52 protein-coding genes (1 of these 52 running past the window's edge) are annotated in these 57,671 nt (G+C 60.5%); 26 read left to right on the top strand and 26 right to left on the bottom strand.

The window, feature by feature from the left end; genetic code table 11:
• The 8 genes in view from MRS74_RS18985 to MRS74_RS18950 are tightly spaced (at most 46 nt apart) and all read left to right on the top strand, a layout consistent with a single transcriptional unit that may run on beyond the window.
• On the top strand, positions 1–178 hold the 3' portion of the coding sequence (locus tag MRS74_RS18985) for a fatty acyl-AMP ligase (protein ID WP_254581851.1). Its footprint begins 1,538 nt before the window's first position; 178 of the gene's 1,716 nt are visible here — the last part of the coding sequence; its start codon lies off the left edge, out of view; its stop codon occupies positions 176–178.
• Positions 179–188: 10 nt separating this feature from the next.
• Entirely contained in the window at positions 189–461 is a 273-nt protein-coding gene (locus tag MRS74_RS18980; protein WP_254581850.1) for an acyl carrier protein, read from the top strand.
• Entirely contained in the window at positions 461–1,528 is a 1,068-nt protein-coding gene (locus MRS74_RS18975) for a flavin-containing monooxygenase (RefSeq protein ID WP_254581849.1), read from the top strand. Before MRS74_RS18980 ends, MRS74_RS18975 begins: the two co-directional genes overlap by 1 nt.
• Before the next feature lie 14 nt (positions 1,529–1,542).
• Complete coding sequence (locus MRS74_RS18970; protein ID WP_254581848.1) at positions 1,543–3,876, top strand: efflux RND transporter permease subunit; 2,334 nt, start codon at positions 1,543–1,545, stop codon at positions 3,874–3,876.
• Positions 3,866–4,672, top strand: coding sequence for an outer membrane lipoprotein-sorting protein (locus tag MRS74_RS18965; RefSeq protein ID WP_254581847.1), 807 nt, complete (start codon positions 3,866–3,868; stop codon positions 4,670–4,672). Before MRS74_RS18970 ends, MRS74_RS18965 begins: the two co-directional genes overlap by 11 nt.
• Before the next feature lie 5 nt (positions 4,673–4,677).
• The gene (locus MRS74_RS18960; RefSeq protein WP_254581846.1) at positions 4,678–5,868 is read left to right on the top strand and encodes a hypothetical protein; all 1,191 of its coding nucleotides are present in this window, start codon (positions 4,678–4,680) and stop codon (positions 5,866–5,868) included.
• A gap of 8 nt (positions 5,869–5,876) precedes the next feature.
• Complete coding sequence (locus MRS74_RS18955; protein WP_254581845.1) at positions 5,877–6,671, top strand: 4'-phosphopantetheinyl transferase family protein; 795 nt, start codon at positions 5,877–5,879, stop codon at positions 6,669–6,671.
• A 46-nt stretch (positions 6,672–6,717) separates the two neighbouring features.
• On the top strand, positions 6,718–7,398 hold the full coding sequence (locus MRS74_RS18950; RefSeq protein WP_254581844.1) for a MaoC family dehydratase: 681 nt from the start codon (positions 6,718–6,720) through the stop codon (positions 7,396–7,398).
• 433 nt (positions 7,399–7,831) lie between these two features.
• Here the strand turns inward: MRS74_RS18950 and etfB are convergent, their stop codons facing one another.
• The 7 genes from etfB to gbdR all read right to left on the bottom strand — a co-directional run bounded on the left by etfB (position 7,832) and on the right by gbdR (position 17,308).
• A complete protein-coding gene (etfB, locus tag MRS74_RS18945) occupies positions 7,832–8,608 on the bottom strand; it encodes an electron transfer flavoprotein subunit beta (protein ID WP_254581843.1) in 777 nt (258 codons plus the stop codon).
• Positions 8,609–8,637: 29 nt separating this feature from the next.
• Positions 8,638–9,876, bottom strand: a complete 1,239-nt coding sequence (etfA, locus tag MRS74_RS18940) for an electron transfer flavoprotein subunit alpha (RefSeq protein WP_254581842.1) — start codon at positions 9,874–9,876, stop codon at positions 8,638–8,640.
• On the bottom strand, positions 9,873–11,822 hold the full coding sequence (locus tag MRS74_RS18935) for a (Fe-S)-binding protein (protein WP_254581855.1): 1,950 nt from the start codon (positions 11,820–11,822) through the stop codon (positions 9,873–9,875). Before MRS74_RS18935 ends, etfA begins: the two co-directional genes overlap by 4 nt.
• Positions 11,823–11,923: 101 nt before the next feature.
• Positions 11,924–13,987, bottom strand: coding sequence for a dimethylglycine demethylation protein DgcA (gene dgcA / locus MRS74_RS18930; RefSeq protein WP_254581841.1), 2,064 nt, complete (start codon positions 13,985–13,987; stop codon positions 11,924–11,926).
• Between the two features lie 137 nt (positions 13,988–14,124).
• Complete coding sequence (locus tag MRS74_RS18925; RefSeq protein WP_254581840.1) at positions 14,125–14,655, bottom strand: 4-vinyl reductase; 531 nt, start codon at positions 14,653–14,655, stop codon at positions 14,125–14,127.
• Between the two features lie 205 nt (positions 14,656–14,860).
• Positions 14,861–15,838: a dipeptidase gene (locus tag MRS74_RS18920; protein WP_254581839.1), complete on the bottom strand. Its 978-nt coding sequence runs from the start codon at positions 15,836–15,838 to the stop codon at positions 14,861–14,863.
• 333 nt (positions 15,839–16,171) lie between these two features.
• Complete coding sequence (gene gbdR / locus MRS74_RS18915; RefSeq protein WP_254581838.1) at positions 16,172–17,308, bottom strand: choline metabolism transcriptional regulator GbdR; 1,137 nt, start codon at positions 17,306–17,308, stop codon at positions 16,172–16,174.
• Between the two features lie 425 nt (positions 17,309–17,733).
• Between gbdR and MRS74_RS18910 the strand changes: the two genes are divergently transcribed.
• Positions 17,734–18,654 (top strand): LysR family transcriptional regulator, encoded by a 921-nt coding sequence (locus MRS74_RS18910; protein ID WP_254581837.1) that lies wholly within the window; start codon positions 17,734–17,736, stop codon positions 18,652–18,654.
• 82 nt (positions 18,655–18,736) lie between these two features.
• Here MRS74_RS18910 and MRS74_RS18905 read toward each other — a convergent pair whose 3' ends face one another.
• The gene (locus tag MRS74_RS18905) at positions 18,737–20,113 is read right to left on the bottom strand and encodes an L-serine ammonia-lyase (protein ID WP_254581836.1); all 1,377 of its coding nucleotides are present in this window, start codon (positions 20,111–20,113) and stop codon (positions 18,737–18,739) included.
• 381 nt (positions 20,114–20,494) lie between these two features.
• On the opposite strand from MRS74_RS18905, the gene fdhA reads away from it, so the two are divergent.
• From fdhA to MRS74_RS18880, 5 genes are all read left to right on the top strand, one after another.
• On the top strand, positions 20,495–21,691 hold the full coding sequence (fdhA, locus tag MRS74_RS18900) for a formaldehyde dehydrogenase, glutathione-independent (protein ID WP_254581835.1): 1,197 nt from the start codon (positions 20,495–20,497) through the stop codon (positions 21,689–21,691).
• A 362-nt stretch (positions 21,692–22,053) separates the two neighbouring features.
• On the top strand, positions 22,054–22,332 hold the full coding sequence (locus tag MRS74_RS18895) for an ElaB/YgaM/YqjD family protein (RefSeq protein ID WP_254581834.1): 279 nt from the start codon (positions 22,054–22,056) through the stop codon (positions 22,330–22,332).
• Positions 22,333–22,335: 3 nt separating this feature from the next.
• Positions 22,336–22,761, top strand: coding sequence for a hypothetical protein (locus MRS74_RS18890; protein WP_254581833.1), 426 nt, complete (start codon positions 22,336–22,338; stop codon positions 22,759–22,761).
• The gene (locus MRS74_RS18885; protein WP_254581832.1) at positions 22,748–22,999 is read left to right on the top strand and encodes a hypothetical protein; all 252 of its coding nucleotides are present in this window, start codon (positions 22,748–22,750) and stop codon (positions 22,997–22,999) included. Before MRS74_RS18890 ends, MRS74_RS18885 begins: the two co-directional genes overlap by 14 nt.
• Positions 23,000–23,035: 36 nt before the next feature.
• Positions 23,036–24,178 (top strand): AI-2E family transporter, encoded by a 1,143-nt coding sequence (locus MRS74_RS18880; protein ID WP_254581831.1) that lies wholly within the window; start codon positions 23,036–23,038, stop codon positions 24,176–24,178.
• A 104-nt stretch (positions 24,179–24,282) separates the two neighbouring features.
• Here MRS74_RS18880 and MRS74_RS18875 read toward each other — a convergent pair whose 3' ends face one another.
• The 4 genes from MRS74_RS18875 to MRS74_RS18860 form a co-directional block, all read right to left on the bottom strand.
• Complete coding sequence (locus tag MRS74_RS18875; RefSeq protein WP_254581830.1) at positions 24,283–25,557, bottom strand: cation:proton antiporter; 1,275 nt, start codon at positions 25,555–25,557, stop codon at positions 24,283–24,285.
• A gap of 402 nt (positions 25,558–25,959) precedes the next feature.
• Complete coding sequence (locus tag MRS74_RS18870) at positions 25,960–26,679, bottom strand: YebC/PmpR family DNA-binding transcriptional regulator (RefSeq protein WP_254581829.1); 720 nt, start codon at positions 26,677–26,679, stop codon at positions 25,960–25,962.
• A gap of 181 nt (positions 26,680–26,860) precedes the next feature.
• Positions 26,861–27,283 (bottom strand): DUF1353 domain-containing protein, encoded by a 423-nt coding sequence (locus MRS74_RS18865; protein ID WP_254581828.1) that lies wholly within the window; start codon positions 27,281–27,283, stop codon positions 26,861–26,863.
• Between the two features lie 559 nt (positions 27,284–27,842).
• Complete coding sequence (locus MRS74_RS18860; RefSeq protein ID WP_254581827.1) at positions 27,843–28,367, bottom strand: hypothetical protein; 525 nt, start codon at positions 28,365–28,367, stop codon at positions 27,843–27,845.
• 579 nt (positions 28,368–28,946) lie between these two features.
• On the opposite strand from MRS74_RS18860, the gene MRS74_RS18855 reads away from it, so the two are divergent.
• The 4 genes from MRS74_RS18855 to MRS74_RS18840 all read left to right on the top strand — a co-directional run bounded on the left by MRS74_RS18855 (position 28,947) and on the right by MRS74_RS18840 (position 34,394).
• The gene (locus MRS74_RS18855; protein ID WP_254581826.1) at positions 28,947–30,809 is read left to right on the top strand and encodes a PAS domain S-box protein; all 1,863 of its coding nucleotides are present in this window, start codon (positions 28,947–28,949) and stop codon (positions 30,807–30,809) included.
• Entirely contained in the window at positions 30,790–31,263 is a 474-nt protein-coding gene (locus MRS74_RS18850; protein ID WP_254581825.1) for a response regulator, read from the top strand. Before MRS74_RS18855 ends, MRS74_RS18850 begins: the two co-directional genes overlap by 20 nt.
• 93 nt (positions 31,264–31,356) lie before the next feature.
• Positions 31,357–32,277 carry a pyridoxal-phosphate dependent enzyme gene (locus tag MRS74_RS18845; RefSeq protein ID WP_254581824.1) on the top strand — a complete coding sequence of 307 codons (921 nt, stop codon included), beginning with the start codon at positions 31,357–31,359 and terminating at the stop codon, positions 32,275–32,277.
• A 23-nt stretch (positions 32,278–32,300) separates the two neighbouring features.
• Positions 32,301–34,394, top strand: a complete 2,094-nt coding sequence (locus MRS74_RS18840; protein WP_254581823.1) for an ATP-binding protein — start codon at positions 32,301–32,303, stop codon at positions 34,392–34,394.
• 87 nt (positions 34,395–34,481) lie between these two features.
• On the opposite strand, the gene MRS74_RS18835 is transcribed toward MRS74_RS18840, so the two are convergent.
• On the bottom strand, positions 34,482–35,459 hold the full coding sequence (locus MRS74_RS18835; RefSeq protein WP_254581822.1) for a LysR family transcriptional regulator: 978 nt from the start codon (positions 35,457–35,459) through the stop codon (positions 34,482–34,484).
• A gap of 166 nt (positions 35,460–35,625) precedes the next feature.
• Between MRS74_RS18835 and MRS74_RS18830 the strand changes: the two genes are divergently transcribed.
• The 8 genes from MRS74_RS18830 to MRS74_RS18795 all read left to right on the top strand — a co-directional run bounded on the left by MRS74_RS18830 (position 35,626) and on the right by MRS74_RS18795 (position 42,403).
• Entirely contained in the window at positions 35,626–36,933 is a 1,308-nt protein-coding gene (locus MRS74_RS18830) for an NAD(P)/FAD-dependent oxidoreductase (RefSeq protein WP_254581821.1), read from the top strand.
• A gap of 117 nt (positions 36,934–37,050) precedes the next feature.
• Positions 37,051–37,401: a EutQ-related cupin domain-containing protein gene (locus MRS74_RS18825; RefSeq protein ID WP_254581820.1), complete on the top strand. Its 351-nt coding sequence runs from the start codon at positions 37,051–37,053 to the stop codon at positions 37,399–37,401.
• A 172-nt stretch (positions 37,402–37,573) separates the two neighbouring features.
• Positions 37,574–38,614, top strand: a complete 1,041-nt coding sequence (locus MRS74_RS18820) for a GlxA family transcriptional regulator (protein ID WP_254581819.1) — start codon at positions 37,574–37,576, stop codon at positions 38,612–38,614.
• Between the two features lie 321 nt (positions 38,615–38,935).
• Positions 38,936–39,172: a Trp family transcriptional regulator gene (locus MRS74_RS18815; protein WP_254581818.1), complete on the top strand. Its 237-nt coding sequence runs from the start codon at positions 38,936–38,938 to the stop codon at positions 39,170–39,172.
• A 9-nt stretch (positions 39,173–39,181) separates the two neighbouring features.
• Positions 39,182–40,573, top strand: coding sequence for an anthranilate synthase component I family protein (locus tag MRS74_RS18810; protein ID WP_254581817.1), 1,392 nt, complete (start codon positions 39,182–39,184; stop codon positions 40,571–40,573).
• Positions 40,570–41,241, top strand: coding sequence for an anthranilate synthase component II (locus MRS74_RS18805; RefSeq protein ID WP_254581816.1), 672 nt, complete (start codon positions 40,570–40,572; stop codon positions 41,239–41,241). Before MRS74_RS18810 ends, MRS74_RS18805 begins: the two co-directional genes overlap by 4 nt.
• A gap of 53 nt (positions 41,242–41,294) precedes the next feature.
• Positions 41,295–41,435, top strand: coding sequence for an AraC family transcriptional regulator (locus MRS74_RS18800; RefSeq protein WP_254581815.1), 141 nt, complete (start codon positions 41,295–41,297; stop codon positions 41,433–41,435).
• A gap of 113 nt (positions 41,436–41,548) precedes the next feature.
• On the top strand, positions 41,549–42,403 hold the full coding sequence (locus MRS74_RS18795; RefSeq protein ID WP_254581814.1) for a tetratricopeptide repeat protein: 855 nt from the start codon (positions 41,549–41,551) through the stop codon (positions 42,401–42,403).
• 80 nt (positions 42,404–42,483) lie between these two features.
• Here MRS74_RS18795 and MRS74_RS18790 read toward each other — a convergent pair whose 3' ends face one another.
• The 13 genes from MRS74_RS18790 to MRS74_RS18730 all read right to left on the bottom strand — a co-directional run bounded on the left by MRS74_RS18790 (position 42,484) and on the right by MRS74_RS18730 (position 56,704).
• A complete protein-coding gene (locus MRS74_RS18790; protein ID WP_254581813.1) occupies positions 42,484–43,314 on the bottom strand; it encodes an FTR1 family iron permease in 831 nt (276 codons plus the stop codon).
• Between the two features lie 13 nt (positions 43,315–43,327).
• Positions 43,328–43,648, bottom strand: a complete 321-nt coding sequence (locus tag MRS74_RS18785; protein WP_254581812.1) for a cupredoxin domain-containing protein — start codon at positions 43,646–43,648, stop codon at positions 43,328–43,330.
• Between the two features lie 248 nt (positions 43,649–43,896).
• Entirely contained in the window at positions 43,897–44,763 is an 867-nt protein-coding gene (gene purU / locus MRS74_RS18780; RefSeq protein WP_254581811.1) for a formyltetrahydrofolate deformylase, read from the bottom strand.
• A 258-nt stretch (positions 44,764–45,021) separates the two neighbouring features.
• Positions 45,022–45,705 (bottom strand): sarcosine oxidase subunit gamma, encoded by a 684-nt coding sequence (locus MRS74_RS18775; protein WP_254581810.1) that lies wholly within the window; start codon positions 45,703–45,705, stop codon positions 45,022–45,024.
• Complete coding sequence (locus MRS74_RS18770) at positions 45,698–48,721, bottom strand: sarcosine oxidase subunit alpha (protein WP_254581809.1); 3,024 nt, start codon at positions 48,719–48,721, stop codon at positions 45,698–45,700. The genes MRS74_RS18775 and MRS74_RS18770 overlap by 8 nt, the downstream gene beginning before the upstream one ends.
• Positions 48,722–48,733: 12 nt before the next feature.
• Positions 48,734–49,021: a sarcosine oxidase subunit delta gene (locus tag MRS74_RS18765; RefSeq protein WP_254581808.1), complete on the bottom strand. Its 288-nt coding sequence runs from the start codon at positions 49,019–49,021 to the stop codon at positions 48,734–48,736.
• A gap of 14 nt (positions 49,022–49,035) precedes the next feature.
• On the bottom strand, positions 49,036–50,289 hold the full coding sequence (locus tag MRS74_RS18760) for a sarcosine oxidase subunit beta family protein (RefSeq protein WP_254581807.1): 1,254 nt from the start codon (positions 50,287–50,289) through the stop codon (positions 49,036–49,038).
• Positions 50,290–50,386: 97 nt separating this feature from the next.
• Complete coding sequence (glyA, locus tag MRS74_RS18755; RefSeq protein WP_254581806.1) at positions 50,387–51,646, bottom strand: serine hydroxymethyltransferase; 1,260 nt, start codon at positions 51,644–51,646, stop codon at positions 50,387–50,389.
• A gap of 623 nt (positions 51,647–52,269) precedes the next feature.
• On the bottom strand, positions 52,270–52,665 hold the full coding sequence (locus MRS74_RS18750) for an MAPEG family protein (protein WP_254581805.1): 396 nt from the start codon (positions 52,663–52,665) through the stop codon (positions 52,270–52,272).
• A gap of 64 nt (positions 52,666–52,729) precedes the next feature.
• Positions 52,730–53,404 carry an HAD family hydrolase gene (locus MRS74_RS18745; RefSeq protein ID WP_254581804.1) on the bottom strand — a complete coding sequence of 225 codons (675 nt, stop codon included), beginning with the start codon at positions 53,402–53,404 and terminating at the stop codon, positions 52,730–52,732.
• Positions 53,405–53,635: 231 nt separating this feature from the next.
• Positions 53,636–54,682 carry a recombinase RecA gene (gene recA, locus MRS74_RS18740; RefSeq protein ID WP_254581803.1) on the bottom strand — a complete coding sequence of 349 codons (1,047 nt, stop codon included), beginning with the start codon at positions 54,680–54,682 and terminating at the stop codon, positions 53,636–53,638.
• A 138-nt stretch (positions 54,683–54,820) separates the two neighbouring features.
• A complete protein-coding gene (locus MRS74_RS18735) occupies positions 54,821–55,300 on the bottom strand; it encodes a CinA family protein (protein ID WP_254581802.1) in 480 nt (159 codons plus the stop codon).
• 93 nt (positions 55,301–55,393) lie between these two features.
• The gene (locus MRS74_RS18730; RefSeq protein ID WP_254581801.1) at positions 55,394–56,704 is read right to left on the bottom strand and encodes a ComEA family DNA-binding protein; all 1,311 of its coding nucleotides are present in this window, start codon (positions 56,702–56,704) and stop codon (positions 55,394–55,396) included.
• Between the last annotated feature and the right edge of the window lie 967 nt (positions 56,705–57,671).

The raw sequence follows: 57,671 nt of genomic DNA, 5'->3' as shown, positions 1-57,671 counted from the left end.
TCACGCACAGCTGCGTCTTGAGCTGCGCGAGGCCGTGATGGCGGCACACGACGTGGCCCTAGACCGGCTGCTGCTGGTCAAACCCGGCGGCATTCCGAAAACCACCAGCGGCAAGGTCAGGCGCACCGCCTGCCGGGAACTGATCACCGCCGAACAGGCGGTACCCGCCCAGACCTGAGGATACCCAGATGACAACCAAGCTTTGCACAACAACACTGGTGGAACAGATCGCCGGCTTTATCGCAGCCAAGACCCCCGAGTTCTCAATTGACGAGCACCGGGATACGTCCTTTTCAAGCCTGGGTCTGGACTCCGCCGACCATGTGCGCCTGTCGACCCTCATCGAAGATCAGCTGAGTGTCGAGGTCGATCCGACGCTGGCCTTCGACTACCCCACCATCAATGCCCTGGTCGCGCACCTGGAGCAGCGCTTCGGCACGCCAGCCGGGGACGCCCGCTGATGCAGCAGTACGATTGCATCGTCATCGGCGGCGGCCAGTTTGGTCTGCATACCGCACGCAGGCTGCAGCAGGCCGGCTTAAACTACCTGCTGCTGGAGCGGGATCGGATCGGCGACGCCTGGCGCAACCGGCTGGAGGGCATGCAGCTGTTCACCTCGCGTCAGTTCTGCGCCCTGCCAGAGCTGCCGTTTCCCGGCGACCCGGAGGGCTTTGCATCCGTGGTCGAAATGGCCGACTACCTGAGCCAGTACGCACAGCACCACAAACTGCAGATTCGGGAACAGGCCAAAGTCGTCAGCCTGGAGCGTGTCGAACCGGGGGGCTTTCTGATCAAGCTCCAGAACGGCACCGACCTGTGGGCCCGCAGTATCGTCAACGCCACCGGTGCCAACCAGCTGCCCCATGTACCGGCGATAGGCCAGCAACTCGATACCAGCGTCCGGCAACTGGATGCCGGGCTCGGGTCCACCGCCTCGATCACCGACGGCAGCACCGTCGCTGTCATTGGCGACGGCGCCAGCGGCCGGCAGATCGCCGACCAGCTGGCAAAGCGCTGTACTGTGATCCTGGCGACCGGCTCGCCGCGGGGCCTGACGCCCAACCGGATACTCAAGCGCGATATCTTCTGGTGGCTCGACAAGCTGCGGATTCTGTACGCCGACAAGAACAGCCTGGTGGCCCGGATACTGAAAAAGCGCAATCCGGTCCCCTGCGGCGACTACAGCAATCGCCACTTGCAGGCCCGCGGGGTCGAGATCGTCGGCCGGGCGCTGGAATGTGCGGGCCAGCGCCTGCGCTTCGCGTCCGGTGAATGGCGCGACGTCGACTGCGTCATCTGGGCCACCGGTTACCGCGACGACACCCAGTGGCTGAATCTGCCCCACTGCATAGGTGCCGACGGCTTCGTTGAAGACTACGGCAAGACCCCCGAGCCCGGCCTGTTCGTGGTGGGCCGCAAATGGCTCAGTTGCAGGGCCTCGGAACTGGTGATGGGCGTCGAAGCGGACGTCGACAGGATCATGGCGCCGCTGCGCAGCTTTTTATCGGACAGGGAAGACGCGCTTTGAACGCAGGAACACGGATGCACTGGCTTATGGAATCCCGCGCCAGCCGCTGGCTGCTGGCACTGGTGCTGCTGCTGACCCTGGTATCGGCCGCCGGCCTGACACGCATGGGTCTGGCCAGCGACTACCGCATTTTCTTCGATGATGACGACAGCGACCTGCTGCGCCTGGAGCAAATGCAGGATACCTACAGCACCACCGACAATGTTTTTATCATGATTGAGCCGCCGGCCGACGCAGGCGTCTACAACGCCGACACGCTCAGGCTGGTGCATGAGCTGACACAGGCACTCTGGCGCCTGCCCCACGTCTCGCGTGTTGATTCACTGACCAATTTCCCCTACAGCTCGGCCGACGGCGACGATATCCTGATCGAAGAGCTCGTCTACGAACTCGACGAGATTAACCCCCAGCGGATCGACTTCATTGCCGCGGCCGCAGGCCTGGAGCGGGACCTGGTGGGCAACCTGGTGACGGCGGATGGTCGCTACACGGCCATCAATGTCACCACCCGGCTGCCGGGTCTGGACAACAAGGCTGAAGTCCTCGCCGTCACCGACGGTGTCGATGAACTGATCGCCGCCTACCAGGCGGCGCATCCCGAACACCGCTTCTACCAGACCGGGGTCGTGGAAATGAACGGCGCCTTCTTCAAGGCCGCAAAGAAGGACTTCGTGACACTGATTCCGCTGATGATCGTTTTCGTGCTCATCAGCGCCGGTCTTATCCTGGGATCGCCGGCCGCGGCCGGCGCCATTCTGGCCATCGTCGTCCTGGCGCTGTGCGGGTCCCTGGGCATGGCCGGCTGGCTGGGCATCCGCCTGTCCGCGCCCTCGATCTCGGCGCCAATCATCATGTTCACGGTGATAGTGGCGTCGGCCATCCACATCCTCAGCTACATCAAGCGCCAGATCGCCGCCGGCCTGCCCCGGCATGAGGCGGTACTGCAGTCCTATCAGCGCAATATCAAACCCATCGCCGTGAGCCACCTGACCACCATCGTCGGTTTCCTGGCGATGAACTTCAGCGATTCGCCGCCGTTCAGGGACCTGGGCAACATAGTGGCGCTGGGGGTGCTGTTTTCGCTGCTGCTGACGGTCACTGTGCTGCCGCAACTGTTGCTGCGGCTGCGGTTTTCGGCGCGGGCAACCGCCACCACCCGGCTGTTCGAGCGGATGAGCCGGTTGTCGGGCTGGGTGATCCGGTGCCGGCGTCCGATCCTGTGGCTGATGCTGCCGCTGGCGCTGGCCGTGGCGGCACTCAGTCCGCTGAACGCGCTCAACGACGACCTGATCCGCTACTTCGACAAGTCACAGACGTTCCGCGCCGATTCGGAGCGGATCGACCAGCACTTTTCCGGCATATACACCATCGACTATTCGCTGTCGGCGACGCAGCAGAACGGTATCTTCGGCCCCGACTTCCTGCGTTTTATGGAACAGTTCGATGCCTGGCTGCTGGAGCAGCCGGAGGTGGTCACGACCTCGAGCCCGCTGCACCGCATCAAGGATCTTAACCGCCTGATGAACGGCGGCGACGCGGCCTTTTATCGCCTGCCCGCCGACGCCACCACCGCCGCCCAGCAATTTCTGCTGTACGAGATGTCGCTGCCCTTCGGCCGCGACGTGACCCACCAGGTCAGCTTCGACAAGTCCTCGGCGAAACTGACCGCACGCTTGCAGAATCTCAGTTCCCTCGGGCTGATCGCCTTTGAAGAGCGGGCACAAGGCTGGCTCCGGCAGCAGCAGCCGGCGGCGATCCAGATCTATCACAGCAGCCCCGCCGTCATCTTCGCGCACATTGGCGAGTCCAATATCATCAGCCTGCTGGAAGGCGCATCCCTGGCGTTTGTGGTGATTTCAATCATGCTGACGCTGGTCTTCGGGTCCGTCTACATCGGCCTGCTCAGCCTGATTCCCAATCTCTTGCCGGTCGCGGCCGCCTTCGGATTCTGGTATGGCATCAACGGCCAGATTTCCATGGGTCTGGCCGGTGTCTCGGCGATGGCGATTGGCATTATTGTCGATGACACCGTGCACTTCATCTACCAGTACATGAATGGCCTCAAGCGCGGCCTGACGCCCGAGGACAGCGTGCGGGAAACCTTCAGCAAGACAATGGGCGGCATTGTGATCAGTTCGCTGCTACTGGTCGTTGGTTTTATGCTGCTGTCGACCTCCGCCTTCGAAAAGAACGCCCAAATGGGCATGCTGACCAGTATCACCATCGTGCTGGCGCTGATCTTCGACCTGCTGCTACTGCCGGCACTGGTGCTGTCGTTTCTGCGCCGGGTACCGACCCCGGCGGCCCGATACCTTCGCAAAGCAGAGGAGCTTCACGATGCAAAATGATGTCCGGCGACACAGCGCCACGCTGCTGCTGTGCGGCCTTCTGAGCCTGCCTGCCGCCGCCCAGAACACTACAGACCCAGGACGGCGGGTGGCAGAGGCGGTGGAAAACAGGGACCTGGGCTACGGCGACAGCGTCGCCGAGCTGACGATGATTCTGCGCAACCGGGCCGGCAATGAAACCACTCGCGAACTCGAAATCCGCCTGCTCGAAAACCCGGAGGGCGGCGACAAGTCGCTGATACGCTTTGACTTTCCTGCCGATATCCGGGGCACGGCCCTGCTCACGCATCCGCAGCCCGCCGGCACCGATGAACAGTGGCTCTACCTGCCGGCCAATGCGCGCATCAAGCGGATATCATCCCGCAACAAGAGCGGTGCCTTCGTCAGCAGCGAATTTTCGTTCGAAGACCTGGCCGACAAGCAGATCGACGACTTCAGCTATGCCTATGTCAGGGAAGAGGCGTGCGATGACGGCAGCGGCGCGAACGCGCTCAGATGTGATGTCATCGACCGCATGCCCGTCGACACGCACTCCGCCTACAGCCGGCAGCGGGTCTGGGCCGACCAGAGCGCACGCCGGGTCCACCGCATCGAGTATTTCGACCGCAGAGGCACGCTGCTCAAGACCTTTACCGCAGAAGACTTCCAGCTCTACAGCGACCGCCACTGGCGGCCGATGCAGGTGGCAATGCACAATCAGCAAACCGGTAACGAAACTATCCTGAGCTACAGGAGCATCCGTTTTGGCAATGGCCTGTCGGACGAAAGCTTCCATCGCAATATGCTGAAGGACTGACCAGGATGGGATTTCTTCGCTCATCAGCTCGGCCACTGCTGTGCCTGTGCCTGCTCGCGCCGCCGGCCCTCGCCGAGGGCGTCATCCAAAGCCATTCCGTGGACATCGCCGCCACCTACCGCGCCTTCGCCCATGAGGCCGCATCCGCGGACGACGGGGCCGATTACCGTCAGGCGCCAGGGTTGCAGGGCGAGATAGACGCCAGCGGCCGTATTGGCGACGCCGATTTCAAGCTGCGCCTGTTCGGCAGCTGGGATGCCGAGGACGAAAACCGCCGCTATGGCGATATCCGTCAGGCCAGCGCACTGTGGCGCCATGACCGGCTCTCGTTCGGTGCCGGTGTCGGGACCTTTTTCTGGGGCGTTTCCGAGACCATCAACATCGTCAATGTGCTGAACCAGGCGGACCTGCGCCAGGCCGTCGATGGCAAGGACAAGCTGGGGCAGAGCTTCACCTCATTAAGCCTGCGGTTCGACACCGGCGAGCTGTCGTTCTACTACCTGCCGACCTTTCGTGAACGCGAGTTTTCGCAGCGCCCGTCATTCGGACTGCCGGTCTCGGAGCGCGCGCAGTTCGAGACGTCCGAGCACGGCGGCGATATCGCGCTGCGCGGCCAGCTGTACCTCGGTGACCTCGAAGTCGGGCTCGGCTACTTCAACGGTACCCGCCGGGCACCGCTGCTACTGAGAAGCAGCGGCACGGCCAGGGAGCTGACGCCCTGGTATATCGAAACCGAAAACCTGCTGCTGGACACACTCTATCTGGTCGACGATACGATCCTGAAGCTGGAAGTCAAAACCGGCCGCGAACGGGATCAGGGGTTCTTCGCCGCCAATCTCGGTCTCGAGGTACCTGTCTATTCGCTTCCGGAGGGCCTTCAGGACCTGTCGCTGATCGCCGAATACCTGATCGATGACCGGGATGAGCAGGCCGAAAGTCTGGGCCAGAACGATCTGTTCATCGGGCTCAAATCGACCTTTGGCGATATCGGCAACAGTCAGTTCCGGGGTCTGGTCAGCTACGACTTCGACAGCCATGCCAACTACCTGGACCTGAGTCTGAAACACCGCCTGAACGACTATGTCAGGATCGAAACGCGGGCACTGCTGTTCCTCAACGCCAGGCCCGAGGATAGCTGGCTGTACCCGGTCCGGGATGAGGATTTTATCGAAATCAAGCTGCACTATTCATTCTAAGCCCCGGCATGCAGACACAGGCACCCGATAATATCCGCATCTGGCTTGCGACCACCAGCGCATTCGCGCCGCTGCTGGCGCTAAACCCTGCACCGATTTTTGCCACCCTGAGCGCCCCGGAGTGCGCCCGCTATCGGGCCACTGTCAGCCGTGACGCCGGCCTCCACTTTCTGCTCGGCCGTTACCTGCTGCGCCATGCACTGTCCGCCAGCTGCGGGGGACAGATAGCCCCCGCAGCCTGGGAAATCACCGCAGACCCGGGCAAGCCCAGGGTACTGCACAGGTCCGCGCCGGGCTTCAGTATTTCCCACAGCGATGGGGTCGTGGCCGTCGCACTCAGTCACAGGCTCGAGCCTGGGCTGGATATAGAGCCGCTCAGCCGGAACCTTGGCGCAGGTATCTGTACCCGGCAGCTGCTGAGCCCCGTACAATACAAGGCACTGCAGGCGATACCGGCGGCGAAAAGGGGTGCGCTGCTGGCGCGGGCCTGGTGTATCAAGGAAGCCGTATCAAAGGCATTCGGCCTGGGCCTGCGATTGCCCTTCGCCGAACTCGACTTCGATCTGGCGCCGCCGGAGGCGGCAGAGCCTGCTTGCTGGCAGCGGGGAACGCGACTGGGCCAGGGCAGCTTCTGGTTCCGCCTTCCCTGTCTTGAGCGCTACCGACTCTGCCTGGCGCTGATCGCGCCAACGCAGAGCCCGCCCGAATTGCCCGGGATATCGCTGGTTCCCTTTACCTGCCCTGGCGGCATGACGGGCCCGGCAGCCCAAACAACCCTGGCGGCCGATCTGATATCGCTATAGCCGGAGCCGGCTTGCCGCTCCTGCACCACCCAGACAGGATCTGATGATGGACGTTTTCGAATATATCCGCGAGAAAGAACGCTCGATCAGAGTACGGCTCGGCCGTCTTGATTTCAAAAACACGTCCGACAGCCACCTGCGGCAACTGTCCTACTTCATCAGTCACTCACTGAACAATACGCTGAACAACTCCTGGGTTTCGAGAATCCATCTGATTCTCGACCCTGCCGGCGGTCGCGACCTGCAGGCGGTGAAGAACACCAAGGTCCTCGATTTCTATCACGACTGGCAGGCACATATCGGCCGCGAACTGTTCGTCGGTCCCTGGATGACGATCGATCAGTCACGCATCGACCGTTTCGCCGACGTGACGGGCGATCGCCAGTGGATTCACACCGACCCGGAACGCGCCCGCAACGAATCACCCTTCGGTGGCACCATCGCCCACGGCTTTCTGATCCTGTCGCTGTTGCCGGATCTGACCGATACCGTCAATCCGCAAAGGCCCCCGTACCCCGAAGCCCGCATGGTAATCAACTGCGGCCTCAACCAGGTCCGCTTCCCGCACCCGGTCAAGACTGGCAGCCGGATCCGCGCCCGCACCAGCCTTCAGTCCCTGACGCCGTCCAAGCGCAGCGTGGAGATGGTCAACCAGATCAAGGTGGAGGTCGAGGGATCGGGACGTATCGTCTGCGTCGCCGACTCAGTCCTGAAACTCTATTTCTGAAGCGGGATGGCGGAAATTTCGTTATTGCAGGAGCAAAAGTAAGGGACCGTACATCCATATACACCGCTCCTGCGCATCCATGCGCCCGCGATATACCGTACATCCTGTACATAAAAAAAATCCGGGCAAGTGCCCGGATAAAAGCCGTGATGGGTACACAGGATAAGGTGAATATTGCAAACACCTGAGCCAAACGAGGGGCTGGAGAAAGTCGAATAAGCGACCTTAACTGCAGTTCCCCTGGAGCAATACGATAACAGTGTCGCCTGGAACATCGGGTGAATGGTGAGTTCACCCTGAGCAGATATAACCTGCGCTACTGTGAAAATATGATAACGCCGAAGTGATTAAGCGAAATGTCTGAACTCGTCATCGGACATTCCTTTTACGACAATCGCCGATTATTAATCAGCGATTGCCGCAATAAAGCCACCTATCGAATCACGCCCTCTTCAAGCAGCAGATCAAAAATGGCCTGCGCCTGCTCCATCGGTGGCTGGTCCTTGATAATGCGCCCGCCGGTGCCCTGGGACTTGGCTGTGGCCGCCTTGAAACGCTCGGCAGCTGTCGTAGCCTTGACCTTCTTGAGGCGCTTTGGCCGCTTGCGCGCAGGCGCCTGCTGCCACTGGGTACGCTCAGTATCCGCAGCCTCAACCCAGGGCATGGCGTCGAGCTGCGCCCGGCGGCCCGGCCCGTAAGCACTCTGGCGCGCCGCCGTCGCCGCCATATCTACGCTGGCGACAAAGGGCAGACGCACCTGAATGGCACGGCGCTGGCCCCGCGGCAACGCCTGCAGAATCTGCGCTTCGCCGTTTTCGATACTGACGATGTCGGCAATGCGCGTCACCAGTGGCCAGCCGAGCTTTTCCGCCAGCAGATAGGGCGCCATACCGGAGGACTCGCCGCTTTCGGCCCGTACACCGGTCAGCACCAGGTCGGGGCGGTGCTCGTTGAGGTAGTCACCGAGCGCCACCACGGCATCGGCATCGGCCGATTGCTGCAGTATCCGCAGGCTCTTGAGCCCCATGCCGGCATACTGGCGCAGGGACTCGTCCGCTGCATCGCCGGCGTGCAGCACCTGTACCCGCTCACCGGCCAGGCGCAGACCCAGTTCCACGGCGCGGGCATCCTGTTCGGCGCGGCGCGAACGGCCCGACTTGGGGTGCTGCCCGATAGACACCAGGGCAACGATATTGAGATCAGATGACATGTTCGACCCTCCCGTTGCGGTCAGTCTGTTCAGGCTGCATTTTCAGCCGCTCCGAGCCGGTAGTCCTGCGCCAGCTCTATCAGGTGCTGCAGCACCGCATGACTGTCACCAATCACGCTCAGATCCGCGCGCTTGACCATGTCACAGCCAGCATCCAGATTGATGGCCACGACCTTGTCGCACTGGCCGATACCCTGCATATGCTGAATAGCACCGGAAATGCCCACCGCCAGGTAGACCCGCGCGGTTACCCAGGTACCGGACGCGCCGACCTGGCGCGGGCGTGGCATAAAGCCATCGTCCACCACCACACGGCTGGCACCTTCGGTCGCGCCCAGCAGCTCGGCCGCCTGGTGGAACTGATCCCAGTCGCGGATACCGTTGCCGGCAGACAGAATAAACTCGGCCTCGGCCAGCGGAATGGCGTTGGGGTCCACCGCCACCTGACCGCGGTCCTTGATGCGCACCAGGCTCGGCGCAACCTTGCACGGTTCCAGCGCGCGCGCTTCGTGACGTGTTTCATCCACAGGCTCGGCGCACTCCTCGGCCAGCAGCAGCAAGCGCGGCGTGGCACGGGTAATATCCGTGCGCCCGCCGGCACCGCGGCACAGCGTCTGCTGCGTATCAACCTGCCAGGCCTGGGTTGCCGGGCGCTCGCCCAAACGCGCCGCCAGACGACAGCCCAGTTCGTTGCCACCATTGATGCTGTCAGGGAACAGCCAGTAGCGCGGTGCAAAGCTGCGCTCCACCTCGACCAGCGCCGCCAGACGCTGCTCGGGGCTGTAGCCTTCGTATTCACTACCTTCCAGCTGCAGCATGCGATCAACACCGGCCAGGCCAAAGCCCTCTTCCTTGCTCTCGCCAAACACCACCGCCAGTACGGCGCCATTGCCCTCGGTATCGCGGATCAGCTTGTGAGCCTGACCGAGTACATCCTTGTCATGGCTGCCCAGGCGACCACCGACTGTGTCCAGCACCGTGACCACGTAAAAATCAGGCGCATCAACAACATGCAGTGGCAATTCAACCACCTGGGCACTCTTGGCCGCACCGCGGCGACCGCCCACAGCAGCGGCACTGCCACCGAGCCGGTCGATGCGCTTGATGCCGTTGGGGCCGATAAAACCGACACCGTGGGGATTCTTGCGCAGCAGGCCCGAAGGCCCGCGCACTTCACCGGCTGCGGCTGTCATGGCCGCGTGCAGCGGGTGCAGACGGTTGCGTGCGATCCACTCGGCACGGGGGTCTCTGCGAATCAGATCACTCATGACATCAGCTCCTCAGCCACCCGGGCAGCCTTGGGTGCCGGCGCGCGTTCGATCAGCGCCTCGGACACGAGTTCTACGATATCCTTGATCACTGGCCGCGGTTCCACCACACCCTCGAGCATGGCGGTACACTGCTGGCAACCTACCGCCACCAGCTCAGCACCTACGGCACGGGCATCTTCCATACGCATGTCGGCAATACGGCGCTCACCCGGAATATCGGTGATAGGCGCGCCACCGCCACCGCCACAGCAGCGACTGCGAAAGCCCGACCGCTCCATCTCGGCCAGTTCGATACCCAGGGCCTTGAGCAGGTCACGGGGAGAGTCGTACTCGCCGTTATAGCGCCCCAGGTAGCAGGGATCATGATAGGTCACGGTACCGCCCTTGAACGCATCCAGCTGCAGGCGACCCTGCTGTACCAGTTCGTTGATAAAGGTGGTGTGGTGCAGCACTTCATAGTCGCCGCCCTTGCCGTTGGGATAAAAGTCGCCATACTCGTTTTTGAGTACATGGAAGGCGTGCGGGTCCGTGGTCACTATGCGCTTGAAACGGTACTTGTTCAGCACCGCGATATTGCGCTTGGCCAGGCTCTGGAAGGTGGCATCGTCACCCAGCCTGCGGGCCACATCGCCACTGTCGCGCTCTTCATCACCCAGCACGGCAAAATCCACGCCCGCCGCCTTGAGCACCTTGACGAAGGCGCGCAGTATGCGCTGGCTGCGCATGTCGAAGGCACCGTCGGAGACCCAGAACAGCACCTCGGCCTCTTTCACATCGGCCATCAGCGGCAGGTTCTGATCCGCCGCCCAGTTCATGCGCCCGCCCGGATCAAAGCCGTTGGGGTTGTCGGTGGCGATCAGGTTCTCCAGTACCTCGGCACCCTTGTTGGGGGTGTTGCCCTTTTCCATGGTCAGGAAGCGGCGCATGTCGACGATGGCATCAACGTGCTCGATCATCATCGGGCACTCTTCGACACAGGCACGGCAGGTGGTACAGGACCAGAGGGTGTCCGAGTTCACCAGGCCTTCGGTGATGGTCTGGCTTGGGCCGCCGACGGCATGACCGAGCTCAATACCCGGATAAGGGCTGCCGGCAAACTTGGCATCGGTGCCACCGGCCAGACCGATGACCATGTCCTGAATCAGCTTTTTCGGGTTCAGCGGCTGGCCGGCGGCATAGGCCGGGCACACAGCTTCGCACTTGCCGCACTGCACGCAGGCATCAAAGCCCAGCAACTGGTTCCATTTGAAGTCCGTGGGCTTTTCCACACCCAGCACACGGGCCTGCAGATCGACCGGTTTCAGACCGGTGGAACGGCCACCGTTGAAACGCTCCGGGCGACGGTGAAACGCCAGATGCAGGGCGCCGGCGAAGGCATGCTTCATGGGCCCGCCCCAGGTCATGCCGAACACCAGTTCGCTCAGACCCCAGGCCACACCGACCAGCAGAATCAGCGCCAGCACCCAGCCACCAAAGGCTTCAGGCAGAATGCCCGCCGCCGGCAGCGTGAGGATAAAGAAGCTGGCCGAGAACATCAGCAGGCTCTTGGGCAGGCGCATCCAGGGCCCCTTGGACAGGCGCGACGGCGGATTAAGCCTGCGTCTGAACACAAAGACGGCACCGGTAAACATCAGCACTGAAGATGCCAGCAGCGCCCAGGCCAGCCAGCGGCTCTCCAGCCCGAAGAGATGCACCAGAATGATCAGCAGCATGGACAGCACAAAGCCGCCCGCCGTGGCCACGTGGGTATTGGACATGTACTTGTCGCGCTCGACCACATGGTGCAGATCCACCAGGTAGCGTCGCGGCATGGCCATCAGGCCGGCCAGAAGATTGACCGACTCGGGCTGACCGGCGCGCCAGAGGCTGGCGCGTTTGAACGCACCGGCCAGGGCCAGCACCAGCGAAGCCGAAATCAGAACAGGGAGTAACCAGTCGAGGATCATGCGTCACCCTCACCAAAACAGGGAGCGACAGGCCGGGCCCGTCGCAAAATTAGGAAGCCAATACAGCAGGCCGGGCACGCTGCCCGGCCAGAACCGTGTTAGAGGTCTTTGCACAGACGCAGGGCGTCGTAGATGGCGGCGTGGATATTGCGCTGTGATACGCAATCCCCCAGGCGCCACAGGATCATGCCCTCGCCGGGCTCGGACAGTATAGGCTGCGCCTGTCCCGCGAACAGGGTTTCGTTGTCGATCTGCCCCTTGTTGCGCGAAGCGTCCTTGAGCTCGTAATACAGCTCTTCGTTGGGGCGGGTACCGTTCTCGATCACCACCTGATCCACCACGCGCTCTTCCTGGGCACCGGTGTACTCGTTCTCGAGCACCGCCACCAGTTTGTCGCCTTCGCGGTAAACCTTCTCCAGCAGCATGTCGGAGGTCATGATGACTTCCTTCTCGTACAGGCTGCGGTAGTAGGTCGGGAAGGTGGTGCCGCCGATGCCAACGCCCGGTTTGATATCATCGGTCACCAGCTCGACCAGTGAGCCCTTGGAGCTCAGGTAGTCGGCTGCCGACATGCCGGTGAATTCACAGATGGTGTCGTAGATCAGCACACTCTTGCCGGGCTCTACGGTGCCATTGATGACATCCCAGCTCGATACCGACAGCCCTTCGGCTGCGCCCCAGTGCGGATTCTGCTCCATGAAGGGACGACCGCCAGTGGCCAGGATCACCACATCGGCTTTCAGATCCTTGATCATGTCGGCATTGGCTGTGGTACCCAGGCGCACTTCCACGCCCAGACGCTCGACTTCCATGGCCAGCCAGCGGGTGATGCCGGCCATCTGGTCGCGCTGCGGCGCCCTGGCGGCTATGGTGACCTGCCCGCCCAGCTCGTCTGCCCGTTCGATAAGGGTTACGGCGTGGCCGCGTTCAGCCGCGACACGGGCCGCTTCCAGACCGCCGGGGCCACCGCCGACCACAACCACCTTGCGCTTGGTGCCGGTGGTTTTTTCAATGATGTGCGGCATGCCAGTGTATTCCCGCGAGGTCGCGGCGTTCTGGATGCAGAGCACGTCCAGACCCATGTACTGGCGGTCGATGCAGTAGTTGGCACCGACGCACTGGCGGATCTGATCCACCTGGTTCGCCTTGACCTTGGCAATGAAATGCGGATCGGCGATGTGCGCACGGGTCATGCCGACGAAATCGACGTAACCGGCTTCCAGAATACGCTTGGCCTGGTTCGGGTCCTTGATGTTCTGGGCGTGAATGACCGGAACCTTGACCACTTCCTTGATGCCGGCCGCCAGGTGCAGGAAGGGCTCCGGCGGGTAGCTCATGTTCGGAATAACGTTGGCCAGGGTGTTGTGGGTGTCGCAGCCGGAACCCACCACGCCGAAGAAATCCAGCAGGCCGGTGGCATCGTAGTAGGCAGCGATCTGTTTCATGTCCTCGTGGTTCAGACCATCGGGGTGGAACTCGTCGCCAGTGATACGCATGCCCACTGCGAATTCCCGTCCCACCGCTTCACGTACGGCCTTCAGCACTTCCATGCCGAAACGCATGCGGTTCTCGAAGGTGCCGCCCCACTTGTCCGTACGCTTGTTGACGCGCGGCGACCAGAACTGGTCGATCATGTGCTGGTGCACGGCGGACAGCTCAACGCCGTCCAGACCACCTTCCTTGGCACGCACGGCGGCCTTGGCGAAGTCGCCGATTACACGCCAGATATCTTCCTCTTCGATGGTCTTGCAGGTCGCGCGGTGTACCGGTTCGCGGATGCCGGAGGGCGACATCAGGTTAACCCAGTTTTCACCGTCCCAGCGCGAACGACGCCCCATGTGGGTAATCTGAATCATGATCTTGCCACCATGCTTGTGCACGGCATCGGCCAGATTCTGGAAATGCGGAATAATGCGATCGGTCGACAGGTTGACCGAGCTCCACCAGCTCTGCGGGCTGTCGATGGACACGACGCTGGAACCGCCGCAGATGCAAAGACCACAGCCACCCTTGGCCTTCTCTTCGTAATACTTCACATAACGGTCGGTGGTCATGCCGCCATCCGTGGCATAAACCTCGGCGTGGGCGGTACTGACCACACGGTTGCGAATGGTCAGCTGGTTGATCTTCAGCGGCTGGAACAGCACGTCGTACTGGGACATGGCGACACCCCGTAACTCTTATTGATGACCGCAGCCTGGGCTGCGGCACTGTGTCTGAATCTGGCACACAGCAGCGCTGTGGCTATGGAACCGGCGCCGAACGCCGGCCTGATCTTTTTTTGTACAGGAGCTGTGCTTTAGAGCGGGCTCACTTCGAAGATGCCGTAGTCACAGCCCTCTTCTGCCGCGCACTGGGTCTGTACCGCAACGGTACGTACCGGATAACCCAGGCTCTGGGCGATCTGGTCCATGGCGCCGGCAAACCAGCCGGTGAACATGTAATCGACCTTGCGATTCACCTTGCCGTACTGGTAAACGAAGGCGGAGTTTTCCAGCCGTACGCGGGCGGTGCCCTTTTCCAGATCCAGCTCTTCGGTAATGAAGAAACCCCAGCCGCGCTGGGACAGGCGCTTCATGTAATGTTCAAACACTGCGGCACCCGACAGGCCATGGGCCTCGGCTTCCTTTTCGCACCAGTGCCAGGCGGACTTGTAGCCGGCCTTGTAGAGAATGTCAGCGTAACGCTCAGGCCCGATTTCCTCTTCAATACCCATATGGTTATTGACGAAAAAATGACGCGGCACGTACAGCATTGGCAGCGCGTCTGTTACCCAGACGCCGGTTTCATCATCAACCTGGATCGGCATTTCCGGTGCATGTACACCCATGTTCTTAACTCCAAAATCTAATTAATTGTTCCGACAGGCCGGCGGCCTTTCGGTCCTGCCCGGTCGTCGCGAGGGGAAGGCGCTTCGAGGGAGTTTGGTGTGCTCTTTAGAGGCGAATAGTGGTTCTATTCAACGAGAAAGAGCGCCCAAACTACCCAATGTCGACTTTTCCGCAGCAGGCCAGGTCAGGGCCGACAGGCCGCTATTATTCGCCCCAGACATCGCCCAGTACACGCACCCAGTTCTCGCCCATGATCTTGCGTACTGAGGCTTCATCGAAGCCGCGACGCAGCAGGGTTTCGGTCAGGTTGCCAAACTCGCCCACGGTGCGGATGCCTTCGGGGTTGATGATCTTGCCAAAGCGCGTCAGGCGACGGGCGTAGCCCTTGTCGTGGGTCAGCATTTCAAAGAACGCCTGATCGTGACCCTGGGTAAAGTCGGTACCTATACCCACCTGGTCGATACCGGCGATGTTGACCACGTATTCGATCGCCTCGGCGTAATCGTCGATGGTGGAATCGATACCGTTCTTGAGGAAGGGTGCGAACATGGTCACGCCGATAAAGCCGCCGTGATCAGCAATGAACTTCAGCTCTTCATCGGACTTGTTGCGCGGGTGATCCTTCAGACCGGACGGCAGGCAGTGGGAGTAGCACACCGGCTTTTTAGACTCCAGAATCACCTCTTCGGAGGTCTTGGAGCCAACATGGGACAGGTCGCACATAACACCGACACGGTTCATCTCGGCGACGATTTCGCGGCCGAAACCGGACAGGCCGCCGTCACGCTCGTAGCAGCCGGTGCCGATGAGGTTCTGGGTGTTGTAGCACATCTGTACGATGCCAACACCGAGCCTCTTGAAGACTTCAACATAGCCGATCTTGTCTTCATAGGCGTGGGCGTTCTGAAAACCGTAGATGATGCCGGTCTTGCCTTCTTGCTTGGCACGCAGAATGTCGCTGGTGCTGTGCACCGGGCGCAGCAGGTCGCTGTTTTCGGTGATCAGCTGGTTCATCTCGACAATGTTGTTGACCGTATTCTGAAAGCCTTCCCAGATGGACACGGTACAGTTGGCCGCCGTCAGGCCGCCCTTCTTCATGTCTTCGAACAGTTCCCGGTTCCACTTGGCAATAATCAGGCCGTCGATAACGATCGAATCCTGGTGCAGTTCAGCTGCGTTCATCGGTTTCCCCCCAAAAATTCAGATGCCCGCAGTTGGTGCCGCAGGAGTTCGTTCAGATGCCGGACCGGGAGCGCAGCACAATGACGGCGATAGCGGATAGCAGCAATGGAGCCAGTCTAGTCCTTCGCCGCCCAACCAGAGGTACTGAAAACGACTCGCTGATTGTCAAAAGCGTCAGACACGAAAGAAATGCGGGAAAGCCAGTAACGGCGCAGGTTTCGCCACTTAGAGCCGACCTTTGGACACGACCGGGAAGGAGCAGAGGACTGTTCTTAAAACGACAAACCCCGACGCTAAGGCCGGGGCTGGTTGCAGGGAACGGGCAAGCGGATGCTACTGCAGCGTCACCGAGCCATAGCTGGGCTCGGACTGGGCTTCGGTGAGCGCGGTCATGGCGGTGGACGACACAGCTCCACCCAGACCACCGAACACCGTCCCCAGAGCGCGGGACATCGGATCCATCAGCACCTCGGCGTTGCGTCCCACCCGCATGCCCATGCGCTCTTCACGCGGTGGAATACCGATGTGTTCGCGGTAGCACTTGCTGAAATGCGGTGTCGAGACAAAACCACAGGCCGAGGCCACTTCGATAATCGACATCGACGTCTGTTTCAGCAGCTGGCGTGCCTTGGTCAGGCGCAGCTTGAGGTAATAACGCGAAGGCGAACACTGCAGGTATTTCTGGAACAGTCGCTCCAGCTGGCGCCGCGACAGGCCCACGTAACAGGCCAGCTGGTCCAGCTCGATCGCCTCTTCCAGGTTGGCTTCCATCAGGGACACCACCTCCACCAGCTTGGGCTGAGTGGTACCCAGCACATGACGCAGCGGAATGCGCTGGTGATCGGTTTCATTGCGAATGCGGTCGCAGATAAACATTTCCGAGATGGCGGCAGAAAGCTGGTAGCCATGCTCCTGCTTGATCATGTTGAGCATCATGTCCAGCGGCACTGTACCGCCACTGCCAGTAAGACGATCCCGATCGACCGAGAACAGGCGATTGGTGCAATTCACCTTGGGGAAGGCTTCCTGCAGCGAGGCGATACACTCCCAGTGGGCGCTGCACTCGTAGCCATTCATCAAACCGGCTTCGGCCAGCGCATAGGCGCCGGTGCAGATACCGCCGAGCTTGCGCCCTTTGCGGCCCATGGACTGCAGCCAGGACAGCTCACGCTTGCTGTAGCTACGGGTAATATTGACGCCGCCGGCCACGATTATGGTGTCCAGCTCAAACGGATCTGTCATACCGCCGTCGGGGGTTATCTGAATGCCATCACTGGCGCGCACCGGCTCGCCGTCTTCAGTGAGGGTGTACCAGTTGTAGAGTTCCTTGCCGCTTAACTGGTTTGCCATGCGCAGCGGTTCTATCGCGGATGCCAGCGAAATCATCGTGAAGTTTTTAAGCAGTAGAAAACCGATGTTGCGGCTTTTCGGCTCGGCCGCAGCGCGGGTACCCGGGATAGAATCGTTCATTAGTTAGCTCCTTCAGCAACACGCCCGTTGGTGTCGGTTGCTGAATCACGGCTAGCAATTGCTATGCCTGTTTTTCTTATAATCACCACCGCAATCCAGATCGCCTATCGGCGGCCATGTTACGGGCTGTGCATGTTTTATGACCGCGAATCCGGCTTAAAATGCCGCAGCCTGCAGTCGGCGGGGCTCAGGCGCCGACTGACTCCTGCGGCGATACCGCAAGAAGCCCTGACTGTAGTCGTTTTTCGGACAATGGGAAGCCATCAAACTCACCTATACTGCAAATCATTATTGCGACTGAGCAAGGCACACAAAAAACTGTTATTTTTTATCCGTTTGGAAGAGAATCGGCGGCCGCCAAAAATGGCCGGCAGATCGCACCACGAACCCTCTAATGCACCCTAACAGAGCAAAGGCAGGCCTTCATGCACCGCTGGGAAAGTATTGAAGCCTTCATAGAGGTCGCACGCCTGGGCAGCCTGTCGGCCGCGGCCACCAAGCTGCGCGTTTCCAGCTCCCATGTCAGCCGCCTGCTGAGCCACCTGGAACAGCGCCTCAATACCCAGCTACTGATACGCACCACCCGCCGCGTGACCCTGACCGAATCGGGCCAGTGGTTCTTCGAGCAGAGCCAGACCCTGGCCGACGGCTTCAGCGATGCCGAGCAGCAGATCACAAGTTTCAGCAACGAACCCCACGGCCTGCTGCGTGTCAGTTGCGGCTCTACCTTTGGCGAGCGTTACATAGGCCCCATGCTGACCCGTTTCATGCAACAGCAGACACGCCTGAGCCTGGATCTGAACCTGACCAACCGCACGGTGGATCTGATCAATGAAGGCTACGATCTGGCCATTCGTCTGGGCACACTTAAAGACTCCAACCTGGTGGCACGCCGCCTCAGCGACAGACGCGAATACATCGTCGCCACAGAGAGCTATCTGGCCGCCAAGGGCAGGCCCCACAGCCTGCTGGACCTAGCCGGGCACAACTGCCTGCGCGGTTCGACCGCCAACTGGAATTTCTGTGTTGAAGGTCAGCGCAAGGACGTCCGCGCCAGCGGCAACTGGCACGCCAACTCAGGGGTTTTGCTGCTAGAGGCCACACTGCAGGGGCTGGGACTGGCCTGCCTGCCCGACTATATAGTCGAGCCGCATCTGAACAGCGGCGCCCTGGTCAGCGTACTGGACGAGTTCCGTTGCCAGGACAGCGCCATCTGGGCGGTCTACCCACGCAGCCGTCACCTTTCACCCAAAGTGCGCCACTGTATCGATTACCTGGTGGAGGCCTTCGAGAACCCCGACTGGCGTAATCTGCACGCATTAGAAACGGCAAAAGCCGGCGACTGATACAGCCGCCGGCTTTCAGGCGCTAGATTTTTCCACTTGCACCTTGCTGCTTGTCGCTTTTAAACAGCCTGTTTATTGGCCATTAGCACTCGATGGCATTGACCGCCAGACCGCCGCGGGAGGTTTCCTTGTACTTGTCCTGCATGTCGCGGCCGGTTTCCAGCATGGTGCGGATCACCTTGTCCAGCGAGATAAAGTGCTCGCCGTCACCACGCAGTGCCATCTGAGTGGCATTGATGGCCTTCATTGCGGCAATGGCATTACGCTCGATGCAGGGCACCTGCACCAGACCACCCACCGGATCGCAGGTCAGACCCAGGTTGTGCTCCAAGCCGATCTCGGCGGCGTTCTCCACCTGCTCCGGCGTACCACCCATGACTTCGGTCAGGCCCGCAGCCGCCATGGCACAGGCGGAACCCACCTCACCCTGACAGCCCACTTCGGCACCGGAGATAGAGGCGTTTTTCTTGCACAGAGTGCCCACCGCAGCGGCGGCCAGCAGGAAATCCACCACATCCTCGTCGGTAGCCTGATCCTTGAATCGCATGTAGTACATCAGCACCGCCGGGATAATGCCCGCAGCGCCATTGGTCGGCGCCGTCACCATACGTCCGCCGGCGGCATTTTCTTCATTCACCGCCAGCGCATAAAGGTTGACCCAGTCCATGGCGCTCAGGGTCGAGCTGATCACGTTCGGCGCCGTGGCTTCTTTTAGCGAACGATGCAGGCCGTGGGCCCGGCGACGCACCTTGAGACCGCCCGGCAGTATGCCTTCCTGCTCCAGCCCCTTGGCGACGCAGTCCTGCATGGCCTGCCAGATCTGCTGCAGCCCGGCGCGGGTTTCCGCTTCCGGGCGCCAGACCTTCTCGTTTTCCATCATCAGCTGGCTGATGCGCAGGCCGTGGGTCTTGCACAGGCGCAGCAGTTCGACGGCGTTGTTGAATTCGTAGGGCAGGCTGACCTGGTGCACCGCCGGCGCGCCGGCCTGGGCTTCCTTCTCGTCGATCACGAAACCGCCGCCAATGGAATAGTAGGTATTGCTGAACAGCAGCTCGTCGTCGGCATAGGCACTCAGACGCATGGCGTTGGGGTGGTAGGGCAGGCATTCCTCCAGCAGCTGCATGTCGCGAGCCCAGTCGAAAACGACAACACGCTTGCCCATCAGCCGCAGTTCACCGTCGTTTTTCAGCGTGTCGATGGTGGGATCGATGATATCCGGATCAATACTGGCCGGGCGTTCCCCCATCAGCCCCATGATCACGGCCTTGTCGGTACCATGACCGATGCCGGTGGCGCTCAGCGAGCCGAAGAGTTCAACCTTCAGGCGTGAGACGTCCGGAATCAGCGCCATGCCTTCAAGATGGGCCGCAAACTCGGCGGCTGCACTCATGGGGCCCACGGTATGGGAGCTTGAAGGACCGACCCCGATCTTGAACAAATCAAATACGCTGATACCCATGATGCCTCCGGCAAAACTGTCGTTATTATGAGGTGAAGCAGGCACTGGTACGCATTGCACCCGCCCCTGCCATGCCGGGCCAGATGCTGCTGACAGCCCTGTTCATATGACATGGATTATCTACCCTGCGCGCCCCACGCACTTGTCAGGCAGCGACCTCTATCTAGTCACAATCACACCGATAAAACCTAATTGCGCCGCCATGTCTCAATTAGGTATGTGGGCGACTCATTCAGACACATCAACAATCACGCGAAGCACTAGGGTATCAGGATGGATTCAGGCAGCCGCTGCAACACAGTCTTTGCCCGCAACAGCAAGAGTGTGCACCAGGCCCGTCCATATCGGCTATACACATAAAAATCAGAAGGAGTGTTGTCAATGAGCAGCAACGCAAACCGCGGTGTCGTTTACAAAGGCGCCGGCAAAGTCGCCGTTGAATCCATCGCCTACCCGGAACTCGCCATCGGCAACCGCAAATGCGACCACGGCGTGATCCTGAAAGTCGTTACCACCAACATCTGCGGTAGCGACCAGCACATGGTGCGTGGGCGCACCACCGCCGAAGAAGGCCTGGTACTGGGTCACGAAATCACCGGTATCGTGGTTGAGTGTGGCCGCGACGTCGAATTCATCCAGCAGGGCGACCTGGTGTCCGTGCCCTTCAACATCGCCTGCGGCCGCTGCCGCAGCTGCAAGGAAGGCAAGACCGGTATCTGCCTGAACGTCAACCCGGCGCGCCCTGGCGCTGCCTACGGTTACGTCGACATGGGCGGCTGGGTCGGTGGCCAGGCCGAATACGTCATGGTGCCCTACGCTGACTTCAACCTGCTGAAATTCCCGGATGCCGACCAGGCCATGGAGAAGATCCGTGATCTGACCCTGCTGTCCGACATCTTCCCCACCGGTTTCCATGGCTGCGTGACCGCAGGCGTAGGCCCGGGCTCCACGGTGTACATCGCCGGTGCCGGCCCCGTCGGTCTCGCCGCTGCCGTATCGGCGCACCTGCTGGGTGCCGCCTGCGTCATCGTCGGTGACATGGTGGAAGATCGCCTGGCCCAGGCCCGCAGCTTTGGTTGCGAAACCATCGACCTGACCCAGGACGGCGATATGGCCGACAAAATCGAAGCCATTCTGGGCGAGCGTGAAGTCGATGCCTTCGTCGACTGCGTCGGCTTTGAAGCCCACGCCTGTGGCTGCAACCACGGCAAGGAAGCACCAGCTACCGTACTGAACTCCGCCATGACCCTGACCCGCGCCGGCGGCCAGATCGGCATTCCGGGCCTGTACGTGACCGAAGATCCCGGTGCCGTCGATGCCGCCGCCAAGCAGGGTGCCCTGAGCATGCGCTTCGGCCTGGGCTGGGCCAAGTCCCACTCCTTCCACACCGGCCAGTGCCCGGTGATGAAATACCACCGCCCGCTGATGCAGGCCATCCTGTTCAACAAGGTGAAGATTGCCGACGCAGTCAATGTGGAAGTCATTACCCTGGATCAGGCACCCAATGGGTACGCCGAGTTCGACGGCGGCGCGGCCAAGAAGTACGTTATAGATCCGCATGGCACTGTGGCGGCCTGAACGACACCCAACAGCTAGTGTACTGAAACGCCCCTTTCTCACGAAAGGGGCGTTTTTTTATGCCGTTATCGCCGCCTATTACCTTATCGGGCGCCCGCGGCCGCGCCATTCAAAACAGCGGCGCTGGCCACGCGATTATGAACACCATCGACAAAACCAGATCCACCAGGAACAACATCGAGACGACAGTGACGTCGATCGGGAACTGGCCATTGGCGAATCCGGCCGCATCAAGGGGTGAAATCAGTCACTGCAGAGCTCACCACCGGCAGTTGATCTGAACTACAGTGATTAGGGCAGCACATCAGGCCTGAGTATGCTGCTGAACCGGGCATTCACCGGATATGAGGATGGCAAATACCATGAACACACCAAATCCTGCGGACAGCGAAGCCTCCGTTCAGGAGAGTGAAACCCTGTCCCGGCGCGTCGCCGACGACCTGCATGAGCGCATCGAACAGGCCGCCAAGGTGGGTGCAGAACTCGAGCACGGGCTGCACGAACGCGGTGAACAGTTAACCGACAAGAGTCGCGACCTGCGCACTAACCTCACGCAGATTGTCCGCGACAATCCCTGGGCGGTCGTGGGCGGTTCCGTGGCCCTGGGTATTTTGATCGGCGTACTGACACGACGCCGCTGACGCATGAAGCCTTCACCAATGCACGCCGGCCCCCAGGACGCGGCCGATCCCGCCACGCCCGAGTCCCTGTCACTGATCGACGCGGCAGCCGGCGTTTTCGCCACCAGCCGGCAGCACCTTGCCCAACTGCTCACTCTGCTCACTCTGGAAGCCCGCTACGCCGGCCTGATGCTGGGCATGACCCTGGCGCTGGCGCTGATCGGTGCCCTGGCGGCATTCAGCGTCTGGGGGCTGCTGCTGGCGGCGGCACTGACAGGGCTGCTGGCACTGGGCTGGAGCTGGAGCCTGGCGCTCGGCAGCCTGGCGCTGGCCAACGTTATGCTGGCGCTGATCTCGCTGTGGCTGATGCGCCGCGCACTGACGCGCATCGGCCTTGAGAGTACCCGGCGGGCGCTGGGACTGGACCTGCGCAATGATGATGCCGACTAGAGCGCAGCTGCGTCGCCAGGAGCAGCAGGTACTCAAGGCGCGACAGCAGGCGCAACAGGCACGGGAGCAGTTGCGTCAATCGATCCGTAACGGGGCTACCTCGGCCCCCGGCCTGATCGCGGGTTTTACCCTTGGACTGAGTATCGGCCGCTCCGTAGCGGCCCCCGGCGACGGCAATCGACCTGCTCCTACCCTTCATCTATTGCGCTGGCTGCTGCCGTTGCTGCGTCTGTTATGAACGCGATAACGGCGCCCGGACGGTGCGAGGACAAACATGACTGCTTCCGACCAACAGCGCCCGGATCCCGCCACAACCGGGGACACTTCTGGGAATAACGGGAACTCCGATCCGGGCACCCCGGCCAGCGCCCCGGTCGAAACGGGCTGGGGCCGGATCGAGACCCGGCTGCTGATCACCCTGACCCTGCTGGCGGTGATTTATACCCTGGCGCTGGCTCAGCTGTTGCTGGTCCCCATTGCCCTGGCGTTCCTGTTGAGCCTGGTGCTGGCCCCGGTCATGCGATGGCTGGCGCTGTTACGCATCCCCCGGCCGCTGGGTGCGGCCGTCATAGTGCTGCTACTGCTGTCCGGACTCAATTATGGCGTGTCCCAATCCGTCGATCCGGTCAGTGACTGGTTCGAACGGGCGCCCAGACTGCTCAAACAGCTTGAGCGCAAGATCAACCCGATCAAGAAAACCGTCGAAGATATGAGCAAGGCCGCCGATCAGGTCGACCGCATCGCGTCCGTCAACCCGGCCCAGACCGTCGAGGTGAAAGGCATCAGCTTTTCCAAGATGCTGTATTCCAACGCCCGCGGACTGGCGACCGGCGCCGTCACGACAACCCTGCTGCTGTATTTCATTCTCTCCTGGGGACAGCTGATGATTACGCGCATCAGCCATTTACAGCACAGGGAGGGCCGCCGCGACCAGTTTATCGAGCTTTCCGTGACCCTCGAAGCCGAGATTTCCAAATACCTGTCCTGCATCACCCTGGTCAATTTCGGCCTTGGCAGTGTTGTCGCCGCCGCCCTGTACCTGTTCGGCATGCCCAATCCCCTGCTCTGGGGTGCCGTGGCAGCCGTGCTGAACTTTATCCCCTATCTCGGCGGGCTGGTCACCGCGCTGCTGCTCGGCGCCACCGCGCTGCTGACCTTCGACAGCCTGGCCCTGCCCGCCATGGTGGTGGTTACCTTTACCCTGTTAAACATTATCGAAGGACAGATTGTCACCCCACTGGTACTGGGTCAGCGCCTGGCCCTCAATCCCCTGATGGTATTCCTCAGCGTCCTGTTCTGGTTCTGGCTCTGGGGTGTGGCCGGCGCCCTGATGGCGGTGCCGATGCTGATCACGCTCAAGCTGATTGGTGACCGGGTAGACGCGCTGCGGCCTATCGCCGTGATCGCCCAGCGCTGACCGCCCTGAAGCACCGGGGCAGCAGGAACCCAGACCTGGCGGCACGCTCTGTACCACGGCGGCTAAAAGAGAGCCTGTGAAATCTTTTCCGGCATAAGCGCCGCTTATTCGCGGGAGCGGCGCCAGAATTTGCGCATCATCGGCTTGACGCTGACGCCGTGCATCAGGATCGACAGCGCGACCACCACCAGCGTCAGGTGAATCAGCTCGACGGCCAGCTCTTCGCTGATGCCGTGCTCGATGGCGTACATAAGATAGTAGAGCGAGCCGATGCCACGCACACCGAACCAGGACGTCAGACCGCGTATCCGCCACGGGGTCCGGCTGCCAGCCAGACCCAGCATCACGCTCAGGGGCCTGGCGACGGTAAACAGGAATAACGCCAGCGCCGTGGCTCGCCAGCTCCATGAATCGAGAAACAGCATGCCGCCGATCAGCAGGATCAGCACCAGCTCGGACAGCCGTTCGAGATGCTCCTTGAACACCAGCGAACCGGCACTGACATGCGCCGACCCAGGCTCGACCGGCACCGGCGGAGTTTCAGGCGCCCGTTCCAGCTCCGCGTCTGCGAATTTCAATTCGGTCTGGCGCAATACCACAGCCGCAACAAAAACCGCCAGGAAGCCCCAGGCACTGATATACAGACATATGCCGTACACCAAACCGATCAGCCCCAGACCCAGAAAATCATTCAGCAATTCGATATGGCGCCCACTGCGGCGCACGTACCGGCTGATGCGGGCGAGCCCCCAGCCGGCCACCCCACCCACGACGATAGCCGCGCCCGTGGCCCAAAGCACATCCACCAGCCACCAGCGCTGCCCGAAGATCCCCAGGTCATGGAGCCCGAGCAGACCCAGCCCCAGCATGACAAACGGGAAAGCACTGCCATCATTCATCCCCGCCTCACAGGTCAGGGTAAAGCGCAGCCGGTCACGATCCTCGGCGTGACGAATCTGTACGTCAGTGGCCAGCACAGGATCGGTCGGCGCCAGTATGGCACCCAGCAGCACGGCCGCCCCCAGCGACAGCCCTAAAATGTAATGGCCAAACCCGGCCACCAGCGCCACAGTCACCGTCATGGATACAAATGCCAACAGCACCGGCGAGCGCCAGCGCGCCAAGGTGACCGGCACCGGCATTTTTACGCCGGCAGAAAACAGCGAAATCAGCACCACCACTTCGGTGAGTACTTCCAGCAGAGCCGATTGTTCCAGCGGGTTGAAATGAAAAAGCCCGAATCCGGTTGGCCCCACCAGCAGACCCACGGACAGATACAGCATCGCCGAGGTAACGGCAACGCGCTTCATCAGCGGGGCGGTCAGCCCCATGGCGAGCATCAGCGCGCCTACAAGTACAAACCAGCCGGCGCTATTCATGGTGGTGAAACATGGCCTTTCGGACACAGACAGCGTTGTCGGCAAAAGGGCGGGGCGTTTTCATCCGTGGCATCCTGTATCAGACGCGCTCCCGGCAGGGGAGGCTCGCTCAGTATAGACGCCACCGGCAGAACGCCCCCGGGATGCATGACAGCTAAGGAGCCAAAGGGGCAAGGGCAAGGGCAAGGGCAAGCTCCACAGCTTCGCTGCGGATGTCGGAATTCGCTACGCTCATTACCAACCTACGGGGTGCCGTTGTAGCCTGGAATGAGCCTGCGAATTCCGGGAAGTGAGCCCCAGGCGAATGTCGAGGATAAGCCTGCGAATGCCGGGAAACAGAGCGAAGCCTGAGGCGTTCGAGCAGGCGATCTAAGTGTGTCCACTTTTGTGGGGGCACATCACTTATGGAAGTTCAACGTTGTGGTATACCTGCTGTACGTCATCCAGATCGTTCAGCATGGAGAGGAACCTCTCGAACAGGGCGACATCGTCACCGCTGACCGTGGTAAAGCTGTGGGGGATAAACTGGATTTCATCAACATCGAAGTCCAGTTCGCCACAGCGCTCCAGCAAGGCCGTTTTGGCTTTGAAGTAATCCGTATTGGGGGCGAATACCGTAATCTTGCCGTCCTCATTCTCGATATCCGTCACATCGACGTCGGCTTCCATCAGGGCTTCGAGCACTGCCTCTTCATCATCGTAGGCGAATACAAAGATGGCCGAGTGGTCGAACATATGGCTGACGCTGCCAGGCGTACCGATCTTGCTTTTGGTCTTGGTGAAGGCCTGGCGCACATCACCGAAGGTGCGGTTGGGGTTGTCGGTCAGACAGTCGATAATGGCCATGCTGCCACCGGGGCCATAGCCCTCGTAGCGCGCCGCCGCGTAATCCTCACCCGCACCGCCTTTGGCCTTTTCGAGCGCCTTGTCGATTACGTGACTCGGAACCTGGTCCTTCTTGGCGCGCTCGATCAGGCTGCGCAAGGTCAGATTGCCGCTGGGGTCAGTCCCGCCCGACTTGGCGGAGACATAGATCTCACGACCATAGCGGCTATAAACCTTGGCCTTCATGTCAGACGTCTTGGCCATCGATTCTTTGCGGTTCTGATAGGCTCTGCCCATGCGGCTAATGCTCCGTAATGATCACAAAAACAGCGATTCTACTGGCAAGAGAGGTATCTGAACAACGCAGAAATGCGAAAGATGACGAGCGCCAGCACGCGGGCCCACACCTCGGCGCCAATAACAAAAACCCCGCCAGCGGTACTCTGGCGGGGTTTTTCCCCGGAGATTCAACGTCAGACTACTTGGGCGCGTGCTTCAGAGCCTTGCTGCTTTCAGGTTTCGTCGCCGGTTTTCCGAGCTTTTTCAGCGCCTCGTAGTACACCTGGGCCACAGGAGCTGGCACTCCGTCTTCCTTGACCAGCTTTTTAAACAGCTTGTCGGCCTTATCCTTGTCCTCCTTGGCGCTGAGAGTCTTTTCGCGCATCAGCTGATAGAGCGCATCATGCACCAGTGAGGCGCGCAGGTTGAACGGTGTGTCTATCACCGGACCCGAGGTGCCATCCCAGGCATAACCGGCTTTTACCCGCAGGTTGCCCTGGCGATCAAGGGTGATAAACATCGAGTCGATATCCGCATCAGGCTTGATGGGAATCTTGAGTTCATAATTTTCAGCCAGCTGATACTTGTAACCCGAACGATAGACTATGCCGTTATCTGCCATGGGAAACTCCCTTTAACATGATGCCCTCCCGCGCCGACACTTTGTAGGGCGCGGCCCTGTTCGAAGCGCGTTCACGTTAATCCTGGCGCAGGAACAGCTGCGAATATCACACCGGGGCATTCGAAATATAAAAACAGTATCCAAAGAGCAACACTATTTTCTATTTATTCGAATATCGGGACTGCAGTCATAGGCGAAAACGCTGAACAGATACGCTGATTATCGGTAAAGAACAGCTTCAGATACTGGGCACAGTATAGGTCAGCGGCTTGCCACTGCCAGTCACGTGTTGGGAGTATCAGCACCGCCATGGGACAACTCCGCCAAGTTAATAAAATTATAACGGTGCATGGACTCACGGATACCAGTACCGGGTGACGATCATCACCGGCCGCAAAAGCCGCCAAACATGCAGCCATAGGCCGGTAAGAGGCCGAACAGCAGCAACGCCCTGGTGAACGCAGTGACAGTCATATTGAAGCGCTGATTCCCGCAGACTCTGCCTCTGGAGACAAGGCAGCGGCAATTATGATGCCTCTCCACGCAAATGCCGACGGTGCTACTTGTCGCTATTGCTGGCAACCCGGTTGAGAATATCCGGTACAAAGCGCTCACTGAAACCGGCCACAAAACCCCAGACAATCGCCTTGGCATAGTCCTGGGCATCGCGGGGACTCCAGGACGTGAGGAATTCCTGAAACTCGCTGCAGTCAGTATTTGCCAGCTTGCAGGAGAAGCCGGGGAAAAACGAACCCACAATGATCTCCGATGCAAAGACGACATACAGAATAGTGGATGAGATGGCACCGACGAGCGCCGGAATCGACGAATAGGCAATCAGGTACATGCTGTTGCCGCTCAGAAAAACCGAATAACTGGTGATCGGAAAAATGTCCTTGGAGGAATAAATCCGGTTAAGCGCACTGACAAAACTGCCCAGTACGCCGGACAATATCACCACAGGTAAAATGGACAGGAACTCATCCCCCGTTTTATCCGAATAGAGCAACGCGCCCCCAACAAAAGCGGTAATAATCAGAGTCGCAAAAAACAGCCACAGGACAATGGACCTATGCACATCCATTTCGGTGTTCGACTGTATGAGGTCCGTCGGCTTATGTTACATCACTCACCCTTTCATCACGCTGTGCCCAGACAGACGGATTATGCTCGATTTAACCCGCCTCATTGCTCAAGCATAGCCCCAGGTTTCACCTGCGGTGTCCGGTATGGCCATGAAAATGCCGCTCCGCGCCGGCGCCAAAACCTGTATCGGCGACCTGGTGGCCCAGGTTTATTCCGACGGATGGCGCGTCCGGTATTCGGGGTTATCCTGCGCATGGTCGGACCTGCCAGCGAACAGGTGCAAACCGCCACTGAGGGTCGCGTCATGGATGTTCAACCAGGCTGCGGCAGAGTGTCGTAGCACGTTAATTATGTAGTCATGGGAGCCAAATAAACCCGAACATTTCAGTCGGCAACGACTATAGTAGTAAGCGCAGCGGGGCTGAGCCCCGGGGACTGCTGCGGAATCCAGGCAAGCGGCCTGACAAGGGACTGTAAACGCACCTCTGCCCCTCTCTTGCTGTCGCTCCTCTTCCCTTGGTCTCTGCCGCACTGCGGTGACAAGCCCGCACCGGGATGGTCTCTATCTGGAGAGGAAATGGTGGTTCGAAATCATCAAATCGATAGCGTCGAGCAACTGACCGCTATCCTGAATTCGGTCCCTACCGCCATTATAGTGGCGGACCAGCACGGCACTATCGTACTGGTCAATGCACAGGCCGAGCGCCTGTTTGGCTATACCGCCACCGAGCTGCTCGGGGAGATGGTCGATATACTGCTGCCATACCGTTTTCGAGCCGGCCACCCGGAACTGCGCGCAGGCTTCATGCAAATGCCGAAAAACCGGCCCATGGGTGCGGGCCGCGATCTCTTTGGTCTGCGCAAGGACGGTATCGAATTTCCGATCGAAATCGGCCTGAACCCCATCACGACCGACGACGGCGTGCTGGTGGTCAGCGCCATCGTCGACATCACCGAACGCAAGCGGATGGAAGCGCGTTTTCGCGCCACGGTGGAGTCGGCGCCAACAGCCATGCTCATGATCGATCAGACCGGCACCATCCTGCTGGTCAATGCCGAGACGGAACGACTGTTCGGCTACAACCGGGAAGAGTTGCTGCAGCAAAAGATTGAAGTCCTGCTGCCGGAACGGTTCAAGGCGGGTCATCCCGGAATGCGCTCCCGTTTCTTCGCCACCCCCGAATCCAGACGCATGGGGGTCGGTCGTGACCTGTTCGCCATGCGCAAGAACGGCACCGAATTCCCGGTCGAGATCGGTCTTAACCCGGTCAATACCGACGAGGGCCAGTTCGTACTGGCCGCCATCCTCGATATCTCTGAACGCAAACGCCTGGAAACCCTGTTTCGCGCCACTGTCGAGTCGGCCCCCATTGCCATGGTCATGATCGACGCAACCGGCACCATACAACTGGTCAACAGCGAACTGGAGCGGCTTTTCGGCTATGAACGCCAAGCCCTGCTGCACCAGAAAATCGAGGTACTGATTCCGCAGCGCTACCGGGCCCACCATCCGGGCTTGCGGACCAGCTTCTTTAATACCCCGCAAGCCCGACGCATGGGCGCAGGACGCGACCTCAACGGCCTGCGCCAGGACGGCACCGAGTTTGCCGTGGAAATTGGCCTGAATCCGGTCCAGACGGAGGACGGCACCCTGGTACTGGCGGCCATTATCGATCTCACCGAGCGCCAGCGGGCCGCGGACGCCACGCTGCAGCGCACCAACGCGGCGCTGGAACGCAGCAATATCGAACTGCAGCGCTTCGCCTATGTCGCCTCCCACGACCTGCAAACGCCCATGCGCAATGTCGCCAGCTTCGTCGAGCTGTTGCAGTCCAGTTATACCGACCAGCTCGATGCGCAGGCAAACGACTGGATTCGCCGCATTGTCGAGTCCGTCAAGCAGCTGCAGACGCTGATCCGCGACCTGCTCGAATATTCACACGTCGACTCCCAGGCCCACCCGTTCACGCCGGTGCCGGGCCGCGAGATTTTCGATGCCGCCGTCACGCTGCTCGAATCCTCGATCAGGGAATCCGGCGCGCAGGTCAGCTGCGGCGAACTGCCGGTACTGAACGGCGACCGGTCACAGCTGGTACAACTGCTGATCAACCTGATCGGCAACAGCCTCAAGTATCGCAGTGACGAAGCGCCGCAGATCCGAGTTGAAGCCGCGCGCCTGGACGCCGAATGGCGGCTCATGATTCAGGACAACGGCATTGGCATAGATCCGCGTTACCACGACCGCATTTTCGAGATATTCGAGCGTTTGCACGACCAGCGCAGTTACCCCGGCAGCGGCATCGGGCTGGCGGTCTGCCGCCGCGTGGTACACCGCCACGGTGGCCGAATCTGGGTCGAATCGGAGTCTGGCACAGGCAGCCGTTTTTACTTCACTATTCCGGAACAAGAGGAACAATCCCATGAACAGCAATCAGCTTGACCACGGAAGACCGGCCGAGATCCTCCTGGTCGAGGACAACGACAACGATGTGGAGCTGACGAAAATCGGCTTCAAGCGGACGCGACTGGGGGTCAATCTTCACCATGTGCCCGACGGCGTCGAATGCATGGCCTTTCTGCGCAAGGAAGGCCAGTATGCCGACGTTCCGACACCCGACCTGATTCTGCTCGACCTCAACATGCCGCGCATGAACGGACGCGAGGTGCTGGAAGCCATCAGCCAGGACGAGAACCTCAGACACCTGCCCGTTGTCGTGCTGACCACCTCAGATGCGGAAAAGGATGTGCTCAGTTCCTACAAGCTGCGCTGCAGTTCCTATATCGTCAAGCCGGTCGACTTCGAAAACTTCGCCAAGGTGGTACAGTCGCTGACCGACTACTGGTTTACCCTGGTGGTGCTGCCGACCGAGGAACGTGCGCGGCGAGACGGCTGAGCACAACAGACCTGACAGCACCACTACAGCATCCGATGCCGCGCCACATCAAGGCGCCACGGATCGATAGAGAGCCTCAACCGAGTTACCACGATGACACCGCTGCACATTGAAACGCCCCTGCTTGAGTCCCGCACGCTGAGTCGGGCAGCGAACCGGACGGTCTGGCTCAAGATGGAAGCCTTGCAACCCCCGGGTTCGTTCAAAATCCGCGGCATCGGCCATGCCTGTAGCCACTATGTGCGCCGTGGCGCCCGGCGTCTGATTTCATCGTCCGGCGGTAATGCCGGCATCGCCGTCGCCTACGCCGGCCGTCAGCTGCAGGTTCCGGTGCTCGTCGTGGTGCCAGAAACCACCACCGAGCGGGCCATCGACCTGATCCGTCAACAGGGGGCCGACGTCCAAGTCCATGGCGCCTCCTGGCAGGAAGCCAACGAGCTGGCGTTGTCGATGGTCACAGACAGCGATGCGTTCCTGCATCCCTTCGATGATCCGCTGCTGTGGCAGGGCCACGGGAGCATGATCGACGAGGTTGCCCGCCGCGGGCGCAAACCGGAGCTGGTGATACTGTCGGTGGGCGGCGGCGGGCTGCTCTGTGGCGTGCTGGAGGGGCTGCACCGCAACGGCTGGAGCGATGTGCCGGTCATGGCCGTCGAAACCTCGGGCGCCGACTCATTCGCCCGCTCCGTCGAGGCCGGCGAACGCATCGAACTGCCGGCGATCAGCAGTATCGCGACCTCGCTCGGCGCCCGCCGTGTCTGCGAACAGGCCTTCGACTGGACGCACCGGCATCCGATCCGGAGTCTGGTCGTCCCGGACCAGGCGGCCGTCAGGGCCTGCCTGCGTTTTATGGATGACCACCGTGTCGTCGTCGAGCCGGCCTGTGGCGCCGCTCTCGCGGCGATCTACGATCACGCCGACCGGCTGGAAGCCTGCGCTTCGGTTCTGGTGATTGTCTGCGGCGGGGTGACAGCCAGCGTTGCACAGCTGCAGCAATGGGCAACACAGGTCTGAACACCAGTACGAGGCAAGCGGCGATGAACTTCCTGATCACACTCGATACGGACAACCTGGAAACGGTGATACGCTTCTACCGCGCCGCATTCGGCCTGGGCGTTGGCCGCCGCTTCGGCACCTGCGGCGTGGAGTTGCTCGGCGGCCCGGCACCCCTTTACCTGCAGGCCCAGACATCGGGAACCGGCAGCACGGCTGAGCCGCGCCGCCTCGACTGGATCGTCGACGACATCGCCGCCGCCGTGCAGCAGGCGACTGCGGCCGGTGCCCGGCTTGCGAGCCCGATCGAGACCTCTCCCGCCGGTCAACAGGCGCTCATGCTGGACCCCTTTGGCCATGACTTCCGTTTCTTGACGTTTGTGGAGCTGGGCGATAGCGCCAGCACGGGCGCTTCCGCTGCCCGCCCGGGTGCCACCACCGGCCAGAGGCCCGGCCTCCGGCATGGCAAGCAGACCACAACGCACCGCGGCAGGGACCAGAAGTATGCCCCCCGACTCGGCGACCCTGTCGGCGTGGCGGCGATGCCAGAGCCATTACGCATACTGCATTTGGAAGACAACGCCGACGACGCCGAGCTGATACGGGCGGCGCTTTCCCGCCAGGGACTTGCCAGCGACATATGCGTGGCGGCCTCGCGCGACCAGTTCCTGTATGCGCTGAACAGCACCCGCTTCGATCTGATTCTGTCGGACAGCAGTGTCCCGGGTTTCAGTGGCCAGGCAGCCCTGGATGTCATACAGCGGCAATGCCCTGGCGTCCCGTTCATTTTCGTGTCGGGCCATGCCGACGAGACCGGGTCGAGCGACACCCAGACCCCGGGCAACGTCTGCATTCCCAAAACCAGGCTCGAGCGCCTGGCGCCCGCCATCGAGCAGATGCTCCAGGCGCCGCAGCCCGAGGCGCACCAGCAGAGCCCGGCGCACGCGGATTATCCCACCGAGCTGCTGATCGGCGTGATCCAGCAACTGTCCCTGGCCCGCGATCTGGACACCGTCATGAAAGTGGTTCGCCAGGCCGCGCGCAACCTGACCGGGGCCGACGGGGCAACCTTCGTATTGCGCGAACAACAGCTGTGCTACTACGCCGACGAAGATGCCATTGCGCCGCTCTGGAAAGGCAGCCGGTTTCCGATGTCGGCCTGCATCAGCGGCTGGGTCATGCAGCACAAGGAGCCGGCCGTTATCGAGGATATCTACCAGGACCCCCGCATTCCGGCCGACGCCTACCGACCGACCTTTGTCAAAAGCCTGGCAATGGTGCCGATAAGGACCGAATCCCCGATCGGGGCGATCGGCAATTACTGGGCCCAACCACACCGGGCCACACCGCAGCAGCTGAATCTGCTGCAGGCGCTGGCCAACAGCACCGCGATCGCGCTGGAGAACGTACAGCTCTATAACGAACTTGAACAGCGGGTCACACAAAGAACCCGCCAGCTGGAAGCCGCCAATCAGGAACTGGAGGCGTTTTCCTATTCTGTCTCCCACGATCTGCGGGCACCTCTGCGGCACCTCGATGGTTTCAGCCAGATGCTGCTTGAGCAGTCCGGTGACCTGCTAGGTTCTGACGGGCGCGATTACCTCAACCGCATGAGGCGCGCCTCGCAGCGCATGAGTCAGTTGATTGACGACCTGCTGAGACTGTCGCGGATCTCCCGCGCCGAGATGCTGCGGGAGACGGTCGACCTCACAGCCATGGCCCGTGACATCATCGCGGACCTTCAGGCTGGCGCGCCCGAACGCCAGGTGACAGTGGTCATCGAGCAGGAGCTGTCGGCCCACGGCGACCTGCGCCTTTTGCGGGTCGTGCTGGAAAACCTGCTGTCCAATGCCTGGAAGTACAGCGCCAGGACACCCCGGGCCCGCATCACCATTGGCAGCACCGGTCAGACCCCGAACCTGCAGACCTATTACATCCGGGACAACGGTGTCGGTTTCGACATGGCCCATGCCGACCGGCTCTTCAGCCCCTTCCAGCGCCTGCACACCGAAACGGAGTTTCCCGGTAACGGCATCGGACTGGCGACCGTTCAGCGCATTATCCACAAGCATGGGGGCCGCATCTGGTCCGAAGCAGCCCCGGGTGAAGGAGCGACGTTTTTCTTTACGCTGGCCTGAGCTCGTCAGGCTGTTGAACAGCGATGGCGAAGCCGCTGGCGCCGATCAAACACCTGCTATCCCAAAAACCGCTTCAGCTTCAACACCTCATAGCTCCCCCTCGCTATCCAGCGCCTGCGGCGTCAACCAGGGTGCCCGTTCAGACAGCGCCGCAAATACTGGACCCAGGAGAATGGCCCGGATCGCGTTGGCCACCTGCCCGGGAATGGCACCCATTTCCCCTTCCCGCGCCAGCAGATACACAGTGCGGGCGTGGCGGCTGCGATCCAGCTCCATCAGGCGCACATCCGCCGTCAGATAAAGCACCTGGGCCAGGCAGAGCGCGCTCAGAATGGCCCAGCCGTGACCATCGTGGACGAAGTTCATCAGCGTATGGGTGTCATCGGTTTCGTAGCGCACGTTGGCCTGCATGCCCATGCGCCGCAGCACCACTTCGCTGTAAGCGCCTATATGGGTATGGCGGCCGTACTTGATCATCGGCAGGCGCCGGGCCAGGGACTCAACCGACACCGGGTCCGGCAGCCCGCCCAGATCCCGCGCTGACACGGCCAGCAGCATGGGGTCACGGAACAGCTCAAAGCGCTCCAGCCCATCTACGCCGGTAAGGGGATCATTGGACACCAGAATATCAATTTCACGCTCAAGGAAGGCCTGCATCAGTGGCGGCGTCAGGCCGCTGCGCAGTGTCAGCTGTTCGATATAGGGGCTCAGCTGTGCAATCAGCTTGCTGCCGAACACTTCGGAACAGGAAGTAATCAACCCAAGTCGACACTGCACCAGCCCCTGGTCGGCGGCACCGCGCACCCGGGCACTGAGTCGGCGCAGCTCGCCCAGAATGCCATCGGCATTGCGTTTGAGGGCGTTGCCGGCGGCGGTCAGATGCAGCGGCCGGCTGCGCCTTACCACCAGCGCGGTACCCAGCTGTTCTTCAAGCTGCTTCAGACACTGGGATACGGCCGACTGGGTCACTCCGAGGCGGCGGGCGGCATCGGTCAGGGAAGGCGACTCCGCAATCATCACGAAGGTGTAGAGCATATGGGTATCGAGCAGTCGGGTATCGGACATAAGGCATCCAACTATTAGCCTAACTAATGATCCTTATTATAGTTGGTACTAACACCGCATTTATGTAGTGAATCTAATAAAAATTAGAAATAATCGCCGACAGATTATGACACCGGGTCGCAGCCGCCACCCACACGACAACGCTCCAGCACGATGGATAAAGACAATGATTCTTCCCCAATATGACGGCAACTGTGGCTGGTATGAGATGCTCGGAACTGTCTCGGACTTTCCTGCGCTGACGCAGGATATTCGCGTCGATGCCGCCGTCATTGGCGGGGGTTTTGTGGGCTGTGCCGCGGTGCGCCGGCTGGCGGAAAATCGCCCCGATGACAGTTTTGTGCTGATCGAGGCGCTGAAGGTCGGCCAGGGCGCGTCCGGGCGCAATTCGGGCTTTGTCATCGACCAGCCACACAAGCGCGACCTGGAGCTGGGTGACAAGGAGCTCAAGCGCAAGATGGTGCATTTAAACCGCACCGCCATCGATTATCTGGAAACCCAGATAAACAATTACAACATTGACTGCCAGTGGTCCAAGGCCGGCAAGTACCAGGGCGCCGTGGGCGCGCGTGGCGAGAAATTCCTCGATCATTACGAGCAGCTGCTAAAGAACTTTGGCGAAACTTACGAGCGCCTCAGCCAGCAGAAGATGCAGGATATATTCGGCACCGACTATTACAGCGCCTGCATCTTTACGCCCGGCGGCACCCTGATGCAGCCCGCCGCCCTGATGCGCGGCCTGGCGGACAACATGCCGGCCAACGTGCGCATCGCAGAACATTCGCCCGTGCTGGAGATCACCCGTACCGCCGACGGCTTTGTGCTTTACACCGGCAAGGCCCGCATTGAGTGCCGCCAGCTGATTCTGGGCACCAACATCTTTACCGCGGAGCTCGGCTTCCTGCGCGATCGCATCCTGCCGGTCATGACCTTCGCCAGCATGACACGCCCGCTGAGCGATGCCGAGATGAAACTCTATGGCGGCCAGCTCGACTGGGGCCTGACCCCGGCTGACCACGCCGGCACCACGCTGCGCATGACCCAGGACCGCCGGATTATCATCCGTAACTCCTACCGCTACGCCCACGACTACAATACGCCGCAGGACCTCCTGCCCGGCATTCGCCAGCGTCACCTCGAAGGCTTCGAAGCGCGCTATCCGGCGCTGAAAAACGTGGAGTTCGACTACACCTGGGGCGGTGCCAGCAGCCTGTCGGGCAACTTCGAGACCTATTTCGGCGAGCTTGAAAACGGCATCTTCGCCTCCGCCTGCGACCAGAGCGTCGGCGCCGCCCGTGGCACCATCTCCGGCATGATGCTGGCCGATATGGCCTCGGGCAAGAAGACCGACCTGCTGAGCAACATGCTGGAAGTCTCGGGCAACCCCTCGCGCCTGCCGCCCAAGCCGCTGCTGCACATAGGCGTACCGCTGCGCATGGCCATGGCGCGCTTCGCCAGCCGCTCGGAGCTGTAATCGACAGCCCGAGTCCGCCTGTCCTCAGGCTGCAGGGGCTCTCCCGCCCCTGCGGGGCCTTGACGACGCTGTTGTTGCGCGCCTAATTCCTTTCAATAAAACCAGGTCGAGAACGCCATGTCCGCCAAACTGATTCACGCCTCCAGTCTCAACTTTCAGCATCGCGGCGGCCCGCCAGGCGCCGCCGCCGTCGCCCGTGCCGTCAGCACCGACATCAGTGCCACCATGGGTGCGGGGGTGGCAAGGTTCGATGCCTGCTCTATCGCCTGGACTGTGCTCTACGACGAAGTCGTTTATGTGGTCGATGGCGTGTTTCGCCTCGTCACACAAGATGGCGTGCTGGAAGGCCAGGCCGGTGACATCATCTGGATCCCCGAGGGCACCGAGCTGAAATATGAAGGCGAGCAGGCCACCATCTTCTACGCCGTCTACCCCGGCAACTGGAAAGCCCTGAACGGCCTGGAATAATGGCGCCTGTACCGGCTGGGCCTTTGCTACCCGGCGCGGCCGTTAAGGGCGCGGATCGGACATCCGTAATCCGCACCCGATAACCCGGGGCGCGATTAGCGCTGCCTGCCCGTGCACAGGCTTTGCTATACTGGTCTCCCGGTTTCTTGACGACCTGTTAGCGACCCAGCCCATGACAAACCAGCACCGCCAGCGCACCTTCGACAGCCGTTTCAAACGCAGCAACCAGGCATACCTCAAGGAAAGCGAGACCAGCTCCGCGCCTGCCATTCGAATCGGCTTCGTGCTGCGTGAACACTTTTCCATGATGGCGTTTACCGCTGCGGTGGATGCCATCGTCACCGCCAACCTGCTGAGCAGCACGCCACTCTACAGTTTTCACACACTGAGCCTGGATGGCGGCGCTATCCGCAGCGATCTTGGAATCGAAATTTCGGTGGACGGCGCCCTGCAAGCGCAGAGTCCGAGCGAACTGGACATACTCTTCCTGTGCGGCGGGCTGCGCTGCGACCTGCAACCGGACCGCGGGCTGCAGGACCGGCTGCGGGACGCCGCCCAGCATGGCCTGACCCTGGGCGGCCTCTGGAATGGCAGCTATCTGCTGGCCCAGGCCGGCCTGATGGACGGTTATGAGTGCACCGTGCATCCCGAAAGTCGCGATGGCCTGCGGGAAACCTGCCCAAAGGTCACGCTGTCGGCCAATCCCTATGTGATCGACCGTGAGCGCGTCTCCTGCGCCGGCGCCAGTAGTGCGCTGAACATGATGCTGGCGGTGATTCGTCAGCATTACGGCAACGAAGTGGTACGCGGCATCGAGGAAATCCTCAGCTGCGACAAGATTGGCGAAATTCCCGAGCACCCCATGCCCTGCACTGCCATAGATCCGGCCCTGCCGGAATCCCTGCAAGCGGTACTGCAGCTGATGGAAGCCAATATCGAGGAGCCCCTGGGCATGGAAGAGCTGGCGGGGCTGGTCAACCTGTCGCGCCGTCAGATCGAGCGCCTGTTCCATCGCTATATCGACAGCACCCCCTCCAAGTATTATCTGGAGCTGCGTATCACCCGCGCCCGGCGCCTGCTGCTGCAGACCAACGAAAGCATCGCCGCCATTACGGTGGCCTGTGGTTTCGTCAGCACCACCCACTTCAGCCACTGCTATCGCGACTATTTCGGCCAGTCACCGAGCCAGGCACGCCAGAACCGCGGCCGCTGAGGCCGCGGTAACATCAGGGCTGTTCACAGGCTGCTAGCAGCCTGTCGGACTTACCACTGACCTACTGCGGAAAAGCCGAATTTGGTCATTTTATGTACTCTTCTTTGTTAAATAGACTCGCTATTCGCCTCAAAAGAGCCCAAAAACTGCCGTAAATCGGTCTTTCCCTCGCTACGATCGGCCAAGCCCGACAGGCTGCTAGTGAGTCCGAATCTCACCCCGGACCATTTTCCTGGAAGTCCTGCAGCAACACGGCCTCCACAGCCCCCGGGCGACATTTTTTGCTGTCATGCTCCGGCCATTGTGATAGCGTACTAGTACATGAATACACTCTATCTGAACGAACTCCTGGATTACCTGCTCGCACAGCAGGATCGAGACGCCCTGGAAAAAGCGCTGCAGGACCTGCTGACGCCCACCGAACTGACCGAGGTGGGCAAACGGCTGCAGATCCTGCGCCTGCTGGAGGCGGGCGTGCCGCAGCGAGAGATCGCCAGGCGGCTGGGTGTCGGCATCGCTACGGTAACGCGTGGATCACGCGCCCTGAAATCGGAATAGCCCTTAACCATGAACAGAAAACCCTCTCCCATAGCGCTTCCCCGCAAGCCCCACTACATTACGCTGACAGCCGACTGCGATTTTTTCGGCCTGTTCAAGAAGATCGAAAAGCGCTTCGATAACTGCTTCATGCTCGAATCCCTCGGCGAGGAAAGCTACATATCGCGCTACTCGATTATCGGCTTCGACCCGGAACAGCAGATCTGGGCGGCCGAAGGCCAGCTGCACATTCAGCAGCGCGACGGCCAGATCGAATCCTACGCCAGCGACAACCCCTACTACCTGCTGCGCGAGATAGTGCCGCAGAACATCATTTCGAGGAAATACGCCGGCGGCCTGACCGGCTACATCGGCTACGACTGCGTCAACTACTTCGAGCCGACGCTGGCGCTGCAACACAGCGAACTGTTCGACGTCTTCCGCTTCGGTGTGTACAAGGACGGGCTTATCCTCGACAAGATGACCGGCGAGGTCATCTACTTCTACTACAGCGACAACCGCATGGATCTGGTCGATACGCTGCTGCGCGAACCCTACGCCGGCAACGGCCCGCTGAAAATAATTGCGCAGGGCGAGACCATGACGCGGGACATGCACGCTGCGGCGGTGATGAAGGTGAAGCAGGACATCGTCGATGGCAAGATCTTCCAGTGCGAGGTCGGCTTCAAGAAGCGCTTCCGCCTTGAAGGCGACAGCATCAACATCTACGAACAGCTGCGCGAGGTGAACCCGTCGCCACAGATGTACTACGTGAAATTCGGCGACCAGAAACTGATCGGCGCCAGTCCTGAACTGCTGTTCCGGCTGCGCCAGGGTGAAATGGAGACCTTCCCCCTCGCCGGCACCGCCGGCCGCGGCAAGGACCCAGCCGAGGACAGGCAGCTGGCCTGCACACTGCTGAACGATCCGAAGGAGATCGCCGAACACAACATGATCGTCGACCTGCACCGCAACGATATAGGCCGGGTGGCGCGCTTCGGCACCGTCAAGGTGCGCAGTCTGATGGACATCAAGCGCTACAGCCACGTGCAGCACATCTCGAGCGAAATCGTCGGCATCATCGACGAGGGTCATGACATGTTCTCGGCACTGGCCAGCAACTTCCCGGCAGGCACCCTCACCGGTGCACCCAAGATCGAAGCAATGAAGGTCATAGACGCGCTGGAAAACGACGGTCGCGGCCCTTATGGCGGCGCGGTCGGGCACTTCTCCTTCAACGGCGACTGCACCTTCGCGATCCCGATACGGACGGTGTTTGCCAACGGCGAAAACGCCTATGTCCAGACCTGCGGCGGCAACGTCTACGACTCCAACCCGGACGACGAGTACCAGGAGATCATGCGCAAGTTCGCCGGCACAAAGAAGGTCCTAGACCGCTTTATCGAGGAGACGCAGGCATGAAGGTCTGGATCATCGACAACTACGACTCCTTTACCTACAACCTCTACCAGTTCATCGGCGAAATCCTGACCAGCGCACGGCTCAGGGGCGAAGTCGGCGACTTCAGCCTCGTCGTCAAGCGCAACGACGAGGTGACGCTGGAGCAGATCCGCGCAGCCGCTCCGGACCGGATCATCATATCCCCGGGACCGGGGTCGCCCGACGACGACAGCTATTTCGGCATCTGTGCCTCCGTGATCCGCGAACTGGGTCCCACCACAGCGCTGCTGGGCGTCTGCCTCGGCATGCAGGGCATAGTCCACGTGTTCGGCGGGCGCGTGATCAAGGCCCGGCTGCCGATGCACGGCAAGATCAGCCCGGTAACCCATAACGGTGAAGGGGTGTTCCAAAACACGCCCGACGGCCTGGAGGTGATGCGCTATCACTCGCTGATCGCCGAGCCGGAGAGCCTGCCCGACTGCCTCGAAGTAACCGCCGCGGTGGGCAACCTGCCCGCGAGCGCCTTTGCCGATCATGCCCGCATCCACGCCGGTGGCGATTTCGAGATCATGGGGGTGCGCCACCGGGAATACCCGATCCAGGGCATCCAGTTCCACCCTGAGTCCTTCGCCACTGAAGGCGGCAAGGAGCTGATCGCCAACTTCCTCTTCACACCAGAACACACCTGATTCCAGCGCCCGCGGCGGCTTGATATCCGCCTGCGGGCTCGGGGGCCGGGCCCATGCAAGCCATTGCCGCCATCACCCTGGCCTACGGCTTTGTCAGCACCAGCCAATTCAGCCACTGCTACCGCGCCTATGTCGGCCAGTCACCGAGCCAGGCACGCCTGTGCGGCCAAACCTCCAAGTTCGGGGGAAACTGACCGCATCATTCGCTGACTGCGCAATCCGGTGATGTTCAGGCCCGCGCTGTTTTGGTATTTTTAAAAAGACTCTAAAAAGCTGTCCGCCAATCTTGCGATAAGGAACCTTGACCATGCCATACCGGCCTGTATCACCGGCAAAGCGCAGCCTGCGCGGCCTTCGTACCGCGTCCAGGCCCCGTCTGACGGCCTTGACGCTTGGCGCCAGCCTTTTGCTGGCACAGGGCAGCTTCGCCGCCGACTTCATGACCGGATTCAATGCCTACGAAGCCGGTGACTATGCCATAGCCATTCAGGAATTCACGCCGCTGGCCGAGCAGGGAGACACCACCGCCCAGTACAATCTTGCGCTGATGTATGCCGACGGCCTGGGCGTACCCAGGGATCCAGCCCAGGCTGCGCGATGGTTTACGCCTGTGGCGGAAAAAGGCAACAGCCGGGCCCAGTTCCTGCTGGCCGGTTTCTATGAACGCGGTGATGGCGTGCCGCAGAATCATGACATCGCCACCCAGTGGTATAATCGCGCCGCCGAGCAGGGGCATATGTACGCCCAGTATCACCTGGGCGGAAAATACTACGCCGGTCGGGGAATCCCGAGGGACTACAGCGCCGCCGCCAAATGGTATCGCAAGGCCGCCGAGCTCGGGCATATCAATGCCCAGTTCAACCTGGGGGTGATGTACGAAAAAGGCCAGGGGGTTGCACAGGATTACGAACAGGCCCACACCTGGTATGCCATAGCGGCCAGGCAGAATTTCGCCAGCGCCCAGACCAATCTGGGGCTGCTGTACTTCAACGGCCAGGGCGTAACCCGGGATTATCAGAAAGCCTACTTCTGGTTCAGCATCGCCAAGGCCAACGGTGCCGGCAGCGAGGCGCTGGAACTGGTGACCGACAAGCTGAATCTGGATGAGATTTCAGAGGTGCAGGAACAGGCCCGTGAGTGGCGGGCCCTGAACGGTAATTAGAGGGATTTTGAACAGCAGGGTTGCTAAAGGGGCGCCGGATTTGCGCTCCGACTGCCCCTGATCTCTCAGGCGCCTGAGGCTCAGGCGCCAGAAGCCTTGGCACGGACGCGGGGCTGAGCATTGCCCACCCACTTCATTGCGCCAGCGATCAATAGCAGCGTCACCAGATAGAAGCCCAGCTGTATGGCCGTGGGTCTTGCCTGATAACCCACCAGAACATGCAGCAACTGGCCGAGGATGGACTTCTCGGAAAGCAGGGCGCTACTGTTCCACAGCGGAGCCTGGCTCGGCAGAATGCCGGCCTGGCTCAGATAACCCGCCGCCGACGCTGCCAGGCCTGCGGCCAGCAGCAGAATCAGCCAGCCCGTCACGCGGAACAGCCACTGCGTCGGGATGCGCAACAGGCCAAAGTACAGCAGAGCGCCGGCCGCGATACCGACAACCACGCCCAGGGCTCCACCGCTGAGCATCATCGAAGCCGAGCTGCCGCTGGCCGCCACCCCGTACATGAACAGCACGACTTCGGACCCTTCGCGCAACACCGCCAGACCTGCGGTGACCGCCAGCACGTAGAGGGGCAAGGAGCCTTCAGTGATCCTCGCGCCCACCTGTTTCAGCTGGGCCACCAGCGCACGGGCGTGGCGCGACATCCAGATATTGTGCCAGGCCAGCATGCTCACGGCGGTCAGCAGAATGCCTGCATTCAGCAGTTCCTGCCCCACTCCCTTGAAGGCACTGTTGATGCTGCCTGCGAACAGGGCCACAACAAAAGCACCCGACAGCCCCACCACCAAGCCTCCGCCGATCCACTGGGTACGACCGCGCAAGCCGCGCGTGGCAGCCATCAGGATGGTCACGATCAGGGCAGCTTCAAGCACTTCGCGAAAAACAATGACGGCAGAACTCAGCATGGGGCAACCTCCCTTATTGGACGATCAGTGCGCCTTTGGCAGTATCTTCGTGGAATTCACCCACGAATTTATACTCACCGGCCTCGAAAGGCCCAACCAGAATTTCCGCCTGACTGTGACCTGGAATGATTTTCTCGACATCGAAATCGTCACCCTCGAACTCTTCGGGCGTGTCATCCTGATTATCCACCACCAGCTTGACCTGCTGACCCGCCGGAATCATGGTTTGGGCCGGCTGAAAAAGATGGTCCTTGATCGTAATCTGGAAAACCGGCATTTCAGCAAAGGCTGGCAGGCTTGCGCCGATCAGTAGCGCCAACAAGATCTGTTTCATCGGTGGACTCCTAGCTCTCCAAATAAGAATGACTATCATAGTCAGTCGTATTAAGCATTGCAACAGGGTCTTTTAACACGCCAAACGCCCTGCATGCAGGGCGAGGAAACAAGGTCTGTGACAACATAGAACGCCGCCGCAACCGGACGACGATACAGGCAAGGGCCCCGAACCTGGCGTTTTGGGGGGAGCTCTAAGAGCGGTTGCCAGGCCCAGGGTGAGTGTTGTATCAGATGCCGGGAGCGCCCTTAGTCGGAAAAGACCGCGGTGCGCTGACCCAGCACAAAGACACGTTTTTCAATGTGATAGCGGATGGCCCTGGACAGCGTTACACGCTCGATGTCCTGCCCCTTTTCCACCAGATCTTCCGGATACTGCGCATGATCCACCGGCTGAATGCCCTGGGTAATGATGGGCCCTTCATCCAGATCATTGTTGACATAATGTGCCGTGGCACCCACCAGCTTGACGCCCTTGGCCCAGGCCTGATGATAGGGCTTGGCACCCTTGAAGCCCGGCAGCAGCGAGTGGTGAATGTTGATGGCCCAGCCATCCAGTTTGCGGCACAGATCCGGTGACAGCACCTGCATGTAGCGCGCCAGAACCACAAGTTCAGTATCGTATTGCTGAATCAGCTGCCAGACCTGAGCTTCCTGCTCCGCCTTGGTATCCGGCGTAATGGGCAGGTGGTGGTAGGGAATGCCGTGCCACTGGGCCAGTGGTTCCAGATCCGGGTGATTGGAGATAATCACCGGGATTTCGATGTTCAGCTGACCGGTACGAAAACGGTACAGCAGATCATTGAGGCAATGGTCGTACTTGGACACCAGAATCGCCACCCGCGGCTTGTGTTCCGGCGTTCGCAACTGCCATTCCATGTCAAAGCCGGCGGCTCGCTCGGCAAAGGCCACATTGAAGGCCGCTTCGCTGAAGTTGTCATCCTCGGGGCGGAATTCGACCCGGATGCAGAAACGATCCAGTTCGCGGTCATCAAAAGACTGCATTTCCAGCACATAGTTGCGGGTTTCGGCCATGAACCGGGTCACCACATCCACGGTACCCAAACGGCTCGGACACTGTGCCGTGAAAATCCAGGGTTTCAATTTTGCTGTCATCTCAAGTCCTCGTTAGCCGCAGCCCGAACAACCAATGCGCCCGGCCTGCGGTTTCAACCTCGGCGTATCAGACTCCTGGCGAGAACTCGCCACCTTGAGCCTTTCCCCTTTCCCCTTTCCCCTTTCCCCTTGCTACTCAGTCCTTTACCAGCAGACTGAACTCAGGCCTGGCGTCCTGCAGCCAGAGCCAGAGGCCAACCTGGAAAGAGTGCGAAGCTGCGACGAATCGCTCGACCGCAGCAGCCGCAACCGTTTCGCTCAGTCCTTGATAACCAGTCCAAACTCCGCAGAGGCATCCTGCAGCCAGAGCCACAGATAATCAGCAAAACTACGTCGAATCACCAGTTCCCAGTTCTGTTCACCGGTGCGACGGATCACAGCCTGGCTCTTGGCAAAAACGGTGGTGACGACCTTGCCCACCGGGAAGTTACGGTCATGTACGTCATAGGGCGTGGACTTCTTCAGCACCGCGCGCGCATTGGGGCCGGACAGTTCCAGTACGGTCTGGCCACCACTGACATTGACGATGGCGACATGGCCGCTCATGGCCTCACGCAGGCGGTTTTCAAGCTCGAAGGCTTCCCTGCCGGGCAGAATCACCAGCCACTCGTCGGGCGCGATCCAGCGCACCGACAGAGTGCCGTCCTCAGCTGCCGTAAGCGGCTGCGTCGGCAGATCAAACCCCAGCACGGCCCTGGCGCCGGCCAGAAAGCCTGCATTGTCCTGGCTGCCGCGGATCACCAGGTGACCCAGCAACTTGTGTTCCTGCAGCGTGACGCCACCGGCCTTGGGGCCCTGTTTTGCCACAGTGGCGAGGTCCGCGTGATACAGCGGCGACTCGGCACGGATGTCGGTGCCGGCCAGCTGATCCATCAGGGCAACAGTTTCGACGGAGGCCGCCTCAACTGCGGCCTGTTTGGTTGGTGCAATGATGTCAGACATTTTGACGCTCCCCCTTGGGATCCAGGAACACCGGGTTGCAGATTTCGGCTTCGATCACGCGGCCATCGGCCAGCGGATAGAACACGGTTTCGCCCATGCGGTTGTGACCGTTGCGCACAAAGCCCATGGCCACGGAATGACCGAGGTTGGCGCTGTAGTAGCTCGAGGTCACATGACCCAGCATGGTCATGGGGATCGGCTGTTTGGGGTCATTGACCGCCTGGGCGCCTTCCGGAATGACGACTTTAGGATCCCGGGTCTTGAGGCCCACCAGATGCTTGCGATCGGTACGGACACAGTCCTCACGGGCCATGCCGCGCTTGCCGATGTAGCTGAACGGCTTGGTGTTGGAAACACACCAGCTCATGCCCAGATCGATCGGGGTCACGGAACCGTCGGTATCCTGGCCTGCGATGATGAAACCCTTCTCGGCACGCAGCACGTGCATGGTTTCGGTACCGTAGGGCGTCAGGTTGTACTTGGCGCCGTGCTCGAACAGCTTTTCCCATACGTGCAGACCGTAGTTGGCCTGAACGTTGATTTCATAGGACAGCTCACCGGTGAAGGAAATGCGGAATACCCGCGCCGGCACGCCGGCCACATCACCCTGACGCCAGTCCATGAACTTGAAGGTATCACGGTCCAGATCGAGATCGGTCAGCTCGCTCAGCAGCTTGCGGGCATTGGGACCGGAAATCGTCATGGTGGCCCAGTGATCGGTCACGCTGCTGAAGTAGACTTCCAGCTCCGGCCACTCGGTCTGATGATAGAGTTCCAGCCATTCCAGTACGCGCGCCGCGCCGCCGGTGGTGGTGGTCATCAGGAAGTGGTTGTCGGCCAGGCAGGAGGTTACGCCGTCGTCGAACACCATGCCATCTTCACCGCACATCAGGCCGTAGCGGCACTTGCCAACCGGCAGTTTTGCCCAGGCGTTGGTGTAGACGCGGGCCAGGAATTCACGCGCATCCTTGCCCTGGATATCGATTTTGCCAAGCGTCGAGGCATCGAGGATACCCACACTTTCGCGGGTTGCCTTGCACTCACGATCCAGCGCCTGCTGCATGGTTTCGCCGCCCTGGGGGAAGTACCAGGGACGCTTCCACTGACCCACGTCCTCGAACAGCGCGCCGTTGGCAACATGCCACTTGTGCATGGCACTGAAGCGGTTGACGTCGAACAGCGCACCGCAATCACGCCCCGCCACGGCACCAAAGGTCACCGGGGTGTAGTTGGGACGGAAAATAGTGGTGCCAGTCTGGGGAATGGTCTGGTTCAGCGACTTGGCAGCAACCGCCATGCCGTTGATGTTGCCCAGCTTGCCCTGATCGGTACCAAAGCCCATGGCGGTATAACGCTTGACGTGCTCGATGGACTCAAAGCCCTCGCGCGTCGCCAGCTCAATACCGGCCGCAGTAACGTCGTTCTGGTAATCCACGAACTGTTTCGGTGCCCGCGACGTCGGCTTGGTGTGCGGGATATGGAACAGCGCCATGGCTTTGCCTTCGCGCACTTTCTCTGCCAGCGGCAGGGAAATGCCCTTGGCGGCATCGCCAAAGCCCGCGGCTTCACAGGCAGCAGCGCCGGCACGGGCGCCCTCTTCCAGCACCGCCTTGAGGCCGTAAGTACCGTTGATACCACCGGCACAGTGCTGCTTCTGCACGGTTTTGCCGGGCACAAAGCCAATCACATCATCGCGCCACTCGGGACGGCTGCCAGTATGGCATGACAGGTGAATAACGGGGCTCCAGCCACCGGAGCTGGCAACGGTATCGCAGCTCAGGCGCTCAACCGATCCCGCCAGCGCATCGCCAGCCGCATTCAGCGGTGCAATGGAAACGCCAGTCACGCGCTTGCTGCCCTGCACCTCGATCACGCCGGAACCGGCAATGATTTTCAGGCCACGGGACCTGGCCGCGTCAATACGATCGCCCTTGGGGTTCTGACGGGTATCGACAATGGCGACCACCTTGCGGCCGGCATCATGCCAGTCCAGCGCCGCCTGATAGGCATGGTCGTTGGTGGTCATGAGCACCAGTTCTTTACCCGGCACCACCGCATAGCGGTTGATATAGGTCGATACCGCCGCGGCCTGCATGCAGCCCGGCACGTCGTTGTTGCCAAATACCAGCGGACGCTCGTGGGCGCCGGTGGCCAGCACAACCTGGTTGGCTCGTACACGGTGCATGCGCTGACGCACCTGGCCCGCCGGTGCCTGGTCGCCCAGATGATCGGTGCAACGCTCGTGGATGGTAAGGAAGTTGTGATCGTGGTAACCGTTCACGGTGGAACGGGGCAGCAACAGAACCTCGGGGTGCTGTTTCAGCTCTGCAACCACAGTGGCAACCCACTCGGCGGCCGGACGGCCATTGAGGGTTTCACGGGTATCCAGCAGGCTGCCGCCAAATTCACTCTGCTCGTCCGCCAGAATCACGCGGGCACCGCTGCGCGCTGCAACCAGTGCCGCCGCAAGTCCTGCAGGACCTGCACCGACGATCATCAGATCGCAGTGATGGTTGACCTTGTCGTACATATCCGGATCACGTTCGGTGGACGAACGCCCAAGGCCCGCGGCCTTGCGGATAAACTTCTCGTAGGTTTCCCACAGCGACTGCGGGTACATGAAGGTCTTGTAGTAGAAGCCCGGCGGCATCATGCGCCCGCCAACCTTGCCGACGTAGCCCATAAGGTCGAGGTCGGCATTGGGCCAGCCATTGGTGGCACTGCACACCAGGCCGTTGAACAGGCTCTGCTGGGTGGCGCGCACGTTCGGCACCTGGGTCGCTTCCGTAGATCCGACCTGCAGTACCGCGTTGGGCTCTTCTGCACCGGCGGCGATGATGCCGCGCGGGCGGCTGTATTTAAAGCTGCGTCCGACGATATCCACGCCATTGGCCAGCAGGGCCGAGGCGACGGTATCACCTTCAAAACCGGGGTATTGACGACCGTTGTAGCTGAAATTCAGCGCCTTGGCACGGTCAACGCGTCCACCGGAGGCGAGACGATTTTTCTGGCTCATTATGTCCGCTCCTTAGCTGGCGGCGACCACAGAAGGCCGCTCCCCGATCTTGTAGACTTCTTTGATTTCGTAGCTGACGGTGTCGCGCGTCATATTGAAGAACTTGCGACAGCCGGTAGCGTGTATCCAGATCTCGTGATGCAGACCACGGGGGTTCTTGCGCATGTAGAGGTACTCGCCCCACTCGTGGTCAGTGCAATTGTCCGGATCCAGCGGCCGGGCCAGGTGTGCCTGGCCCTTGGCATGAAACTCTTCTTCTTCGCGGTGTTCGCCACAATGCGGGCAGTAGATATAGAACATCGTTATAACTCCCGTTAGTGTGCGACGCCGGCAGCGCCGTGTTCGTCGATCAGCGAGCCGTTGTGGAAACGGAACATGGAGAACGGCTTGGCCAGCGGATGGGCTTCGCCCTTGGCCAGGGTGGCGGCAAAGACATTGCCGGAGCCCGGCGTCGCCTTGAAGCCACCGGTCCCCCAACCGCAGTTGAAGAACAGGTTCTCAACCGGCGTATCGGAGATGATCGGGCAGGCATCCGGGCAAGTATCCACAATGCCGCCCCACTGGCGATTCATGCGCACTCGGCTGAACATCGGGAACAGCTCGATAATCGCCGCCACCGTATGCTCGATGGTGGGGTAGGAACCACGCTGGCCGTAGCCGTTGTAGCCATCGATACCTGCGCCTATTACCAGGTCACCCTTGTCGGACTGGCTGACGTAACCGTGTACGTGGTTGGACATGACCACGGTATCAAGGATCGGCTTGATCGGCTCGGAGACCAGTGCCTGCAGCGGGTGGCTTTCCAGCGGCAGGCTGAAGCCGGCCATGTTGGCCAGTACGCTGGAGTTACCGGCAACAACGCAACCCACACGATCGCCACTGATAACGCCGTGACGGTTGGTTTTTACACCGGTGATGGCGCCGTCTTCGATGACCATGTCGATCACTTCGGTCTGCTGAATCAGGTCCACGCCCAGGGCGTCGGCGGCACGGGCAAAGCCCCAGGCCACAGCGTCATGGCGCGCAACACCTGCACGCGGCTGCCAGGAGGCGCCCATGATCGGGTAGCGGGTGTTGGCGGAGCAGTCCATCATCGGCACGATTTCCTGTACCTGCTTGGTGTCCAGCACTTCGCCATCAATACCGTTTAGGCGGTTAGCGTTGACGCGGCGCTCGATATCGCGCATGTCCTGCAGCGTATGACCCAGGTTAAGCACACCGCGCTGAGAGAACATGACGTTGTAGTTCAGGTCCTGGGACAGGCCTTCCCACAGTTTCATGGCGTGCTCGTACAGGTGCGCCGCTTCGTCCCACAGGTAGTTGGAACGCACGATGGTAGTGTTACGGGCCGTGTTGCCGCCGCCGAGGTAACCCTTTTCGATCACCGCGACATTGGTAATGCCGTGTTCCTTGGCCAGGTAGTAGGCGGTTGCCAGACCATGCCCGCCGCCGCCGACGATGATGACATCGTACTTTTTCTTCGGCGTCGGATTGCGCCATACGCGCTGCCAGTTTTCGTGAAAATTCAGGGCATGTTTCAACAGCCCGAAACCGGAATAATGCTGCATAGTGCCAGCTCCCCCTAGACTCCCGGCCAGACCGGGATAATTCATGCATGTGTGACGCTAAAGCCGGGCACCCGCAGGTGCCCGCGACGAATCAAGCTTAGCGGTACGCCGGAAAGTCCGCACAGAGGGCGTGGACCTTGTTTTTTACTGCAGCGATGGCGGCTTCAGCGTCGCCTGCCTGCATGGCATCCAGAATGTCGGCAATCCAGCCGGCCAGGGCTTCACACTGCGCTTCCTTGAAACCGCGGGTAGTGATCACCGGCGAGCCGATACGCAGACCCGAGGTCACGAAGGGCGACTGCGGATCGTTGGGTACCGCATTCTTGTTGACGGTGATGGATGCACGACCCAGAGCTGCGTCTGCGTCCTTGCCGGTCAGGCCCTGCTTGATCAGGCTGAGCAGGAACAGATGGTTCTCGGTGCCACCGGAAACGACATCGTAGCCGCGATCGATAAACACCTTGGCCAGTACCTTGGCGTTCTTGACGACCTGCGTCTGGTACTCTGTGAATTCAGGCTGCAGCGCTTCCTTGAAAGCTACCGCCTTGGCGGCGATGACATGCATCAGCGGGCCACCCTGGCCACCCGGGAAAACAGCGGAATTCAGTTTCTTTTCCAGGTCGGCGTTGGCTTTAGCCAGAATCAGGCCGCCACGGGGGCCGCGCAGAGTCTTGTGGGTCGTAGTGGTGACCACATCGGCGAAAGGTACCGGGTTGGGGTACTGGCCAGCGGCGATCAGACCGGCCACGTGGGCCATGTCGACAAACAGGTAGGCACCTACCTCGTCGGCGATCTCGCGGAAACGCGCCCAGTCAACGATCTGGGAATAGGCGGAGAAACCGGCCACGATCATCTTGGGTTTGTGTTCGCGGGCAAGGCTTGCCACCTGGTCGTAATCGATTTCGCCGTTTTCGGTCAGGCCGTACTGTACCGCGTTGTAGATCTTGCCGGAAAAGTTGACGTGAGAACCGTGGGTCAGGTGACCACCGTGCGCCAGACTCATGCCCAATACGGTATCGCCCGGTGCGCACAGCGCCATGTAAACAGCGGCGTTGGCCTGGGAGCCGGAGTGCGGCTGCACGTTGGCGTAGTCGGCGCCAAAGAGTTCCTTGGCACGATCGATGGCCAGCTGCTCAACCACGTCGACATATTCACAGCCACCGTAGTAACGCTTGCCCGGGTAGCCTTCGGCATACTTGTTGGTCAGCTGCGAGCCCTGCGCCTGCATCACCAGCGGGCTGGTGTAGTTTTCAGAGGCAATCAGTTCAATATGATCTTCCTGACGCTGTACCTCAGCGGTCATGGCCGCCCACAGGTCTGCATCGAAATTCTGAATCAGGTCGTTATTATTAAACATCTAAAAATCTCCTCGCCAGGACATTCAGCCGGGAATTGAGTCATAAGGTTTTAATGGCGCGCAGCGCGCACCGGGATTCAGGTCAACAGCTCCACCGCACAGCGGTGAAAGTTGAGATCAGGACAGGCAGCTCCCCCACAGAACAACGCGTCATGGAACCGATAGTAGCCCTCAACTCACAAGCGAAAGTGTTCACCGGCGCCCTGATGATACTCATTTACGACACCGACCTGCCTCGCTGTCGCACAGAAGCAGCTCGACGCCCCTGACAGGCAGATGCAAATGGCACGGCATAGTTGCCGCATGACCAATACTGCCGGCGATTTCGGACCGGCATATCCATATGCGACAGTTACTCTTGTGTCACCGCGCCGATAGTCAGGTAGAGAGTCGGGGAGCCAGGCGCGCATCCTGCGTCACCCCCTCCCCCCGGCAACGGCAACGATGACGACTGACAATAAGAGAGGGCCAGGCCGTATTGGCGGCCTTGTAGAGGCGCGTCATTACAGCCTGACAGCCCGGCAGACGATCACCGGGGCGCGTGCATGGCCCCGCGTGCCGAGGGTACCAATAACACCGGAACCGGTTTCGAAGCCTGGGCAGGCCTGTCGGGACCCCGGCGTTCAGGCAACCATCGCTGCCAGATAGACGATATAGAAACAGCAACTGATGGCTGCACCGAAAATCAGCGACCGCAGGGCGGCAAGATTGGCGATATAAAACACGGCATGCAATAGGCGGCAGGCCAGAAAGATCAGCGCAACCAGATTCAGGCTCTGCAGGTCGACACCGCTGGCATAGGCGATAAAACAGGTGACACCAAAGATCGAGAGTGCTTCCCAGGCATTGGCCTGGGCCGCCTGGGCACGGGCACCGGGGCCTTCGAGCCTGGACTGCTGCAGGCGCGGATTGCTGTTGTCGAAGGCGCCGAACTGCTGGGCGCGGAAATAATTGCCGACGCCGGCCAGCAGAATGGGCAGGACGCTGACAATAAAAAGCACATACAAAATGACTGGCATGATTAATCCCTTTCAGATGATAAAAATGTCCTGCGGATGAACGGCACGGGATCGTGAACGCCGCTCAGGCGGGCGACGTCGCTTCCTGCAGCAACTGCTGCAGCTGACTCAGGTCGGCCACCACGGTTATGCCGGGCGCAAAAGGGTTCTCCCCTTTCACAACCCCGACAAAGGGCATCAGATTATGCACCGCTGCAATGTAGTCCACCCGACCATCCCCCACCATCAGACAGCGCGCGGCATCCAGCCGATGGGCGCGCAGCAGTTCGGCGATATTGATTTCCTTTTCCACCGGCGTACCCCGTACCTCGACAAAAAAGCCGGCCATGCCGCGGGCCTCGACAACCTGCTGCAACTCCTTTTCGGGCGTACCGGACACCACGAACATGGCGATACCCCGGGCCTGCAGCTCGTCGAGCAACGCACCGGCACCGGGCACCTCCGGCGAGCCGATCACCGCATCCATGCTGCGCTCGGCAAACTGCTGACACAGCGTCACCAGTGCCTCTTCGCTTAAGGGCTCCTGCAGCATTTCGCTATAGACATGGCGCAGCTTGGTACTGCGGGACCGACCTGTGTTGTGCACGAAGAACGCCAGAATCTGCTGTCGCAGTGCGTCGCTGCGCTCGGCAAAGAGCGACAGGAAAGTTTCAGCCTTGATGTCCAGCGATTGTGCCAGCGCATCGTCGAAATCAAAAAACACGGCCTGCAGATCACCCAGTGCAGGTATCCCGCGCACAACTGCAGCTCCATTCAGCCCTGTATCCACCATCTGCATCCCCCGATTAACCGCGACTCGAGCGCAGCCACTTTAGCACAGGCCCATGACAAAACAGTGCCCCGGCGTCACCCGGTTGTTTTCGGGCGGCGCAGCCCGGCCCGGGACGCCCTGGCGGCTCTTCGTAGGCCGAATAGCGCACACAAAAAAGGCTCCCGCGGGAGCCTTTTTCAGGTTATTAGCCAAACCGTATCAGAACTGCAGCTCTTCGGTTTCGCTGGCCTTGTCATCAGCTTCTGCCTTGGGCTTGGGTTTGACCAGCAGCTTCTCGCGAATGGCATTTTCGATCTCGGTAGCTATTTCGCTGTGCTCTTCGAGATACTTGGCCGCATTGGCCTTGCCCTGGCCGATCTTGTCGCCCTTGTAGGCATACCAGGCGCCGGACTTGTCCACCAGCCCCTGCTGCACACCCAGGTCGATCACCTCCCCCATGCGGTAGATGCCCTGACCGTAGAGAATCTGGAACTCGGCCTGACGGAACGGGGGGGCTACCTTGTTCTTGACGACCTTGACGCGGGTTTCGTTACCGGTGACTTCATCACCCTGTTTCACCGCACCGATACGACGGATATCCAGACGCACGGACGCATAGAACTTAAGCGCATTACCGCCGGTGGTGGTTTCCGGTGAGCCAAACATGACGCCGATCTTCATGCGAATCTGGTTGATGAAGATCATCAGGCAGTTGGTGTTCTTGATATTACCGGTCAGCTTGCGCAGCGCCTGGGACATCAGACGTGCCTGCAGGCCGACGTGGGAATCACCCATCTCGCCTTCGATTTCCGCCTTGGGCGTGAGTGCCGCCACAGAGTCAATGACGATCATATCGACCGCGGCTGAACGCACCAGCATGTCGGCAATTTCCAGCGCCTGCTCACCGGTATCCGGCTGAGACATCAGCAGGTTATCGACATCAACGCCCAGTTTCTCGGCGTAGATCGGATCCAGCGCGTGCTCGGCATCAATAAAGGCGCAGGTCTTGCCCTGACGCTGCGCCTGGGCAATCGTCTGCAGCGTAAGGGTGGTTTTACCCGAAGACTCAGGGCCATAGATTTCAACGATACGCCCGTAGGGCAGGCCGCCAATGCCCAGTGCGATATCCAGCCCCAGGGAGCCGGTAGAGACCGACGGAATGACTTCACGGGGCTGATCGCCCATGCGCATCACCGCGCCTTTGCCGAACTGACGTTCAATCTGACCCAGTGCCGCGTCGAGCGCTTTCTTTCTGTTCGCGTCCATCTTCCACCCCTTGCCCTTAGTCGGATACAGCACTCTGGCGCCAAACCGGATACTGTATGTTTGGACAGTATTATTCCAGATCGCTTTCGGAATGCAACCTCTTTGAGTGCTTTTTATACTGCAGACACCAATCGCCCGTCAGGCCTTTTCGAACTGGCTGAGCAGGCCGCGCAGAGCAATTTCTACCGCCTGGCGCCGCACCGCTGCACGATCCCCCGCCAGCAGGTGGCATTGTGCCTCAGTGGGCAGGCCCTCGCAGGCCCAGCCGAACCAGACAGTCCCCACGGGTTTCATTTCACTGCCGCCGCCGGGCCCGGCGATACCGCTGATCGACACCGCCACCCGCGCATCGCTGTGGCGCACCGCGCCTTCGGCCATGGCCCGCACCACCGCCTCGCTGACCGCCCCTTCGGACTCGATGACAGCGGGCGACACGCCCAGCATCCGCGCCTTGGCGGCGTTGGAATAGGTAACAAAACCGCAATCAAACCAGTTCGAACTGCCTGCCAGCGCCGTCAGTTCCTGCGCCACCCAGCCACCGGTACAGGACTCGGCCGTGGCCAGCATCCAGCCCCGTGCCTGTAGTCGCTGCGCTATCTGATCCACCCACTGCTGCATATCTGGCCTCCAGCGCCTTAGAGAGTCACCCAAGATGCCTGCCGAGCGCGCGCCGTGCAACCGGCAGGCAGCATTTGGCTTTGCAGAACGGATTCAGAGCCCAAGAAAGGGACGAAAGCGCTCCAGCGTCAGCTTGCCAATACCACGCACCTGAATCAGAGTATCCAGGCTGCCATAAGGTCGGCCGCTGATGATAGCGCTGGCCAGACGTGCCGAGATGCCCTTGATACGCGCCAGCTCCTGGGCGCTGGCGCTGTTAATCGACACCAGACTCGCGGCCGGCGCCACCGCCGCGGCCTCAGCAGACGCGGGAGCCGCGGTACCGCCATCGATATCCGCAGCAACCTCAGCAACCTCAGCAACCTCAGCAGCCTCAGCAGCCTCAGCAGACACGCCAGCATCAGCGGTGATGGCGGCGGACTCAACGCACACAACGACGGCAGCACAGTGAATTTCATCGGCCGCCATCCTGTCGGCCGCAGGGGCGGTCTCGGCCGGACTCTCAGCGACCCGGCGCTCTGGCACACCGGACTGCAGCTCCAGAAGCTGGGCCGAGTCCGGCTCCGGCGACAGGAGCTCCGCCTGGGCCTGTACCTCAGCTGCCAGCACCCGTTCAGGCCCGGACGCGGCTTCGCCCACGGACTCGGCAGCTGCCTGAGTTGCTGTCGCCGGCAGCGACAGCACACGGTAATCGCGGGTCAGACGTCCGGCTTGCGTCCACTCGCGCAACATCAGCACCAGCGACGCGTCGCCAGGTACAGCCCCACTCAGGTCAAGCCGGCAGTGCTTGTACAGCCACTCGAAGCCACCGCACAGTGTACCCAGCTCCGTGGCCGCCAGCAGGGTTCCGCTAAAGGCGCCTCCCCGGTAGGGCTCGGGCAGCGCCCAGAGTTCCAGGCACAGGGAACCGGACAAATTGTTGGCAGCGCGAGGATTGAGAATGCGTTCAACCGTCAGATCCGCATGTTTTGCCCCCAGGTCGCACTGAACCTCGCCCAGCAACATCGGCTGGGTGAAAGCCTGACGGTTGTCGAAGTTGACGTAATCATGCAGCTGTACGGCACCGCAGGCGTCCACGGCCACCAGTGTCAGGACGATGGCATAATCGCCCTGCCCGGCCGGCGGCAGGGCCAGGGCATGCTCCTCGGCAAACAGGGCTGTCGTGCCCTGGATATCCAGCGGGCACTCGGCGACCTTGACTCCCTGCAACAGGCCGCCATCAAAGCGGGAATCGCAGGCCCAGAGCTGCAGCAGGCAACGTCGGTGACCGAAGGATTGCGGGTCGAGGATGGCCACCTCTGCGCCGAGCTGCACGCGGTCTCCGTCTATGCGGTAACGCAGCTCACCACTGAAGCGGGCAACCGGACACGGAGTATGGCTGGCGGGGTAATCTTGGTACGTCATGAATTGCTTCTCTGATCAGGGTATCAGGCGAAATGCGCAGCATTATAAGGATATAGGCCGGGAATAAAATGGCAGGCGGCCGCTTTGTGACAATAAATTAAAGATCGACGCATATATCCCCATTTAACCGCCGATTCAAAGCATTTGCGCACCACATCAGTGCACACTCCAGCAGATCTGCTGCAACGCCACAACGGCACGGCGCAGCCCTCAACCTGCGGCGCGGCTGCAATTCGATGCGATTGAATGGGCTTTGGTCCCTGGATCAGGTGACAGCTCCCGGGATTACACATAATAACGTCTGCAAGGCAGACGCGAATTCAACTGTGGAGCCGAAACGGCTTGGCGGGCGCATAACCGGACCATACGGAAGCATCTGGCAGCAAAAACCTGTTCGGCACTATAGATGCCAGATTTATAATGATTAGCATTTTGACAGGATTAAATGTATTTCAACCAGTGGAGTAAAATTCATCAGAGCAGAGACCCAATGCGACAGATATTTTAAAACCGTAGCAATGAATATGGAAACTTAGCATGATAATTTTTGCGTGGATTATTAACCCGGCGGGTTAATACATGAAGCACGGATGCTTCATCATTGGCCGCAGGCCAATGCGAACACCACAAAAACCAGCACGTCCACGCACTTGCGCCTGTTTTTGTGGGGTGACTGGAAAATAGGGAAGGAACCTATTTGCCAGTCAGGTTAATAAGAACAGAAACACGCAGCCCCGGTTCAACCTGGATTTATGTAGATATACCCAGATTACTTTTATAGGGGAAGCTCATATACACAGGCGGAAAATGACTTATAGGTTCGAAACAACGAGCTTTAATAAACACCAAGGTGCAAAAGGGTTCATTAAGAACCCTTTTGCACCTTGGCTATTCCAGAGTGAGCGGGATTATCGTGCCGGAGCCACTTCAGCTATCCCGGCGTCATCGACCCAGTCGACATCCGTGA

Source organism: Marinobacterium sedimentorum (assembly GCF_024267675.1).
Taxonomy (GTDB): domain Bacteria; phylum Pseudomonadota; class Gammaproteobacteria; order Pseudomonadales; family Balneatricaceae; genus Marinobacterium_A; species Marinobacterium_A sedimentorum.
The sequence above is the reverse complement of the archived record's forward strand: the minus strand, read 5'-3'. Positions and strand labels throughout refer to the sequence as shown.

Bases quoted from the DNA above. Each gene is read 5' to 3' on its own strand.
- MRS74_RS18980 (WP_254581850.1), top strand. From the start codon at position 189: ATGACAACCAAGCTTTGCACAACAACACTGGTGGAACAGATCGCCGGC.
- MRS74_RS18975 (WP_254581849.1), top strand. From the start codon at position 461: ATGCAGCAGTACGATTGCATCGTCATCGGCGGCGGCCAGTTTGGTCTG.
- MRS74_RS18970 (WP_254581848.1), top strand. From the start codon at position 1,543: ATGCACTGGCTTATGGAATCCCGCGCCAGCCGCTGGCTGCTGGCACTG.
- MRS74_RS18965 (WP_254581847.1), top strand. From the start codon at position 3,866: ATGCAAAATGATGTCCGGCGACACAGCGCCACGCTGCTGCTGTGCGGC.
- MRS74_RS18960 (WP_254581846.1), top strand. From the start codon at position 4,678: ATGGGATTTCTTCGCTCATCAGCTCGGCCACTGCTGTGCCTGTGCCTG.
- MRS74_RS18955 (WP_254581845.1), top strand. From the start codon at position 5,877: ATGCAGACACAGGCACCCGATAATATCCGCATCTGGCTTGCGACCACC.
- MRS74_RS18950 (WP_254581844.1), top strand. From the start codon at position 6,718: ATGGACGTTTTCGAATATATCCGCGAGAAAGAACGCTCGATCAGAGTA.
- etfB (WP_254581843.1), bottom strand. From the start codon at position 8,608: ATGTCATCTGATCTCAATATCGTTGCCCTGGTGTCTATCGGGCAGCAC.
- etfA (WP_254581842.1), bottom strand. From the start codon at position 9,876: ATGAGTGATCTGATTCGCAGAGACCCCCGTGCCGAGTGGATCGCACGC.
- dgcA (WP_254581841.1), bottom strand. From the start codon at position 13,987: ATGTCCCAGTACGACGTGCTGTTCCAGCCGCTGAAGATCAACCAGCTG.
- MRS74_RS18925 (WP_254581840.1), bottom strand. From the start codon at position 14,655: ATGGGTGTACATGCACCGGAAATGCCGATCCAGGTTGATGATGAAACC.
- MRS74_RS18920 (WP_254581839.1), bottom strand. From the start codon at position 15,838: ATGAACGCAGCTGAACTGCACCAGGATTCGATCGTTATCGACGGCCTG.
- gbdR (WP_254581838.1), bottom strand. From the start codon at position 17,308: ATGAACGATTCTATCCCGGGTACCCGCGCTGCGGCCGAGCCGAAAAGC.
- MRS74_RS18910 (WP_254581837.1), top strand. From the start codon at position 17,734: ATGCACCGCTGGGAAAGTATTGAAGCCTTCATAGAGGTCGCACGCCTG.
- MRS74_RS18905 (WP_254581836.1), bottom strand. From the start codon at position 20,113: ATGGGTATCAGCGTATTTGATTTGTTCAAGATCGGGGTCGGTCCTTCA.
- fdhA (WP_254581835.1), top strand. From the start codon at position 20,495: ATGAGCAGCAACGCAAACCGCGGTGTCGTTTACAAAGGCGCCGGCAAA.
- MRS74_RS18895 (WP_254581834.1), top strand. From the start codon at position 22,054: ATGAACACACCAAATCCTGCGGACAGCGAAGCCTCCGTTCAGGAGAGT.
- MRS74_RS18890 (WP_254581833.1), top strand. From the start codon at position 22,336: ATGAAGCCTTCACCAATGCACGCCGGCCCCCAGGACGCGGCCGATCCC.
- MRS74_RS18885 (WP_254581832.1), top strand. From the start codon at position 22,748: ATGATGCCGACTAGAGCGCAGCTGCGTCGCCAGGAGCAGCAGGTACTC.
- MRS74_RS18880 (WP_254581831.1), top strand. From the start codon at position 23,036: ATGACTGCTTCCGACCAACAGCGCCCGGATCCCGCCACAACCGGGGAC.
- MRS74_RS18875 (WP_254581830.1), bottom strand. From the start codon at position 25,557: ATGAATAGCGCCGGCTGGTTTGTACTTGTAGGCGCGCTGATGCTCGCC.
- MRS74_RS18870 (WP_254581829.1), bottom strand. From the start codon at position 26,679: ATGGGCAGAGCCTATCAGAACCGCAAAGAATCGATGGCCAAGACGTCT.
- MRS74_RS18865 (WP_254581828.1), bottom strand. From the start codon at position 27,283: ATGGCAGATAACGGCATAGTCTATCGTTCGGGTTACAAGTATCAGCTG.
- MRS74_RS18860 (WP_254581827.1), bottom strand. From the start codon at position 28,367: ATGGATGTGCATAGGTCCATTGTCCTGTGGCTGTTTTTTGCGACTCTG.
- MRS74_RS18855 (WP_254581826.1), top strand. From the start codon at position 28,947: ATGGTGGTTCGAAATCATCAAATCGATAGCGTCGAGCAACTGACCGCT.
- MRS74_RS18850 (WP_254581825.1), top strand. From the start codon at position 30,790: ATGAACAGCAATCAGCTTGACCACGGAAGACCGGCCGAGATCCTCCTG.
- MRS74_RS18845 (WP_254581824.1), top strand. From the start codon at position 31,357: ATGACACCGCTGCACATTGAAACGCCCCTGCTTGAGTCCCGCACGCTG.
- MRS74_RS18840 (WP_254581823.1), top strand. From the start codon at position 32,301: ATGAACTTCCTGATCACACTCGATACGGACAACCTGGAAACGGTGATA.
- MRS74_RS18835 (WP_254581822.1), bottom strand. From the start codon at position 35,459: ATGTCCGATACCCGACTGCTCGATACCCATATGCTCTACACCTTCGTG.
- MRS74_RS18830 (WP_254581821.1), top strand. From the start codon at position 35,626: ATGATTCTTCCCCAATATGACGGCAACTGTGGCTGGTATGAGATGCTC.
- MRS74_RS18825 (WP_254581820.1), top strand. From the start codon at position 37,051: ATGTCCGCCAAACTGATTCACGCCTCCAGTCTCAACTTTCAGCATCGC.
- MRS74_RS18820 (WP_254581819.1), top strand. From the start codon at position 37,574: ATGACAAACCAGCACCGCCAGCGCACCTTCGACAGCCGTTTCAAACGC.
- MRS74_RS18815 (WP_254581818.1), top strand. From the start codon at position 38,936: ATGAATACACTCTATCTGAACGAACTCCTGGATTACCTGCTCGCACAG.
- MRS74_RS18810 (WP_254581817.1), top strand. From the start codon at position 39,182: ATGAACAGAAAACCCTCTCCCATAGCGCTTCCCCGCAAGCCCCACTAC.
- MRS74_RS18805 (WP_254581816.1), top strand. From the start codon at position 40,570: ATGAAGGTCTGGATCATCGACAACTACGACTCCTTTACCTACAACCTC.
- MRS74_RS18800 (WP_254581815.1), top strand. From the start codon at position 41,295: ATGCAAGCCATTGCCGCCATCACCCTGGCCTACGGCTTTGTCAGCACC.
- MRS74_RS18795 (WP_254581814.1), top strand. From the start codon at position 41,549: ATGCCATACCGGCCTGTATCACCGGCAAAGCGCAGCCTGCGCGGCCTT.
- MRS74_RS18790 (WP_254581813.1), bottom strand. From the start codon at position 43,314: ATGCTGAGTTCTGCCGTCATTGTTTTTCGCGAAGTGCTTGAAGCTGCC.
- MRS74_RS18785 (WP_254581812.1), bottom strand. From the start codon at position 43,648: ATGAAACAGATCTTGTTGGCGCTACTGATCGGCGCAAGCCTGCCAGCC.
- purU (WP_254581811.1), bottom strand. From the start codon at position 44,763: ATGACAGCAAAATTGAAACCCTGGATTTTCACGGCACAGTGTCCGAGC.
- MRS74_RS18775 (WP_254581810.1), bottom strand. From the start codon at position 45,705: ATGTCTGACATCATTGCACCAACCAAACAGGCCGCAGTTGAGGCGGCC.
- MRS74_RS18770 (WP_254581809.1), bottom strand. From the start codon at position 48,721: ATGAGCCAGAAAAATCGTCTCGCCTCCGGTGGACGCGTTGACCGTGCC.
- MRS74_RS18765 (WP_254581808.1), bottom strand. From the start codon at position 49,021: ATGTTCTATATCTACTGCCCGCATTGTGGCGAACACCGCGAAGAAGAA.
- MRS74_RS18760 (WP_254581807.1), bottom strand. From the start codon at position 50,289: ATGCAGCATTATTCCGGTTTCGGGCTGTTGAAACATGCCCTGAATTTT.
- glyA (WP_254581806.1), bottom strand. From the start codon at position 51,646: ATGTTTAATAATAACGACCTGATTCAGAATTTCGATGCAGACCTGTGG.
- MRS74_RS18750 (WP_254581805.1), bottom strand. From the start codon at position 52,665: ATGCCAGTCATTTTGTATGTGCTTTTTATTGTCAGCGTCCTGCCCATT.
- recA (WP_254581803.1), bottom strand. From the start codon at position 54,682: ATGGACGCGAACAGAAAGAAAGCGCTCGACGCGGCACTGGGTCAGATT.
- MRS74_RS18735 (WP_254581802.1), bottom strand. From the start codon at position 55,300: ATGCAGCAGTGGGTGGATCAGATAGCGCAGCGACTACAGGCACGGGGC.
- MRS74_RS18730 (WP_254581801.1), bottom strand. From the start codon at position 56,704: ATGACGTACCAAGATTACCCCGCCAGCCATACTCCGTGTCCGGTTGCC.